Below are 57,671 nucleotides of genomic sequence, written 5' to 3'. Positions count from 1 at the left end.
CATGCTCCGACGCTACCGCCTCCCGCCCGCCGCAGACCGCCAGGAACCTCGGAGAAAGCGACGAGGTTCAGAGCGTCTCGCGCGATCCCGCCGAGGTTCGCGCCGTTCTCCGAGGTTCGTGGGCCGCGGAACGCCGAAGGCCCCGGCGCGCGGAGCGCCGGGGCCTTCGATGTGTCGCGAGAGGTTTCGATACGCCCGCGCCTGCGGCGCGGGCACTCGACCTAGAGTCGTGCCGCGTCAACGCTCGCTTCGCTCACATTGACGCCGCACGACTCTAGTTGTACGACGAGAAGTCGTCGGTCGTGAAGCTGTCGAAGTCGACGAAGCTGAGGTCGGCGTCGCTGTAGGCGCCGTCCGAGGCGAAGATGCGGTTGGGGTACCGCTCGCTCTTGGCCTCCTCCGTCGCCTCGACCACGACATTGCGGTACTTCGCAAGCCCGGTTCCAGCGGGGATCAGCTTTCCGATGATGACGTTCTCCTTGAGGCCGACGAGCGGGTCGCTCTTGCCCTCCATCGCCGCCTGCGTGAGCACGCGGGTCGTCTCCTGGAACGACGCGGCCGACAGCCACGACTCCGTCGCGAGCGACGCCTTCGTGATGCCCATCAACTCGGGACGGCCCGACGCGGGGCGCTTGCCCTCGGCCACGGCCTCCCGGTTGATCTGCTGGTAGCGCTTGAAGTCCACCAGCTCGCCGGGCAGCAGCGTCGTGTCGCCGTGGTCGACCACGGTGACCTTGCGCAGCATCTGGCGCACGATGACCTCGATGTGCTTGTCGTGGATCGGCACGCCCTGCGAGCGGTACACGCCCTGCACGCCGCCGACGAGGTACTTCTGCACCTCGCGGGCGCCCTGCACGCGCATGACCTCCTTGGGGTCGAGCGTTCCGACCTGCAGCGGCTGGCCCACCGTGACGCGCTGGCCGTCCTCGACCAGCAGCGTCGCGCGCTTGAGCACGGGGTAGACGTGCGGCTCGTCGCCGTTGTCGGGCGTCAGGATGACCTTCTTGGCCTTGTCGGTCTCGTCGATCTTGATGACGCCGTCGGCCTCCGCGATCGGCGACGCGCCCTTCGGCGTGCGCGCCTCGAACAGCTCCTGCACGCGGGGCAGACCCTGCGTGATGTCGTCGGCCGAGGCCGAGCCACCCGTGTGGAACGTGCGCATCGTCAGCTGCGTGCCGGGCTCACCGATCGACTGCGCCGCGATGATGCCCACCGCCTCGCCGATGTCGACGAGCTTGCCGGTCGCGAGCGAACGGCCGTAGCACTTCGCGCAGACGCCGACGGCCGAGTCGCAGGTGAGCACCGAGCGCACCTTGATGGTCTGGATGCCGCCCTCGACGAGCTTGTCGATGAGCACGTCGCCCACGTCGTCGCCCGCCTCCGCGAGCACCGTGCCGGCGGCGTCGACCACGTCGGCCGCGAGGGTGCGCGCGAACACCGAGTTCTCGACGTTGGCATCCTTCACGAGCTCACCATCGGCGCCGGGCGCCGCGATCGTGAACTCGAGGCCCTTGCCCGTGCCGCAGTCCTCCTCGCGGATGATGACGTCCTGCGAGACGTCCACGAGACGACGCGTCAGGTAGCCCGAGTCGGCCGTGCGCAGAGCCGTGTCGGCCAGGCCCTTGCGGGCGCCGTGGGTCGCGATGAAGTACTCCGCCACCGACAGGCCCTCGCGGTACGAGGAGATGATCGGGCGAGGGATGATCTCACCCTTCGGGTTGTTCACCAGGCCTCGCATGCCCGCGATGTTGCGGATCTGCAGCCAGTTGCCGCGCGCACCCGACGAGACCATGCGGTTGATCGTGTTGTCGGCCGGGAAGTTCTCGCGCATCGCGGCCTGCACGCGGTCGGTCGCCTCGGTCCAGATCTGGATGAGCTCCTGACGGCGCTCGGCGTCGGTCGTGAGACCACGGTCGAACTGCGACTGCGCCTTGGCGGCCTTCTGCTCGTACTCGGCGACGATCTCGGCCTTGTTCGGGGGCGTCAGGATGTCGCTCAGCGCGACCGTGACGCCCGAGCGCGTGGCCCAGTGGAAGCCGGCATCCTTGATGCGGTCCAGCGACGCGGCGACCTCGACCTTGGGGTACTCCTCGGCGAGCTTGTTGACGATCTGCGACAGCTTGCCCTTGTCGGCCTGGCCGCGCACGAACGGGTAGCCCTTGGGCAGCGTGTCGTTGAAGATCGCCTGGCCGAGCGACGCGTCGACGAGACCGTGACGCTCGTAGCCCTCGGGAGCCTCGCCCTCGAGGAAGGTGAGACCCGGGATGCGGATGCGCACCTTCGCCTGCAGGTCGAGGGTGCCCTCGTCCTTGGCCAGGATCGCCTCGGAGACCGAGCCGAACACGCGGCCCTCGCCCTTCGCGCCCTCCTTGAGCGTCGTCAGGTGGTGCAGGCCGATGATCATGTCCTGCGAGGGCAGGGTCACCGGGCGGCCGTCCGACGGCTTGAGGATGTTGTTCGACGCGAGCATGAGGATGCGGGCCTCGGCCTGCGCCTCGACCGACAGCGGCAGGTGCACGGCCATCTGGTCGCCGTCGAAGTCGGCGTTGAACGCGGCGCACACGAGCGGGTGCAGCTGGATCGCCTTGCCCTCCACGAGCTGCGGCTCGAACGCCTGGATGCCGAGACGGTGCAGCGTGGGCGCGCGGTTGAGCAGCACGGGACGCTCGCGGATGATCTCCTCGAGCACGTCCCACACCGCGGGGCGCGCGCGCTCGACCGAGCGCTTGGCGGCCTTGATGTTCTGCGAGTGACCGAGGTCGATCAGGCGCTTGATGACGAACGGCTTGAACAGCTCGAGCGCCATGTCCTTCGGCAGGCCGCACTGGTGCAGCTTGAGCTGCGGGCCCACGATGATGACCGAACGGCCCGAGTAGTCCACGCGCTTGCCGAGCAGGTTCTGGCGGAACCGGCCCTGCTTGCCCTTGAGCATGTCGCTGAGCGACTTGAGCGCGCGGTTGCCCGTGCCCGTGACGGGACGGCCACGACGACCGTTGTCGAACAGCGCATCGACGGCCTCCTGCAGCATCCGCTTCTCGTTGTTCACGATGATCTCGGGGGCACCGAGGTCGATGAGGCGGCGCAGGCGGTTGTTGCGGTTGATCACGCGGCGGTACAGGTCGTTGAGGTCGCTCGTGGCGAAGCGGCCGCCGTCGAGCTGCACCATGGGGCGCAGCTCCGGCGGGATGACCGGAACGACGTCGAGCACCATCGCGGCGGGGCTCATCTTCGTCTGCAGGAACGAGTTGACGACCTTCAGGCGCTTGATCGCGCGGATCTTGCGCTGGCCCTTGCCCTCCGAGATCTGCAGGTGCAGGCTCTCGGCCTCAGCGGCCAGGTCGAAGATCTCCAGGCGGCGCTTGATGCCCTCGGCGCCCATGTAGGCCTCGAAGTACTGGCCGAAGCGGTCCTGCAGCTCCTGGAAGACGTCGTCCTCCTGCTTGAGCTGGCCGGCCTCGAGCGTGCGGAACTCCTCCCACACGCGCTCCAGGCGCGCGATCTGCTCGTCGAAGCTCTTGCGGATGCCCGCCATGTCCTTCTCGGCGGCGGCCTCGGTCTTGCGCTTCTGGTCGGCCTTGGCGCCCTCGGCCTCGAGGGCCGCGAGCTCCTGCTCGTACTTCTCCATGCGCGCGGCGACGCGGGCGTCGCGGCGATCGGCGAGGTTCTTCATCTCGAGGCGGATGTTGCCCTCGTGCGTCGCGAGGTCGCGGTGACGCGCGTCGGCATCCACCGACACGACCATGTAGGCCGCGAAGTAGATGACCTTCTCGAGGTCCTTCGGCGCCATGTCGAGCAGGTAGCCGAGGCGCGACGGCACGCCCTTGAAGTACCAGATGTGCGTGACGGGCGCGGCGAGCTCGATGTGGCCCATGCGCTCGCGGCGCACCGACGACTTCGTGACCTCGACGCCGCAGCGCTCGCACACGATGCCCTTGAAGCGCACGCGCTTGTACTTGCCGCACGCGCACTCCCAGTCGCGCGACGGGCCGAAGATCTGCTCGCCGAAGAGACCGTCCTTCTCGGGCTTCAGCGTGCGGTAGTTGATGGTCTCGGGCTTCTTGACCTCGCCGAAGGACCAGCGACGGATGTCGTCGGCGGTGGCGAGACCGATGCGAAGCTCATCGAAAGTTGTTGCGTCGAGCACTGAGTTCTCTCCTGTGTGCTATGAAATTTCGCTGATTGAGTGGGCGGCGCAGCCGCCGTATCGAAATCCGGATGCCGCGGATCAGATCTCGTCGATAGACGACGACTCGAACCGGGTGGAGATGTTGATGCCGAGCTCCTCCGCCGCGCGGAAGGCCTCGTCATCGGTGTCGCGGAGGTTGATCGTCTGACCGTCGGCCGAGAGCACCTCGACGTTCAGGCAGAGCGACTGCATCTCCTTCATGAGCACCTTGAAGGACTCGGGAATGCCGGGCTCGGCGATGTTCTCGCCCTTGACGATGGCCTCGTAGACCTTGACGCGACCGACGATGTCGTCGGACTTGATCGTCAGCAGCTCCTGCAGGGCGTAGGCGGCGCCGTAGGCCTCGAGGGCCCACACCTCCATCTCGCCGAAGCGCTGGCCGCCGAACTGCGCCTTGCCGCCGAGCGGCTGCTGCGTGATCATCGAGTAGGGACCCGTCGAGCGCGCGTGGATCTTGTCGTCCACCAGGTGGTGCAGCTTCAGGATGTACATGTAGCCGACCGAGATGGGCGCCGGGAACGGCTCGCCGGAACGGCCGTCGAACAGCTGCGCCTTGCCCGACGAGTCGATGAGGCGGTCGCCGTCGCGGTTGGGCAGCGTCGAGTCGAGCAGGCCCGCGATCTCGCGCTCCTCCGCGCCGTCGAACACGGGCGTGGCGACCTTCGTGCCGGGCACGGCCTCGAAGGCCTGCTCGGGCAGGTGCGACGCCCACTCCGGGCTGCCGTCGACCTTCCAGCCCTGCTTGGAGATCCACCCGAGGTGGGTCTCCAGCACCTGGCCGAAGTTCATGCGGCCCGGGATGCCGAGCGGGTTGAGCACGACGTCGACGGGCGTGCCGTCGGCGAGGAAGGGCATGTCCTCGACGGGGAGGATCTTCGCGATGACGCCCTTGTTGCCGTGGCGGCCGGCGAGCTTGTCGCCCTCGGTGATCTTGCGCTTCTGGGCGATGTAGACCACGACGCGGCGGTTGACGCCCGAGCCGAGCTCGTCGTCGCCGTCCTCGGCGTTGAACTCCTTGACCGCGATGATCGTGCCCTGCTCGCCGTGCGGCACCTTGAGCGAGGTGTCGCGCACCTCGCGGCTCTTCTCGTTGAAGATCGCGCGGAGCAGGCGCTCCTCGGCCGACAGCTCGGTCTCGCCCTTGGGCGTGACCTTGCCGACGAGGATGTCGCCGGGGCGCACCTCGGCGCCGATGCGCACGATGCCGCGCTCGTCGAGGTCCTTCAGCAGGTCGGGGCTGACGTTGGGGAGATCGCGCGTGATCTCCTCCTTGCCGAGCTTCGTGTCCCGCGCATCCACCTCGTACTCCTCGATGTGGATCGACGAGAGGGTGTCGTTCTTGACGAGCTCCTGGCTGAGGATGATCGCGTCCTCGAAGTTGTGGCCCTCCCACGTCATGAAGGCGACGAGCAGGTTCTTGCCGAGCGCGAGCTCGCCGTTCTCGGTCGCGGGGCCGTCGGCGATGACCTCGCCGGCCTCGATGCGCTCGCCCGCCGACACGATCACGCGCTGGTTGTAGCTCGTGCCCTGGTTGGAACGGTCGAACTTGCGCAGGAAGTAGTCCTGCGTGCCGCCCTCGTCGAGCTGCACGGTGACGACGTCGGCCGAGACCTCGGAGACGACGCCCGACTTCTCGGCGGTGACGACGTCGCCGGCGTCGATCGCGGCGTAGCCCTCCATGCCGGTTCCGACGACGGGCGACTCGCTGCGCAGCAGCGGCACGGCCTGACGCTGCATGTTCGCGCCCATGAGGGCGCGGTTGGCGTCGTCGTGCTCGAGGAACGGGATGAGCGAGGTCGCGACCGACACCATCTGGCGCGGCGAGACGTCCATGTAGCCGATCTCGTCGACCGGGAACAGGTCGACCTCGCCGCCCTTGCCGCGACGGGCGAGCACGCGATCGCTCACGAAGCTGCCGTCGGCGGCCAGCTCGGCGCCGGCCTGCGCGACGATGTAGTCGTTCTCCTGGCTCGCGGCGAGGTAGTCGATGTGGTCGGTCACCTTGCCGTCGACGACGCGGCGGTACGGCGTCTCGATGAAGCCGAACGCGTTGATGCGCGCGAACGACGCGAGCGAGCCGATGAGACCGATGTTCGGGCCTTCCGGCGTCTCGATCGGGCACATGCGGCCGTAGTGCGAGGGGTGCACGTCGCGGACCTCGACGCCCGCGCGCTCACGGCTCAGGCCGCCGGGGCCCAGCGCCGAGAGGCGGCGCTTGTGGGTCAGGCCCGCGAGGGGGTTGTTCTGGTCCATGAACTGCGACAGCTGCGACGTGCCGAAGAACTCCTTGATCGCGGCCACGACGGGACGCACGTTGATCAGGGTCTGCGGGGTGATCGCCTCGATGTCCTGCGTCGTCATGCGCTCGCGCACGACGCGCTCCATGCGGCTGAGGCCCGTGCGCACCTGGTTCTGGATGAGCTCGCCCACGGCGCGGATGCGGCGGTTGCCGAAGTTGTCGATGTCGTCGACGTCGAGGCGGATCTCCACCGGCTGGCCGCCGCGCACGCCCGGGAGCGTGGCGTCGCCGCGGTGCAGCGCGACGAGGTACTTGATCGTGGCGACGATGTCGGCCACGGTGAGCACCGAGTCGGTCAGCGGCACGTCGAGGCCGAGCTTCTGGTTGATCTTGTAGCGACCCACCTTGGCGAGGTCGTAGCGCTTCGGGTTGAAGTAGAAGTTGTCGAGCAGCGCGCGGGCGGCCTCGGCGGCGACCTGCTCGCCCGGACGCAGCTTGCGGTAGATGTCGCGGAGCGCGTCCTCCTTGGTGAGGATCGTGTCCTTCGACAGCGTGTCCTCGATCGAGTCGTAGCCCGCGAACTCGGCCTGGATCTCCTCGGTGGTGAGGCCGAGGGCCTTGAGGAAGACGGTCACCGACTGCTTGCGCTTGCGGTCGATGCGCACGCCGACCTGGTCGCGCTTGTCGATCTCGAACTCCAGCCACGCACCGCGGCTGGGGATGACGCGCGCCGAGACGATGTCCTTGTCGCTCGTCTTGTCGGGGGTCTTGTCGAAGTAGACGCCCGGGCTGCGCACGAGCTGCGACACGACGACGCGCTCGGTGCCGTTGATGATGAACGTGCCCTTGTCGGTCTGCAGGGGGAAGTCGCCCATGAAGACCGTCTGCGTCTTGATCTCACCCGTGAGGTGGTTCATGAACTCGGCTTCGACGTACAGCGGCGCGGCGTAGGTCTTGCCCCGCTCCTTGCACTCCTCGATCGAGTACTTCTCGGGCTCGAGGTAGGGGTTCGTGAACGACAGCTGCATCGTCTCGCCGAGGTCCTCGATCGGCGAGATCTCCTCGAAGATCTCCTCGAGGCCGCTCTTCTCCGCGACGTCGTTGCGGCCGGCGGCCTGCGCCTCGGCGACGCGCGCCTTCCAGGCGTCGCTGCCGACGAGCCAGTGGAACGACTCGGTCTGCAGGGCGAGCAGATCGGGGACCGTCAGCGTGTCGGAGATCTTGGCGAACGAGAGGCGGCTGGCGCCGCGGCCGTTCTTCGGGGTGGTGGTGGGCGTGGATGCGTTGAGCGCAGCAGCCAAGGGGATTACCTCCGTGGGCCCGGGCGGGGCGGGTTTTCCTTGTCAACGGGTGAAGCACTCCCCGCCCTGGCGCGCGCTGTCGCGGAGCGACAGGGGCACAGGCACAAGCCGACCACCATATGAGGGCAAGGAGGTGAGGAGCGCAACTACCCACTATAGACTCTGCGACGCGCCGTGTCCAGCGGAATCGTTGACTGATCTGCGCGGCTGCGGTATAAGCCGCGCGGAGCCGGCGTTCACGCCGGCCCCTCCCCCGCGACGGTGCCGGCTTTCTCCGCGAGGGTGCCGGTTGTTCTCGCGAGGGCGCCAGTTGTTCTCGCGACGGTGCCAGTTGTTCCCGCGAGGGTGCCAGTTGTTCTCGTGACGGTGCCACTTGTTCCCGCGACGGTGCCGGACAGATCACCAGGGGGCGCGCACCGCGATCCCCTCGCCGTCGAGGGCGGCGCGCACGGCGCGCGCCATCGCCACGGCGCCCGGGGAGTCGCCGTGCAGGCACAGCGACGCGGCCTCGGCGACGACCACCGAGCCGTCGACCGCGACGACCTCGCGCGTGCGGGCGAGCCGCACGGCGCGGGCGGCGACCTCCCCGGCATCCGCCAGCAGCGCGCCCGGCGCGCCGCGCGGCACGAGCCCGCCGCTCGGAAGGTAGCCGCGATCGAGGAACGCCTCCAGATAGAAGGGCAGGCCGCGCGCCACGACCGCCGCCTGCCCGAACCCGCCGAGGCCGAGCACGGGCAGCGCCCGCCCCAGGGTCGCGGAGACGTCGGCGACGGCCGAGGCCACGGCATCCGCCGCCTCGCGGTCGCCGACGACGACGTGGTACAGCGCGCCGTGCGGCTTGACGTAGCGCAGGTCGGCGCCCGCGGCGACGAGCCCGGCGAGCTGCTCGCGCACCTGCAGGCGCAGCACGTCGGGCGCGACCGCGAGGGCCGTGCGGCCGAAGCCGGCGGGGTCGACGAACGAGGGGTGGGCCCCCACCGCGACGCCCGCGCGCGCGGCGCGCAGCACGGCCTCGCGCATCGAGGCGGCATCGCCCGCGTGGCCGCCGCACGCGACCGACGCGCTGGAGACGACGCCGAACATCGCCTCGTCGTCGGCGGTCGGCACACCGCCGACCGTCTCGCCGAGGTCGGCGTTGAGGTCGATCGTCGCCATGTCCCGAGGGTACCCGCCGAGCCCGCGCCCGCGCGGCCCTCGCGGTCACGCCGGCCGGGCGCGGGTACCGTGGAGGGATGGCACGCGCGCGCATCGAGTCCGCCGGGCCGTCGACGCGCCTCTCCGACGGCACGATCGCGCGCATCACCCGCAGCCGCGTCGACGAAGGCTACGAGCTGGAGGTCGACGGCACGCCGCAGTCGCACGTCGACCTGGGCGACCCGCGCACCCTGCGCTTCGAGTACGTCGCCCGCATGGGCGCCGTGATCGACCTCGTGCGCGAGCCGCGCGAGCCGATCACCGCGGTGCATCTCGGCGCGGGCGCCCTCACGCTCCCCCGCTACGTCGAGCACACGCGCCCGGGCTCCCGCCAGCAGGTGATCGAGCTGGAGCCGCAGCTCGTGTCGTTCGTGCGCGAGCACCTGCCGCTGCCGCGCGGCGCCCGGATCCGCGTGCGCATCGGCGACGCGCGCGCCGTCGCCGAGCGGCTGCCCGCGGGCCTGCAAGGCGCGTGCGACCTCGTCGTGTCCGATGTGTTCGCGGGCGCGCAGACCCCCGCGCACCTCACGACCACCGACTACTTCCGCACGCTCGCGGGCCTGCTGCGGCCCGACGGCATCGTGCTCGTCAACATCGGCGACGGGCCCGGCCTCGCGTTCGCCCGACGGCAGATCGCGACGCTCGCCGAGACGTTCCCCGCGATGCTGGGCCTCGCCGACGGGCAGCTGCTGAAGGGACGCCGGTTCGGCAATCTCGTGCTCGCCGCGAGCCCGTCCGTCTTTCCCGACGACTGGCCACGCCTGCTGCGCACCGCCGGCCCGTTCCCGGCGAGCGTCGCCTCGGCGGAGCAGCTGCGCGCGCTCGCGAGCGGCGTGAGCGCCGTGACCGAGGAGGATGCCACCGACTCGCCCAAGCCGTCGGCGTCCATCTTTCTGGCGCGCTGATCCCGGCGTGCCTCGTGCGCTTCGCGCGAGGCCGGGCGAGACTGGAGAGCACGCGTGAGAGGAGCCTGCGTGAGCCACATCAAGGGATACGACCCGGAGACGCTGCGCGAGATCGTCGATGCGCAGGAGTGCTCCGACCGGCTCGACGAGCTGGGCGCCCAGCGCAGCCTGCCCGCCCTGATGGAGCGCGTGTGGCTGCTGAAGGTGCTCGATCGCCTCGACGAGGCGCTGTCGATCGCCGAGCAGACGGTGCGCGTGGCGCGCATGGCGGGAACGCGCAAGGACCTGCTGCGCGCGCGGGTGCTGCACGCGACGGTGCTGCAGCGACGCGGCGCGCATGCCGCGGCCCTGGCCGAGCTGACGACGTGCGCCGAGGAGGCCGAGGGGCAGGCGTGGGCGGCGCTCGGGGCGTTCGCGCTGCAGCATCGCGGCAAGGTCTCGTACGACGCGGGCGACTACGCGTCGGCGCGGGCCGACTTCAAGCGCTCGCTGTTCCTGCGTCAGGAGGCGGGCGCCTCCGACGACGACCTGGAGGCGACGCTGCAGGCGATCGACGCGGCGGAGCGACGCCGCGGGGCCTCGGTCGCGAGCTGAATGTCGGAGCTTTGTTCTAACCTCGCAGCATGACAGACCCTCAGACCGTCCGTCGGATGGCGGAAGAGCTCATCACCGCGCACCTCGATGCGTCGTGGTCGTTCGACTTCGATCATGCGAAGCGTCGTGCGGGCGCGTGCCACTACGCGCACAAGCGCATCACGGTGTCGCGGTATCTCTCGGCGCGCTACGACGACGAGACCAATCGCCAGACCCTGCTGCACGAGGTCGCGCACGCGCTGGCCGGACCCGCCGCGCAGCACGGTCCGGCGTGGAAGCGCATCGCCCGCGGACTCGGCTACACGGGCGGCGTCACGCACCATGGCGAGACGGCGACCGACCTCGCCCCGTGGGTGGGGCGGTGCCCCGCCGGTCACGTCGCCTACCGGCATCGGCGCGTGACGCGGCAGGTCTCGTGCGCGCGCTGCGCCCCGACGTTCGACGCCCGCTACCTCTTCGAGTGGCATCGCCGCGAGATCACGCCCGGCACGCGTCATGCGGCCATGACACCGCGCTGATCGCGCGTCAGGCCCGGGAGGGCTCAGGCCCGGAGAACGCCGCCGCGCAGCACCGGCACGACGGGCGTCGCGTCGAGGGATGCCGCCGACTCGACCTCGGCGCGGAACCCGCCGTCCGCTCGCTCCCGGCCCGAGCCGCTCGCGGTGAGCAGGTGACGCACGGCGCCGCGCAGCCCCCGGAACGCCTCGCTCGCCGCTGCCGCCTCGGGCGAGGTATGGTCGATGCCGAGCGCCGTGAGGCCGTCGATGACCGCGCCCGCGCCGAGCAGGTCTTCGACCGCGAACCGCAGGGGCGCGTGCGCGAGTGCCGAACCGCTGGGTGCCATGCCTGTGACCGCCAGACCCGCGGAGCCCGGGTCGCCGGACGCCGGATCGGCGGATGCCGGATCGCCCGCCGCGATCACGGCGACGCTCGTGCGCGCACCGCGGCGGCTCTGCTCCGCGAGCACCGCCGCGGCGGTGGCCGAGGCATTGCGCAGGCATCCGAGCAGCACGGTCGCGCCGGTCCCGGCGGCGCGGGCGGCGATGCGCGCGGCGGCCGCGACGCCCGCGGCACCCACGGCATCCCCGGCGGCGTCGGCGAGCGCGAGGGCGCCGGGCGCGACCTCGTCCCCCGCGGCGACGCGGCCGACGGCATCCGTCGAGAGACCCAGCACGTCGACGACCACGACGACGTCGGCGGGCGCCAGCCGATCGAGGCCCGCGACGCCCCATTCGAAGCGCACCTGGTACGAGGCCTGGTCGAAGAACGCGTGCGGGGCGGTGGCTGACGGCATCCGCTCAGCCTATTCCGCGGAACCGCACGGACTCCGGCCGCTGATCGCGAGGGGCCGCGTGCGAGACTGTGCCCATGCGGATCCTGCTGAAGCTCGAGCTCGACTGCGACCCGCACGCCGCGTGGCGTGCGCTGCACTCGCTGCGCGCCGTGAGCGAGCTGTACGGGCCGCTCGTGTCGTTCGACGTGCTCGGCTCCCCCGCTCCGACGTCGCTGGAGCCGGGCGACGACGTGGCGGTACAGCTCGCGCTCGCAGGCACGGTCCCCCTCGGCCGGCAGCTGATCCACGTCTCGGAGCGGCACACCCACGACAGCCGCGGCCCCGTGCACGTCTTCCGCGACAGCGGCATCCCCCTCACCGGGCCGCTGTCGGCGCTCGACGTGTGGGACCACCAGATGGCCGCGTCGGCCGCCCCCGACGGCCGCACCCTGTGGCGCGACCGGCTCGTCATCGGCGGCGCCGCGGCCCCGCCGCTCTGGCCCGTCCTCTGGGCGACCTGGCAGTGGCGCGCCGCCCGCCTGCGCGCCCTCGCCCCCACCTGGGCCTTCGACCCCGAGGCCGAAGGCTGACCGCACGCCGGGACGCAGGGATACAATGCGGTCCAAGCAGCAGCTCGGACCACGCAGCAGCGGAGCGCCCATGTCCACACCATCTCGCGGTACGGCCGGCGACCTGCGTGCGCGCATCGCGGCGCTCGCCGACGACGCCCGGGATGTCCTCGACAGCGATCTGCACGATGCGGACGCGTGGGGCGCCGACGCGCTCGAGCACCTCTGGGAGCGCGTCTCCGCCGAGATGACACGCGTGTCGAACGACCTCGGCGATCGACGGCTGGAGTCGCTCGTCGGACTGCTGGGAGACATCCGCGAAGCCGAGGCCGAGCAGAACCGACGCCGGCTCGCCCGCCAGAGCCGCATGCTGGCCAAGGTCGGCTCGGCCCTCGCCGAGCTGTCCACGGCCCGCACCGTCGACGAGCTCTTCGGCAGCGTGCCCGAGGCGACGTGCCGGCTGGGCTTCGACCGGGCCCTCGTGTCGACGGTCGACACGGCGTGGCGACTGCACACCATGTGCGTCGTCCGCGACCCCCGCTGGGCCGAGGAGATCGTCGCCGTCGGACGCGAGGCCTCGCCCCTGCTCGACCACGAGCTCGTCGAGAACGACAGCGTCGAGTACGCACAGGCCGTGCTCGTGCACGAGGTGCAGGACAACCCGCGCGTCAACCGCCCGCTCGCCGAGATCACGAAGTCGTCGTCGTACGGCATCGCCCCGCTCTTCGTCGACGGCGAGGTCGTCGGGCTCCTGCACGGCGACTACTATCACCAGCGCCGCACCCTCACGCGCGACGATCAGTCACTGCTGACGGTGCTCGCCGGCGGAGTCAGCCAGGCGCTGAGCCGCGTGACGCTCCTCGACGGGCTGGCCGGACTGCGCACGCGCCTCGACGGCCTCGGCAGATGGCGGCCGCAGTCCGCGGTCGAGGCATCCGTGATCGTGGCACGCGACGACGACGAGGTGCTCACGAGACGTGAGGTGCAGATCATGCGGCTCATGGCCGACGGCGACTCGAACGCGAAGATCGCACGCCGCCTGGTGATCTCCGAGGGCACCGTCAAGACGCACGTCACGCGCATCCTGCGCAAGCTCCACGCGACGAACCGCGCCGAGGCCGTCGCGGCCTGGCTGCGCGCGTCGGGCACGACGCCGGCCGCACGCCGCTGACCGCGGCATCCGAGATGCCGGATCCGCCCGAAGGTCGTACGAACGTCTGACCCCGGTCAGACGCGCAGCGCACGCAACCGGCGGAGAGTGGTCGTCAACCACGACGCGGATCGACGACGAACGCACACGGCGAGGGAGTCGCACCGCGCACCGTTCACCCGGAGGTGCATGCAATGACGCTCGAAGACCACCCCGCCGACTGGATCGTCGGCATCGACGTCGGTGGCACGTTCACCGACATCATCGGGCTCCGTCGCCGCACGGGGGAGACCCGCGACGGCAAGGTGCTGTCGACACCCGAGCAGGAGATCGGCGTGCTCGCGGCCCTCGAAGCGATCGACGTCGCACCGCACGACGTCGCCGAGATCGTGCACGGCCACACCGTCGGCATCAACGCGCTGCTGAGCCGCGCGGGCAACCGCACCGCCCTCCTCGCGACGCACGGCCACCGCGACCTGCTCGACATCGGCCGCATGCACCGAGAGTTCGGCGACCGCTTCTACGACCCGACGTGGCTGCGCCCGCACCAGGAACGCCCCATCGTGACGCGCGACGCTCGCTTCGGCGTCGCCGAGCGCCTGCGCTACGACGGCACCGAGCTGCTGCCGCTCGACGAGGAGGCCGTGCGCTCGGCCGCCCGGCGCATGGCCGAGCAGGGCACGGAGTCGGTCGCGATCTGCTTCATGAACTCCTACGTCAACCCCGCGCACGAACAGCGGGCGGCACAGATCGTGGCCGAGGAACTGCCCGGGGCCTACGTGCAGACCTCGGCGCTGTACCCCGTGACGCGCGAGCACGAGCGCACCGCCACGGTCGCCCTCGACGCCTACGTCGGCCCGACGGTCGTCGGCTATCTGCGCCGTCTCGTCGATCGGCTCGACGAGCAGGGCTTCGCGGGCACCCTCTGGATCATGATGATGAACGGCGGCGTCGCGACGATCGCCGACGCGAGCCGCGCACCCGTGTTCCAGCTCGTCTCGGGTCCCGTCGGAGGCGTGAGCGGCAGCGTCAAGCTCGCGGGCGAGGCGCGCAGCCCGCATCTGTTGACGATGGACGTGGGCGGCACGAGCACCGACGTCGCCGCCATCCGCGGGGGCAAGACGCCGCTCACCGACACGTGGACGCTGGAGACCGGGCTCACGCTGACGATGCCGCTCGTCGACGTCGAGAGCATCGGCTCGGGCGCCGGCAGCATCATCCGCGCCAGCCATCTGGGCAACATCGCCGTGGGTCCCGCCTCGGCGGGCTCGGTCCCCGGCCCGGTCTGCTACGGACGCGGTGGCACGGAGCCGACGCTGACCGACGCATGCGCCGCGCTCGGCATCCTCCAGCCCGACCTCTTCGCGAACGGCGCGATCCCGCTCGACATCGACGCCGCGCGCCGCGCGCTCGCCGAGGCCGCCACGCAGTGGGGGATGACGGATGCCGAGCTGGCATCCGCCGCGTACGAGATCGCGTGCCAGGACATCGCCGCGAAGATCCGCAGCATCTCGGTGTACCGCGGCCTCGACGTGCAGGAGTTCGCACTGCAGCCTTCGGGCTCCGCGGGACCGATGCTCGCCGATCGGGTCGGCCAGATCCTCGGCGTCGGCCGCGTGATCGTGCCGCGGAGCCCGGGGCAGTTCTCGGCGCTCGGGCTGCTCCGCAGCGATCTCATGGTCACGCAGGCACAGTCGATCATGACCCCTCTCACCCCCGACAACGCCGCCGGCATCGAAGCCGCCTTCGTCGCCCTGCAGGACCGCATCCGTGTCGAGCTCGTCGCCCAGGGCGTCGACGTCTCCACGCTCCGGTTCGACCGGGCGTTCTTCGGCATGTACCGCGGTCAGACCTGGGACAACCGCCTGCCCATCGCGGACGACGTGATCACCACCGAGACGGTCGATCGCCTGGTGCCGGCGTTCCACGCCTTCTATCAGGAGTCGTACGGCTTCTCGGCCGCCGAGCTGCCGGTGGTCGTGTCGACCGTCGAGGTCACGGCGGTGATCCCGCGGCACCAGAGCACGCCGGACCTGTCGCCCGACGAGGGTGATGCGTTCCTGCGCACCGCCCTCGTGCTCGTACCCGGCACGGCCGTGCCCGCCGAGATCCCGATCCACGTCCGCGAGCGGATGCGACCGAACGAGAGCGTGGACGGACCGGCGCTCATCGCCGAGAAGTTCGCGACGACGCTCGTGCTCCCCGGCCGGCGCGCCTTCGTGGACGACGACCTGAACCTCATCATCGATCGGCGGGCCGAGGCCGTCGACGGCACTCAGCGATAGGACCCGACCGCCATGACCATCATCGCCCCGAACCTCCACGAGCACGACGGGCCGGCCGTCGACGTCGAGCTCGACATCCTCCGCTACGGTCTCACCGAGGTCGCCCGCGAGATGCTCGACTCGCTCATGCGCAGCGCGTTCTCGCCGGTGTGCCGCGACATCCTGGACTGCACCGCCGCCATCCACGTGCGCACCGACGACGGGTGGGAGACCGCCGCCCTCTGGGAGGGCTGCATGCAGCACGCCTTCACGGCGCCGCACATCGCGAACTTCGCGATAGACGACTGGGACGTCGACACGATGCAGCCCGGCGACGTCATCTTCGTCAACGACCCGTGGCGTGGCACGATCCACCAGTCCGACGTGAACCTGCTGCGGCCTGTCTTCGTGAACGGCCGGGTCGAGTTCCTGCTGCACTCGACGTCGCACCTCGTCGATCTCGGCGGGGCGATCCCGGGCGGCTTCTCGAACGGCACGCAGACGCATTTCGAGGAGCAGCTGAAGCTGCCGCCGACGCTCCTGTACGCGAACGACGTGCCGGTGCGATCGACGTTCAACTTCCTCCTCGAGAACAACCGTGTTCCGCACCTCGTGCTCGGCGATCTGCGCGCGCTGCACGGCTGCCTCGTCGTGGGCGAGCGTCAGCTGCAGGACCTGATCGCCCGCAGCGGGCTGGAGAGGGTCCGCGCCGCGGGCCAGTACGCGATCGAGGCGACCGAGGCGAGCATGCGCCGCGGCATCGCGTCGATCCCCGACGGCGACTACACCGCGGAGGACTTCCTCGACGAGGACGGCATCACCGACGAGCCGATCCCCGTCGCCGTGACGGTCAAGGTGCGCGGCGACTCCATGGAGATCGACTTCTCGGGGTCGGGCCGTCAGCCGCTCGGCAACTGCGGCACGGCGTGGGCGGAGGCCGTGCGCTGCATCGAGGCGGTGAAGCTCATGGTCGACCCGTCGACGCCGGTCAACAGCGGCACGATGCGGCCGATCGAGACGATCCTCCCCTCGGGCAGCATCGTGCAGGTCCTGCCGCCGTCGAGCTGCTCGAACCACGCCGACATCGGCGCGCGGGCGATCAACGTCGTGACGCAGGCGCTCAGCCAGGCGACCTCCGAGTCGTTCGCCCCCGACAGCGGCACGGTCGTGGTGATCAGTCTGGGCGGCATCGACTCCCGTCCGGGACACGAGGGCACGCCGTGGGGCGCCTTCGCCCTCACCGGCGGCGGCTGGGGCGGCACCTGGAAGAGCGACGGCATCTCGTTCTGCATCGGTCCGATCGGAAACTGCCGCACGTCGGTGCAGGAGCACATCGAGATCGAGAGCCCGCTCGTCGTCGTGCAGCACGAGATGGTCATCGACACCGCCGGTGCGGGCCGGTTCCGCGGCGGGCTCGGCGGCGTGTACTCGATCTACGCGGAGTCCGACACGGCCGTGACCGTGACCGCCGACCGCGTGCGCGTCGGCGCTCCCGGCTCGAACGGCGGCGGGGCCGGCAGCCCCGCGTTCGGCTGGTACATCGAGGACTACGAGTTCGGGAAGCACGACGACGCCCTCGACCTGCGCGGCGCCGAGCCGCTGTTCGGCATGTTCGACGCCGAGGGCCGCCCCGACCCGAACTCCGGTCGGTTCGGCCTGGGCGCCCGCTACCAGACCGGCAAGTTCTCCGGCCTCGTCCTGAAGGCGGGCGATGCCCTGCGGTTCGTGATCGGCGGCGGAGGCGGCTGGGGCGACCCCCTGCTCCGTCCGGCGGAGCGCGTGCTCGCCGACGTCGTGGCCGGGCTCGTGAGCCGTGAGTTCGCCGAGCTCGCATACGGCGTCGTGCTCGGCGGCGACGACATCGACGCCGAGGCGACCGCGATCCTCCGCCGTCGGCACGCCGCCGAGCGCGACGCCGGCCGCTGGCATGTGCCCACCGCATCCCCCCTCACCTGGAAGATCTGAGAGAAAGGCACTCCCATGACCGTCGATCGGCTCCTGTTCCCCCGCCCCGAGACGCCGCGCGTCTACGTCGAGCGGCACCACGTGCCGGGCCTCTGCGCCCGTTGCGGCGCCGAGGCCCTCGCCCGCTACCCTGTCGCGAACCACCTCGGCCCGCGGATGGTGGTCAAGTGCCAGGAGTGCTTCCATCACGCATCCGTCACCCGCCCCGAAGCGGCGGACAACTGGCCGGCCTGGCGCGCACCGGCGCGGGACTGGCCCGCCTCGCGCGTCGGCTGACCGTCGCAGAGGGCCTCTCCGACGGTGTGCGCGCCCGCGAACGGATGCCGTCGTCCGCCGGGCGCGCACACCGAGGCACAACCGGAACAACGGTGCTGCACAAAGTTTGGCACTAGTGCCATTATGTTGTGACCGCGCATCGCCCCCACGCGGAGAACCACCGGCCTCACGCGTCGCCCGACCGACCCGGCCGCGCGCACATCGAACACGCGCGCACATCGAACAGAAGACGAAGAGAGCACGAGGAGCACAACCCATGTCCACGCCATCACTCGACGGCAAGATCATCCTCATCACCGGCGCCGCCGGCGGCATCGGCCGCGCCGCTGCGCTGCTCGCGACGTCGGAGGGGGCGCGCGTCGCGCTGACCGACCTCTCGGCGGAGGGCGTCGTCGCCACGGCCGACCAGGTCACCGCGGCGGGCGGCGAGGCCATCGCGCTGCCGGCCGACCTCACCAGGCTCTCCGAGGTGGATGCCGTCGTCGCCGGCACCGTGGAGCACTACGGCCGCCTGGACGGCGCGTTCAACAACGCGGGGCTCAGCGGCGGCCAGATCGGTCAGGGCGACCGCCGTCTCGCAGAGTGGGACGAGAGCGCCTTCGACCTGGCCATCGGGGTGAACCTCAAGGCCACCTGGCTGTGCCTGCGCGCCGAGCTGATCCAGATGGAGAAGCAGGACGGCGCCGGCTCGATCGTGAACACGTCCTCGCTCGCGGGAATCCGAGGCTTCCGCCACGCCGCGGGCTACGGTGCCGGCAAGCACGGCGTCATCGGGCTGACGAAGATCGCCGCCCTGGAGTATGCGACGACGGCCCGCGTGAACGCGATCTGCCCCGGCTACACCGACACGCCGCTGATGGCGGAGGCCAAGCGGATCCTCGGCGACGCGCTCTACGCGCGCATTCCCGTCGGCCGCCTCGCGCAGCCCGAGGACATCGCGCAGACCGCCGTCTGGCTCCTGTCGGACCGTTCCTCCTACGCGACCGGCGGCGAGTTCGTCATCGACGGCGGGTACACCGCGAGCTGACGTCGGCAGTGGTGTGCCCGCCCGCGCATCCGTCGCGGTCAGGCACACCGCTGACGTCGCGGCTCACGCGGCGAGCGCGGCGACCGGCGCGACGCGGGTGGCGAGGCGCGTGGGGACGACGGCGGCCACGAGGGTGAGCGCGGCCGTCGCGAGGGAGACCGCCGCGAGCACGCCCCACGGCAGCGCCGGGGCGACGAACGTCGGCGCGCTCCACGCGGGCGGCATCGCGACCGAGCCCAGCAGCGACTGCGCCGCCGCCCACCCGTACACCGCGCCGAGCACGAGGCCGAACACGAGCGCGGTGACCGTGACGTGCACCGCCTCGAGCAGCACGACGCGACGCACCTGGCGCGAGGTGAGCCCGAGCGCGCGCAGCAACCCCAGCTCGCGCCGGCGCTGCACGATGCCGATCGTCAGAAGGTTGACGAGCCCGACGCCCGCGATCACCGCCGACACGGCGACGAGCCCCATCATGACCGCCGCGAACGTGTCGAGCATCTGCGACACCTCGGTCATGGGCACCCCGCCCGCCGAGGCGACCATGACCGCCTTCACGGTCTCGTTCGCGACCGCGAACATCGTCACGAGCGTGACGCCCATCACGACGCCGATCGCCATGCGGCTGGAGCGCTCGGGATAGCGCAGCGCGTTCTCGGCGGCGAGCCGAGCGGTCGCCGAGCCGCCGAACGCGCGGCCGGTCAGCCGCAGCAGCGGGGGCATGACGAGCACCGCGCCGAGCGAGAGCCCGGTGAACGAGAACAGGCCGCCGACGAACGCGACGATCACGCCGAGCGGCGTCACGAGCCCCACCGCGATGCCCAGCCCGAGCAGCGCGGCGCCGACGGCGAACAGCGCGATCGCGGTCGCGTGCCGCCCGCGGTGACCGGCGACCTCCTCGTGCGTGCGCGGCGTCGACCCCGAGAGCGCCTGCAGCGGCGTCACCGTGAGCACGCGCCGCGACCCCGCCCACGCAGCCGCCCACGTCGTGAGCGCGACCACGGCGGCGGGGGCGAGCAGCACGGGCTGCAGGATGCCGTAGTCCGCGCTCACCGCGAGCGCGCGCTCGGCCCAGGCCATCAGTCCCCCCGCGGCCGCGACCCCCGCGACGAGGCCGGCCACCGCGCCGATCACCCCGACGATCGCGCCCTGCCGTGCGATCTCCGCGCGCTGCGCCCGCGCCGACGCGCCGATCAGCCGCAGCAACGCGATGTGCTGTGTGCGCCCCGCGACGATCGTCGCGAACGTGTTCGCGGTGACGATGGATGCCACGTACACGGCGACGCCGGTCAGCAGCACGCTCAGCATCCCGACGATGACGGCGAGCACCGCGGAGCCGCCGATGTAGGGGTCGGCCTGCAGCCACGCGCCGATCCATCCGGTCGCGGTGATGAGCAGCACGCCGAAGGCGGTGGAGATCGCGGAGACGAGCACGGTGGCGCCCATGCCGCGCTCGCGCAGCCATGCCGTGCGGCCGGCGGCCCGCGGCATCCGCTCGGCGGCGACGGCCGCGTTCATGCCGCGACCTCCGCGGCGAGCATGTGCGCCGAGATCTGCTCGGCGCTCTGCCGCGGCTTGTCGGCCACGATGCGTCCGTCGCCCAGGAAGATCACCCGGTCGGCGTACGACGCGGCGACCGGGTCGTGCGTGACCATCGCGATCGACTGGCCGTGCTCGCGGCACGCCGCCGCGAGCAGCGCGAGCACCTCGCGGCCCGCGCGCGAGTCGAGGTTGCCCGTCGGCTCGTCGGCGAACACGAGGTCGGGGCTCGTCGCGAGGGCGCGCGCGATCGCGACGCGCTGCTGCTGACCGCCCGACAGCTCGTGCGGGCGATGCCGGAGCCGCGGCGTGAGCCCCAGCGTCTCGACGAGCCCGTCGATGCGCTCGCGCTCCTGCGCCGTCGGCCGGCGTCCGTCGAGGTCGAAGGGCAGCAGGATGTTGCCGATGGCGTCCAGCGTCGGCACGAGGTTGAACGCCTGGAACACGAAGCCGATGCGACGGCGGCGCAGCACGGTGAGCTCGGTGTCGCCGAGGCCGGTGATCTCGGTGTCGCCGATCCAGGCGTGGCCGCTCGTGGGGGCGTCGAGGCCCGCCATGATGTGCATGAGCGTCGACTTGCCCGAGCCGGACGGTCCCATGATGGCGGTGAACTCGGCACGGCGGATGCCGACGGTCACGCCGTCGAGCGCGCGCACGCCGCTCTCGCCCGTGCCGTAGGTCTTGGTGAGGTTCTGCACCCGGGCCGTGAGCCCGAGGTCGGTCGTCGTGATCTGCATGCCTTCGACGCTACGGACGCCCCCGGAGGCGCCGCATCGCCCGCCGGTCGCGCCTCCCTACATCCGCAGGATGATCCCGCGCTACCCGTCCCCGCCGCCGCTGACCCCGCGAGGGTGCCACGTGTTCTCGCGAGGGTGCCACTTGTTCTCGCGAGGGTGCTTTGGTCGCGGGAACGCTTGATCGCGAGGGTGCTCGTTGTTTTCGCGAGGGTGCTTTCTAGAGCACCCTCGCGAAAACAACGAGCACCCTCGCCGGGATAAGTAGCACCCTCGCGGGGCGGGGCGGGGCGGGTGGGGCGGGCGGGAGTCAGGCGAGGCCGTGCTCGAAGGCGAAGACGACGAGCTGCACGCGGTCGCGCAGCGACAGCTTGGCGAGGATGCGGCTGATGTGGGTCTTCACGGTCGCCTCCGACAGGTACTCGCGCGCCGCGATCTCGGCGTTCGACAGCCCGCGCGCGGCGAGGGCGAAGATCTCGCGCTCGCGCTCGGTGAGCTCGTCGTACGCCGCGGGAACGGGCTCCGACGGCTCCTCGGGGAACTGTGCGAACAGCTCGCGCGTCGCCGACGCGGCGATGACGGCCGACCCCGCGTGCACCGTGCGGATCGCGGCGAGCAGGAACTCGGGGTCGGCGTCCTTCAGCAGGAAGCCGCTCGCGCCCTGCCGGATGGCGCGCGCGGCCGCCTCGTCGAGGTCGAACGTGGTCAGCATGACGATGCGCGGCGGCGCGGGGTCGGCGAGCAGCTCGGCGGTCGCGGCGAGGCCGTCCATCACCGGCATCCGGATGTCCATGAGCACGACGTCGGGCCGCGCGGCGCGCACGACGCGCAGCGCCTCGGCGCCGTCGGCGGCCTCGCCCACGACCTCGAGGTCGGGCTGCGAGTCGACGACCATGCGGATGCCGGCGCGGAACAGCGCCTGGTCGTCGACGAGCACGACGCGGATGGGGGTCTCGCTCACCGGGTCTCCTCCCGCTCTGCCGCCTCCGCCGGTGTGCGGGGCACGGCCTGGTCGTACGGGATCGTGCCCGAGACGACGAACTGTCCGTTCCAGGATGCCGTGGTGAGCCGCCCGCCGACCAGGCTCGCCCGCTCGCTCATGCCGATGAGGCCGTGTCCGCCCTCGTTCGGCTCCGCGCCGGCGCGGATGCCGTTGCGCACCTCGATCCGCACCTCCGCGCGCCCGTCCTCGGCGCGCGCGGCGTCGATCCATGAGAGCCGCACGTCGACGGGGCCGCCGTCGCCGTGCCGCAGCGCGTTCGTGAGCGCCTCCTGCAGGATGCGGAACACCGCGAGCTGCACCGCCCCCGGGGCCTCCCCTCTCGGCGCGGGATCGACGTCGACGCGCAGGTCGACGCCCGCGGCGCGCACGTGCGCGTAGAGCCCTTCCAGGTCGGCGAGCGTCGGCTGCGGGCCGTCGGCCTGGCTGTGCCGCAGCTGGGTGAGCAGCAGCCGCACGTCGGACAGCGCGGCCCGCGCCGTCGACGAGATGGTCTCCAGCGCGCGCGTCGCCGCCGCGGGGTCGGCGGCCGCGGCATACCGTGCGCCGTCGGCCTGGGCGATGACCACCGCGAGCGAGTGCGCCACGACGTCGTGCATGTCGCGCGCGATGCGGCCCCGTTCGTGCTCGGCGGCCGCGTCGGCCTCGGCGCGCTGCTGCGCGAGCCGGTTCTCGCGGGCGCGGATGCCGGTGCGCACGAGCGCGCCGACCGTCCACGACAGCAGCAGGGCGAGCACGGCCGAGACGAAGATCGCCACCGCGGCGCCGAGATAGTTCGAGACGACGCCCGGCGGGTTCTCGCCGAGGCCCAGCAGCGGCGGTACGAGCAGGTAGACGGCGATGACGACGGCACCGACGAACGCCGACGCGAAACCGAGCCAGAACACGAGCCGCGTGCCGTAGGCGGCGGTCGCGTAGAGCACGCCGAAGATCGCGATGTTGCCCGGCAGCGGCGGCAGTCCCGCCGCCATCTGCGCGATGGCGCTCACCCACGCCACACCCAACGCCAGGCCCGGAGCCTTGCGCCGCAGCGCGAACGCGGCGCACACGACGGCCGTCACGGCGATCGCGACGATGTCGTGCACGACGTCGGGCTGCCACAGGTCGCCCGACATGCCCACCGTGATCGCGACCGACAGCAGGAAGCCCGCGACGGCGAGCAGCACGTCGAACGTCAGCTGCGTGGTCGTGAGGGGACGGAACACGCTTCGACGCTACGCGAGGCCGCGGGCACCCGGCATCCGCCCCGCGATGTATTCGCACGTGGGGGCAGCCGGAGCGCGCCGGCAGATCACGACCGTGGGCAGAACATGACCGCGGGCAGATCACGACGCCGACAGAACACGACCGCCGCCGGAGACCGCCGCCAGGACACGACCGCCGCCTACGACTGGTCGGCGACCCCGCCGATCACCTCCTTGGCCGACGCCGGCGGCACCGGCACCGGCGGTGTCACCGAACCCGACGGTGCGTCGGCGGATGCGTCGCCCGACGCGGGATCCGACGCGGGCTGCGCCTCGTACATGCGCGAGAGCGTGCGGTACGACCGGGTCGCGAACGCGAGCGCCGCGGCGATCACCATCACGAGCCCCGCGAACACGAACACGAGGGCGATGCCGCGCGCCTGGCCGTCGCCAAGCAGCCAGCCCCACGTGGCCTGCCCTGCATCGGTCTCCATGAACGGGATGATCCAGAACTCGGCGAGCGGCGCGATGAGGAACGCGGTGACGGGCGCCGCCGAGACCTCCAGCGCGGTCGCGGCGCCGAAGACGCGGCCCTGCTTCTCGAACGGCACGACCTTCTGGATGACGGTCTGCTCGGCCGCCTCGACGACGGGCACGAGCACCATGTAGAGCCAGATGCCCGCTGCGTAGAGCCACCACCAGTCGCGCAGGGTGAACAGCGCGCCGAGCACGCCCATGCCCGCGACGACGAAGAGCATCGTGCGGATCGGGTTGCGTCCGAGCCCCTTGGCCGCCACGATCGCGCCGCCGACGATGAATCCCGTCGATGCGACGCCGAAGACGACGCCCCACACCTTCACGTCGAACAGCGTGAGCCCGTAGGGGTCCATGAGCGCCATGTAGACGCCGCCGATGAGGTTGTTGAACGTCGAGAACAGGATGAGCGCGAACAGGCCGGGCACGGCGCGGATCGCCAGCACCGCGCCGCGCACGTCGACGGGCGCGGCCGACGCGTCGCGCTCGGGCTTGTCCTCGGGCACGCGCAGCATCGCCAGATGCAGGAGGGGCAGGGCCGTGAGCGCGATCGCGATGACGAGCGTGCCGCCCATGCCGACGAAGCCGATAGCGAGGCCCGAGAGCACGCTCGTGACGATGAAGGCGAGGCCCTGCACCGTGCCGACGAGGCCGTTCGCGTTGGCGTGCCGCTCGGTCGGAACGAGCAGCGTGACGGTCGTCGACAGCGCGATGTTGCGCAGGTTCTCGACGACGGCGCCGGCGAGGATGATGCCCGAGAACAGCCAGAACCACGGGGCGCCCAGGTCGAGCAGCGAGGCCTCGGGGAACGCGAGGTAGAGCGCGCCGGCCGCGAGGAACGCGACGAGCGTGATGAGGGCCGACACGAGCATGACGCGCTGCTTGCGGTGGCGGTCGACGACGGTGCCGAAGACCATCCCGAACACCGCGAGCAGCAGCATGTACGCGCCACCGATGATGCCCGTGGCCAGGACCGACCGGGTCTCCAGGTACACCCAGAAGGTCAGGGCGAACCACAGGAAGCTCGTGGTGATGTTCGCGACGGCCGTGTTGACCAGCACGTGCAGGAACGTGCGCTCGCCGCGCGGGGGCACGACCCGCGGCGGCACGCCGGGCTGCGGCGCAGCGGACTGCGGCGCGTCGGACTGCGGTCCGGCGGGCGGGGACGAAAGCGGTTCCTCGGTCACGACGCCGACACTACCCGCGGCCTCCGACATCGCAACAGGGCCCCGCGCACGGCACCCGGCGGCGCCCGCCCGGACCCCGGCATCCGGCACCCGGCACCCGGCACCCGGCATCCGCCGCCCCCGGCCCCCTGAAGCACCGGGCACTCCTGGCCGCCTCGCGCGCCGGCATCCGGCCACGACCGCCCACGAGTCCGGCGCGTCGGAAAGCAGTGGGCGCTCGTGGCCGGATCGTGCACGGGGAGGCGGCCACGACCGCCCACCATCGCAGCCGGCCACGAACGCCACCATCGCAGCCGGCCGCGACCGCCCACCTGCGCCGGCGGCACCCGCCCGCGCCGCCCCGCGCCGGTCAGAGCGGGCCCAGCGCGTCGGCGGGGTCCGCATCGAGATCGAGCGTCGCGAGGATGCCGAGGAGCTCGCGCTCCTCGTAGCGGAAATGCGACTCCATGATCGCCGCCAGGCCCTCCAGATGCCGCGACAGCACGTCGCGTCCGGCATCCGCCGCGATCGCGCGCTCGAACTGCCCGAGCAGCGTCCCGATCATCTCGTGGTCCTGGGTGAGCTTCGCGATCGTCGCGCGCAGCTCGGGATGACGCGCCGACAGCTCCGGGAACAGCGCGACGTCCTCGCCCACGTGGTGGCCGCCGAGGGCCACGCAGAACCCGTGGCAGTACAGCAGCAGGTCGGTGCGCACCGACGCGTGCTCCCCGGCATCCGACGCCCCGTCCACGGCGTCGCGCGCCACGCGCAGGGCGCGACGCAGCCGGTCGTGCGCCGCGGACAGCTCGCGGTTCCAGGCGACGAGCCTGGTCTTCTCGCCCTCACTCACGGGTGAGGAACAAGGAAAGGGTCATGTTCGACCGCCTTCCGGGTTCGACGCCTCCATGTCTGACGCAGTCCGCCATCGACACGCGACGCTGGGAGCCAGTCTACGGGCTGCCGATCCAGCACGCGGCACGCGGCACGCGCCCCTGCACGGCCCCCTCACGCGCGAGACCCCGGGCCCTCCGCTCCGGCGACGATGACCTCCAGCACACGGCCCCCTCACACGCGAGACCCCCGGACCGCGGGGTCCGGGGGTCTCGCGGCGGGATGCCGTCGGTCAGTGCTGCTCGTCGACCTCGGCGTCGATGACCTCGTACTCCGCCTCGGGCTGCGGCGCCTCGGCGGGTGCGGCGACCGGCGCGGCGTCGCCGCCGTCGGTGACGCCCTCGGGGCGCATGAGCTCGCGCACCTCGGCCATGAAGCTCGTCAGCTGGTGCTGCTGCCAGCGCAGCTGACGCGTGCGGTCCTCGGCGTCGCGCAGCACGGCCTCGGCGTGCCCCGTGACGGTGTCGATGATCTTGCGCGACTTGACCTGGGCGCGGTCGAGCACCTCGCGGGCGCGCAGCTTGGCGTCGGCCTCGATCTGCTGGGCCTGGGCGCGCATGAGGCGGTCGAAGTCGTCAGCCTTCGCGGTGATGCGCTGCGAGTGCTCCAGCGACGCGGCGACCTGGTCGTTGGCGTCCTTCGTGATGCGCTCGGCGTGCGCGACCGCCTGGTTGTGCAGCATGAGGAACTCCTGCTGCGCGTCGTCCTGGCGGCGCGTGAGCGACTCCTCGAACTCGAGCACGCGCACGCGCATCTCGCGCACGGCGGTCTCGGCGTCGGCGCGGGCCTGCTCGGTCTCGCGGGAGACGAGCGAGCGCAGCGCGGCGGCGCCCTTCTCGGCCTCGGTGCGGATCGCGACGGCCTCCTGCTCTGCCTGCGTGACCTTCTCGGCGGCGTGCGCGGCCTCGCGCTCGAGCTGCGCCGTGTGCGCCTGCAGCTCGGTCTCGATGCGCAGGCGCGCCTGCTGCGCCTCCTGCTCGGCGCGCGACGCGATCGCCTGGGCGTCGGCCTGCGCGTCCTTGCGACGGCTCTCGATCTCCTCGTGCGCGGCGGCGAGCAGGCGCTCGGCCTGGGCGCTCGCGTTGCGGATGATGGCGCTGGCCTGCTCCTCGGCGACGTGCAGCACCTCTTCGAAGCGCCCGCGCTCGGCCGACTCGCCCGTGGCGCCCATGAGCTCCTCGGTGAGGGTCTGCACCTGCTGCTCGGCGGTCGTCGCCTTCGCGCTCATCACCGACAGCTGCGACTCGAGCTCGGCGACGCGACGCGCGGCATCCGCGCCGGCGCTGTCGAGGTTGCTGCGCAACTGCTGCAGCTGGCGCGCGAACTCCTGCTCGCGCGCCTGGGACTTGCTCGCGAGCTCGCTCAGCGCGGCATCGACCTCGGCCTTCTCGTAGCCGCGGAACGCGGTGGTGAAGGCCGTCGGGACGGACTGCTCGGCTCCGGGCCCCTCGAACAGCGAGTCGAACGGCGAATGCTCGTCTCGTGTGCTGGACTGCTGGTCGGTCATGATGCTGTGCCTCCGCTGTCGGGTCGCACGCCGAACATCTCGCGGCGCGTCGTGAGAGGGCGATGTCTTCGAGGATCGGCCGGCTCCCCCTCGCGCAGCCGATATCTCGAACTTTACCGGCTCTTCCGGCTTTGGGTGAGGGCCGGATGACACGCGGCATCACGGATCGCACGACGAGCGCCCGGACAGGATGCCGCGGTGCCCCGCCTCGACGCGCCGACGAGTGCCGAGGACGTCAGCGCCGCGTGCCCCGAGGACTCAGCGCCACTCGCCCCGTAGCCCTGCGCGGCGCGCCCGGGCGTTCAGCGCAGCGCGCCCACGCTCGCGAGCGCGAGCCGCACGAGCGTCGAGCGCCCGCCCTCCATCTCGCTCGCGAGAGCGTCGGATGCCGCCTCCTCCGGCGTCATCCAGGTGACCTCCAGCGCGTCCTGACGCGGCTCGCACGTTCCCGTCACGGGGACGACGAACGCGAGCGACACGGCGTGCTGCCGGTCGTCGTGGAAGGCACTCACCCCGGGCAGCGGGAAGTACTCGGCCACGGTGAACGGCACCGGCTGCGGCGGCAGCAGCGGGAACGCCATGGGTCCGAGGTCGTTCTCCAGGTGGCGGAAGAGGGCGTCACGGATGGTCTCGCCGTAGCGCACGCGCCCCGAGACGATCGAGCGGGTGATCTCGCCCAGCGGCGTCGCCCGCAGCAGGATGCCGACCTGGGTGACCGCGCCGAGCCCGTCGGTGCGCACGGGCACCGCCTCGACGTAGAGCATGGGCAGCCGGCGCCGCGCCTCGGCGAGCTCGACGTCGGTCAGCCACGCGGGGTTGCTCGCGTTGCCGGGTGCCGGCGAGCCGAACGAGCCGTCGCCCAGCGGATGCCCCGGCCGACCGAACGACGCCCCCACGCCGCGCAGCGGATCGTCGGGCGTGCCGTCGTCGTCGCGCTCGTTCGGGTCGGGGTCGGGGGTTCGCACGGCCATGATCCATGTATACCCTCACGCGCGCCGGGGCCCGGCATCGCGGCATCCGGCCGTGTCGGAGCCCCCTGCCAGAATGGGCGCATGGCCTCCGCACCCGACAGCCCCGCACCCGACAGCGCCACGACCGGCGGCACCCCCGGCGGCGGCACGCCCGGCGTGGACATCCCCGCCCTCGACGACGGCGCCGTGCTCTGGTCGGTCCCGCCCGAGGAGCGCGACGGCCGTCCCCTGCTCGTGCTGCTGCACGGCTACGGCTCGCACGAGGGCGACCTGTTCGGCCTCGTGCCGTATCTGCCGCCCGAATACGTCGTCGCCGCGGTGCGCGCGCCGCTCACCCCGCCGTTCCCCGCACCGGGGTGGTCGTGGTACCCGATCGAGGGGCTCGACGGCCGATCGCCCGCGTCGATCACACGGGCGGCGGAGCGGTTCATCGCGTGGGTGGATGCCGCGACCACGGCCGATCGCGTCGGCCTGCTGGGCTTCTCGCAGGGCGGCGCGATCTCGTTGCAGGCCCTGCGGCTGCAGCCCGAGCGGTTCGCTTTCGCCGTCAACCTCTCGGGATACGCGGATGCCGCACCGCTGGCATCCGACGCCCGCCTCGCCGAGCTGAGACCGCCCGTCTTCTGGGGGCGCGGCGACCGCGACGAGGTCATCCCCGCCGACCGGATCGCGCACACGGTGCAGTGGCTGCCGGCGCACGTCGATCTCAGCGGACGCGTGTACGCCGGGCTCGGCCACAGCGTCTCGCAGCAGGAGCTCGACGACGTCGTGGCGTTCCTGCGGGCGCGGCTCCAGCCGGCGCCGCGTTCGACGGGCTCTCCGGCCGACGGGCTCTGCGGCTGACAGACTGGGGACATGCGCGCCGTCACCGGAACCGAGGAGCTGTCCGTCTCCGACCTGCCCGACCCCGTCGCGGGGCCCGGCGAGGTCGTGATCGATGTCGTCGCCGCGGGCGTCAACCGCGCCGACATCCTGCAGCGCAGCGGCCACTATCCGCCGCCGCCCGGGGCGTCCGACGTCTACGGCCTGGAGGTCTCGGGAACGATCGCCGAGGTCGGCGAGGGCGTGCAGGGCTGGAGCGTCGGCGACGAGGTGTGCGCGCTGCTCGCCGGCGGCGGCTACGCCGAGAAGGTCGCCGTGCCCGCCGTGCAGGTGCTGCCCGTGCCCGCGGGCATCGATCTCGTGACCGCCGCCGCTCTCCCCGAGGTCGCCTGCACGGTCGTGTCGAACCTGCTGCTGACGGCGCATCTGCGGCCCGGCGAGCTGCTGCTCGTGCACGGCGGCTCCAGCGGCATCGGCACGCACGCGATCCAGGTCGCGCACGCGCTCGGGGCCCGCGTCGCGACGACGGCGCGCACGCCGGAGAAGCGTGCCCGCGCCGAGTCCCTCGGCGCCGACGTCACGATCGACTACACGACCGAGGACTTCGCCGATGTCGTGAAGCGGCACGGCGGCGCCGACGTCATCCTCGACATCATGGGCGCCAAGTACCTCGCGCAGAACGTGTCGGCGCTGCGCAGCGGCGGACGGCTCGTCGTCATCGGCCTGCAGGGCGGCACGAAGGCCGAGATCAACCTCGGCGCGCTGCTCGCCAAGCGCGCGAGCGTGCACGGCACGACGCTGCGCTCGCGCCCCGTCGACGGGCCGGGCTCGAAGGCCGAGGTCGTCGCCGCGACCCTCGAGCACACCTGGCCGCTCATCGCCGCGGGCACGGTCGTACCTGTCGTCGACGCCGTCTTCCCGCTCGCCGACGCCACGGCCGCGCACGACCGCGTCACGGGCGGCGACGCGATCGGCAAGGTGCTGCTCCAGGTCCGCTGACCCCCGCATCCCCGCACCCCAGCACCTCCACGCCTCGAGCACGCACCTCCCGCCCGAAAGCACGCCTCCCGGCGAAAGTGCATCGGCTGGCCGAAAGCACACCTCCCGGACGAGAGTGCAACTCCCGGACGAGAGTGCAACTCCTGGCCGAGAGCACACCTCCCGGCCGAGAGTGCATCTCTCGGCCGAGAACGTGGATGCCCGGCGCACGCTCGGCCGCCCGATGCACTCTCGCGGGACGGCTCGCGGGACGGGATGCGCCGAACCGCGCGGCACGGGGCCGAGCGGGACGCCCGCGGGGCCCGGGGCGTCAGGCGCCGGTGTGGGGCGTCAGCCGCCGGTGTGGGGCGTGACGTCGAGCAGGGCGTCGTGCGCGTGGCCGCCGTCGAGGTGGATGCCGCCGATGGGACGTCCCACGTAGTCGCGCAGCGCCCATCCGGCATCCGGGTCGCCCTCGAGCACCGCCATCCCCGTGTTCGGCATCGACGTGCCGCGCACGAGCGACGTGCCCGTGCGCAGCGTGACCCACGCCCGGATCGCAGCGCCGTGGCTCACCACGACCGCCGTCTCGTCGTCGTTCAGCGGCGACACGGTCGCGTGCACGGCCGCGTCGAACCGCGCCAGGAAGTCGGCCCCGTCGGGCGCGCCGGGGAGGGCGTGCGCCAGATCGCCGTCGGCCCACGCGAGGAGCGCGGCCCGGTACGCGGCGACCGCCGCCCACTCGCGCGACATCTCCCAGTCGCCGGCCAGGATCTCCTCGAACCCGTGCTGCACGCGGGCGTCGACCCCGAGCCGCTCGGCCAGCGGCGCGGCCGTGAGCCCCGTGCGCACGAGCGGCGACACCGCGATCGCCGCGATGCCGCCCGGAGCCAGGGCGTCGGGGATCGCACCCGGAGCCAGCGCGTCGGGGATCGCGGCGGCCTGACGCAGGCCCAGCTCGGTCAGCCCGGCGCCGGGATAGGCCGTGTCGAGAGCACCCGTGACGTTGTTCGGAGTCTGAGCGTGACGGATGAGGAGCAGGCGCATGCCACCAACCTACGGTCGGAACCTGAACACTCGGCCTGTGCGGTTCACAGCCGGGCGCGCGCGACGTGGGGTATCGTGGCGTGCGTTCCTGTCCCGAGTGTGAGGAAGACCGTTGAAGGGTATCGACGCCGCCGCGCTGTAAGCCGCGCCTGAGCCGTCGCCTTTCACGACGGGTTCCGCGCGGTGATCCACACCCGTCGCGTCGACCCGTCCGCTCCCTCGGTCCTTCCGCCGTTCCTCGTCGGCGTCCCCGGCATCCGGAGCATCCGCGCGTGTCGTCGCGACCCGAATCTCGGGAGACACATGTCCGCACACGATTCCTCGGTCGTCCTCGACCGGCTCACCTTCACCTGGCCCGACGGCACCGTCGCGCTCGACGGCGTCTCCGGCGCCTTCGGTACGCGCCGCACGGGGCTCATCGGCCGCAACGGGAGCGGCAAGTCGACGCTGCTGCGCCTCATCGCGGGCGAGCTCGCCCCGGCATCCGGCTCGGTCGCCACGCGCGGGCGCGTCGACCGGCTGCCGCAGCAGCTCACCCTCGACGTCGACCGGCCCGTCGCCGAGCTGCTCGGCATCGCACGCAGCCTGCACGCCGTGCGCGCGATCGAGAGCGGCGACGTCGACCTCGCCCACTTCGACGCCGTCGGCGACGACTGGGACGTCGAGGCCCGCGCGACGGCCGCGCTCGCCCAGGCGGGGCTGCCCGACGGCGCGCTCGACCGGCGCGTCGGCGAGCTGTCCGGTGGCGAGGCGGTGCTGGCCGCGCTCGTCGGCGTGCAGCTGCGCGGCGCCGGCATCGCGCTGCTCGACGAGCCCACGAACAACCTCGACCGCGACGCGCGCGCCCGCGTGCGCGACCTCGTGCGGGGATGGCGCGGCACACTCATCGTCGTCAGCCACGACACGGCACTGCTGGAGCTCATGGACGACACCGCCGAGCTGTATCGCAACGAGCTGTCGGTGTTCGGCGGCCCGTACTCCGAATGGCGGGAGTGGCGGGACACCGAGCAGGAGGCGGCCCGCGCGGCCGAGACCGCGGCGCGCCAGGCGCTGCGGCGCGAGAAGCGCGACCGCATCCACCAGGAGCAGGTGCTCCAGACGCGCGCCGCGATGGGCCGCAAGGCGCAGCTCGAGAAACGCGTGCCCGGCATCGTCGCGGGCGGCCGCAAGCGCGCGGCGCAGGAGTCGGCGGGCCGGCTGCGCGGCGAGGCGTCGGAGAAGGAGCAGGCCGCGCGCGAGGCGCTGGATGCCGCCGGGCGCCGCGTGCGCGACGACGACACCGTGCGCATCGACCTGCCCGACCCGGCCGTCGCCGCGGGGCGCCGCATCGCGACGATCGGCGGCTGGGTGATCCAGGGGCCCGAGCGCGTCGCCCTCGTCGGCCCCAACGGCGCCGGCAAGACAACCCTGCTGCGACGGCTCGTGGGCGACGGCCCGAACGGCGCTGCCGTGCCGGACGGCGGCGCCGGGCCCGACGGCGTTCACAACTCAGGAAAACCCACGGCCCGACCGGGCCAAGAGCCCGATGCGGGATCGGATCTCCTGAATTGCGAACGGGACGGAGCAGGTTCGGAGCGGGGAAGGAGCCCGGGCGGCAGCACCGGGCCGGACGACCGACCCGAGACGGACGGTGTGCACAACTCAGGAAAACCCACGGCTCAGTCGGGCCAAGAGCCCGATCCGGGACCGGATCTCCTGAATTGTGAACGGGACGGAGCAGGTTCGGGCCGGGAAGGTGACCGGGGCGGCGCGCGGGAGGAGATCGCGATCGTCGCGCACACCGAACGGATCGGATACCTGTCGCAGCGCATCGACGGGCTCGACGACGCCGCGACGGTGCTCGACAACGTGCGCACCGCGGCGCCGGGTGCGGGCGACGTCGAGCTGCGCAACCGCCTCGCGCGATTCCTCGTGCGCGGCGACGCCGTGCTGCGACCGGTGTCGGCGCTGTCGGGCGGCGAGCGGTTCCGTGTCGCCCTCGCGACGCTGCTGCTCGCGGATCCGCCGCCGCAGCTGCTCGTGCTCGACGAGCCGACGAACAACCTCGACCTCGACACGCTCGATCAGCTCGTCACGGCGCTCTCGTCCTATCGCGGCGCCGTGCTGGTCGTGAGCCACGACGAGGGCTTCCTCGGCCGGCTCGGGCTCGACCGCACGCTCGAGCTGCGCGACGGCGTGCTGAGCGAGCTGTCCTGACCGGATGCCGGGTCCGGATGCCGGGTCCGGCTGCCGGACCACCGCGCCCGAACTCCTCCGATTCGAGGACCAGCGCCCGCCCACGCGCGCTTTCCCACCCCACGGGGCGCGAATCGGAGGAGTTCGGACCGCGGCAGCGCCGGCATCCGGTCGTCAGCCGACGCGCACGACCGCCGTGGTGCCGCTGCGGAACACGACCTCGCCGAGGGCCTCGATGCGCGCGGGGTCCATGTCGGGGTACCGCGAGCGCTCGAGCTCGCCGACGATGACGTAGGTCACGTCGTAGCGCTGCAGGAAGTCGGCGGCGTAGACGTCGGGCTGCGTGTAGAACTCCTTGATCTCGCGCGTGCGCGGGGCGACGACGGCGCCGTAGGCGTCGGGCTGGCTCGCCGACGTGCGCCACAGCCACTCGTGCGTGTCCCAGCCGAGCACGGTCGGCAGCCCCGTGAACGACGAGATGCGGGAGAGGTGCGTGTACGACACGCCCGCGGCCTCCACGATGTGCGGCTGACCGTCGACCTCCGCGTTGAGCCACGCGATCGCCGCGGCGTCGTCGGCGAGGGCCTCGTTGTGCTGCTGACCGCCGATGAGCGTGGTGCCCGGGGCGGAACGCGCCATCCACGCGGCCCCGTCGTATCCCCGGTAGTCGGCGGGACGCAGCGTCGGGATCACCTGCGGCAGGGCCGCGAGCGGGTACCAGGCCGGCGCGACCGCCGCCGCGAGACCGAGCACGAGCACGGTCGTGCGCACGACGGCGCGACCACCCGCCGCACGACCCCCGTCCACCGCCGCGCCGCCCCCGTCCGCCGCCGCACCACCTCCGTCGCCCGCCGCGCCGTCCGCGTCCGCCGCCGCACCGCTCGCCGCCGCGGCGCGGCGTTCGCGCCAGGCGTCCCACGCGCGCAGCGCGGCACCCGCCAGCACGTACGGCATGACGATGCCGAGCAGGATGCTCGCCTGATAGGTCAGCTTGAACATGGTGTTCGCGCGCGCGAACCCGTTCTCATAGATGTCGACGACGTAGACGACCTCGGGCACGGCGATGAGCCCGACCGCGCACAGGCCGAGGGCGACGACGATCCAGTCGCTCGCCGGGCGGTCGCGCACGAACGGCCGCGCCGCGACGAACGCGATCGCGCCGCCGAGCAGGATGAGCAGCTGCGGGCCCCAGACGACGAGCAGCTGCGACACGGGCGTGTGCGCCTGCGCGAACGCGATGCTGCGTGAGATGGGGTCGAACCCGAGGCCGAACGGCAGCGCGACGAGGTGCGCGAGGGCGAACGCGAACGCGACCCCCGCACCGTCGCGCGTGAGCCGTTCGTCGCGCACACGCAGGCAGAACGCCGCGAGCCCACTGCCGGCGAGCATCACGACGGTCGCGAGCACGACGTCGCCGATCACGGCGAACGGCACGAGCACGCATAGCTGCTGCACGGCGAACAGGCCGAGGGCGGATGCCGTGGGCCGCGGGCGCGCGCCGATCGCCGCCACGAGCACGACGCCCGCGAGCACGACGTAGTAGATCACGAGGTCCCAGTAGTTGCCCATCAGGAACACCGCGAGCGCGAGCGCGCCGAACAGCGGGAGGGGCGTGCGCACGAGGGCCTGGGCCGCGCCCCGCAGGCGCGCCGCGACGGGGGCGCCGGGGTCCACGGCATCCGTCGTCGCCTGCGTCGACCGCGTGGCGACGTGCTGGATCACGAGACCGATGAACAGCAGCACGAACAGCGTGTTGACGAGGTGCGCGTGCAGGTCGCCGACCAGGAACGAGTACGACGGGAACTCGTGGATCGTCTTGTCGGTCGTCTCGGGGTTGTAGCCGATGTAGCGCGTGGATCGCGGGTAGAACCAGTCCGCGGTGCTGCCCAGCGGAAGGCCGGCGGCACTGCCCGCCTCGATGAGCCCGCGACCGGGACCGTTCGTCGCGTAGAAGAAGGAGTGCGCGTTGCCGGCGACGCCGACGAAGAACGCCGTGGCGAGGGCCGTGAGCGCGTGCCGACGGGCACGTCCGGGCCGACGCCAGGCGCTCAGCTGCCATCCGATCGCGGCCGCGAGCGTGAGCGCGTAGGCGACCGTCGAGGCGACGGCGAGGTTGTAGCCGACCGCGGGCGGCACGAGGCTCAGCTTGACGAACAGCGTGTAGAAGAACTGCCCGAAGTAGTAGTAGTTGATGTCGTGGCCGGCGAGCCAGGGGTCGGCGGCGGGCAGCGCGTCGCTGCGGACGAGGCTCATCATGAACCCGAAGTCCATGAACTTCTCGAGTCCGTCGATCGCCGGGTTCATGCCGCGCACATAGCTCCATGCGCCGAGCGCCACGACGAACAGCGCCGCGAACAGGGTCGCGCCGACGAGCGCGTGGCGGTCGCCGCGCAGGTCGCGCACGCCGGCGCGCAGGCCCGGCGGCCCCCAGCAGGCCGCCGCGAGCGCGGCGAGGACGAGCCAGATCGCCCACGACTGGAACGGCAGGATGCGCAGGGATGCCAGGGTCCACACCGCGAGCCCGACGAGCAGTCCGCCGAGCGCGAGCGCGAAGGGCAGCACGACCGCGGGCGTGCGATGGAACAGCCGCACGGCGAGCGGCCACACGGCGGCGCCGGGCAGCGCGAGCGTGAACAGCCAGACGCCCCACAGCCAGCCGTCGCCCTGCAGCAGGAGCAGCGAGGCCACGGCGAGCGCGGCGACGAGCACGACGGCGACGAGCACCGGCGATACGCCCCCGCGAGGCACGACGCGGGACGTCGCCGCGGAATCGGTCGACGGGCTCGTGGCCGTGCCCTCCGCCGGGCTCGTCTCCGCGCGCGGCTCGCGGCTCGGGGCAGGGCTCGTCACGGGGCTCCTCGGGATGGGTGCGGGTGTGGACTACGGGTCAGGTGGCGGTCCGTGCACGGGCACGGTGCCGCCGGTTCTCGACGCTACCGCAGAGCCCCGACACGCGGGCGCGATCGGGGTCGCGCCCGCCGATCTCCCGCACTCGTGGCGTCGATGTCGGAGGGTCGGACGATGATGGGGTGATGGATGACGCACTCGCCCGCTTCGGCCCCGCGACGCAGGACTGGTTCCGCGGCGCGTTCGCGCGGCCGACGACGGCTCAGGCGGGTGCGTGGGCCGCGATCTCGGAGGGCAGGCACGCCCTCGTGGTCGCGCCGACCGGCTCGGGCAAGACGCTGTCGGCGTTCCTCTGGGCGATCGACCGCATCTTCCACGACAAGCGCGAGTCCTCGTCCGCCGAGGAAGGCGGCACGCAGGCCTCGAGCATGCCGCGCACGCGCGTGCTGTACGTCTCCCCGCTCAAGGCCCTGGGCGTCGACGTCGAGCGCAACCTGCGGTCTCCGCTCGTGGGCATCGACCAGTCGGCCCGGCGGCTGGGCCTTCGCGTGCCGCCCGTGACGGTCGGCGTGCGCTCGGGCGACACGCCCGCGGCCGACCGTCGGCGGCTCGTCGTCGACCCGCCCGACATCCTCATCACGACGCCCGAGTCCCTCTATCTCATGCTGACGTCGCAGGCGGCGCAGACGTTGCGCGGCGTGCACACCGTGATCGTCGACGAGGTGCACGCCGTCGCCGCGACCAAGCGCGGCGCGCACCTCGCGGTGAGCCTCGAGCGCCTCGACGCGCTGCTCGACGCTCCGGCGCAGCGCATCGGCCTCTCGGCGACGGTGCGCCCGATCGACGAGGTCGCGCGCTTCCTGGGCGGCGCCGCGCCCGTCGAGATCGTCGCGCCGCGCGCCACGAAGGCCTTCGATCTGCGCGTCGTCGTGCCGATGCCCGACATGGCCAATCCCCCGCCGCCTCCGGGCACGCCGGCGGATGCCGGGAACACCGACGAGGATGCCGACTGGTACACGACCTCGGCGCCCGCGACGGGCTCGGTGTGGCCGCACGTCGAGGAGGCGATCGTCGAGCGCATCCTCGCGCACCGGTCCACGATCGTGTTCGCCAACTCCCGCCGGCTCGCCGAGCGGCTCACGGGCCGGCTCAATGAGATCTACGAAGAGCTCGCGGGTGTCGATACGCCGGGTCTCGATACGCCGGGTCTCGATACGCCGTCGCTGCGCGACGGCACTCGACCAGCGGGGGCGGGCTCGACGCCAGGCGGCGTTCCGGCGGGGGCGGCGCGCGCCGGCGCGCGCCCGGCGGGCGGGATGCCGGCCGAGACGATGGCGCAGTCCGGCGTCTCCAGCGGCGCGCCGCCCGTGCTCGCGAAGGCGCACCACGGATCGGTGTCGAAGGAGCAGCGCGCGCAGGTCGAGGACGAGCTGAAGTCGGGCACGCTGCGCTGCGTCGTCGCGACGAGCAGCCTCGAGCTCGGCATCGACATGGGAGCCGTCGACCTCGTCATCCAGGTCGAGGCGCCGCCGTCGGCGGCATCCGGTCTGCAGCGCGTCGGGCGCGCGGGGCATCAGGTGGGCGAGGTGAGCCGCGCGGCGCTGTTCCCCAAGCACCGCGGCGACATCCTGCACACGGCCGTCGTGACCGAGCGCATGCTCGCGGGAAAGATCGAGGCGATCGCGATTCCGCAGAACCCGCTCGACATCCTCGCGCAGCAGACGGTCGCCGCGTGCGCCGTCGGGCCGGTCGACGTCGAGGGCTGGTATGAGACGGTGTGCCGCTCGGCACCGTTCCGCTCGCTGCCGCGCTCGGCCTACGAGGCGACGCTCGATCTGCTCGCGGGACGCTACCCGTCCGACGAGTTCGCCGAGCTGCGACCGCGGGTCGTGTGGGATCGCGATCACGGCACGCTCACCGGGCGGCCGGGCGCGCAGCGCATCGCGGTCACGAGCGGCGGCACGATTCCCGATCGCGGCCTGTTCGGCGTGTTCGTCGCGGGCGAGACGACGGGCGCGCGCGTGGGCGAGCTCGACGAGGAGATGGTCTACGAGTCGCGCGTGAACGACGTGTTCACTCTCGGCACAACGAGCTGGCGCATCGTCGAGATCACGCACGACCGCGTCAACGTCGTGCCGGCGTTCGGGCAGCCCGGCAAGCTGCCGTTCTGGCACGGCGACGGCCTCGGGCGACCGTCCGAGCTCGGCGAGGCGCTCGGCCGGTTCTCACGCGAGATCGCCGCGGAGCCTCCCGAGAAGGCGACGGCACGCCTGCGCGAGTCGGGCCTCAACGACAACGCGATCGCCAACCTGCTCGCCTACCTGAGCGAGCAGCGCGAGGCGACCGGCAGCCTGCCGACCGACCGCACCCTCACGGTCGAGCGGTCGCGCGACGAGGTCGGCGACTGGCGGGTGATCCTGCATTCCCCTTACGGCATGCACGTGCACGCGCCGTGGGCGCTCGCGGTGAACGCACGCATCCGCGAACGCCTCGGCGTCGAAGGGTCGGCGGTCGCGAGCGACGACGGCATCATCGCCCGCGTGCCCGACGCCGACGCCGAGCCGCCCGGCGCCGAGCTGTTCGTGTTCGAACCCGACGAGCTGGAGCAGCTCGTGACCGACGAGGTGGGCGGATCGGCCCTGTTCGCCTCACGCTTCCGCGAGTGCGCGGCCCGGGCGCTGCTACTGCCGCGCCTGAACCCGCAGAAGCGCGCGCCGCTGTGGCAGCAACGGCAGCGCTCGGCGCAGCTGCTGGAGGTCGCGCGCAAGCATCCGACGTTCCCGATCATCCTCGAGACGCTGCGCGAGGTGCTGCAAGACGTCTACGACCTGCCCGCGCTGCTGCGCGTCGCCCGCGCGATCGGCGACCGGCGCATCCGGCTCGTCGAGACCACGACGAGCCAGCCGTCGCCGTTCGCACGCGACCTGCTGTTCGGATATGTCGGTGCGTTCATGTACGAGGGCGACTCGCCCCTCGCCGAGCGACGCGCGGCGGCCCTGTCGATCGACCCCGCCCTGCTGTCGGAGCTGCTCGGCAAGGTCGAGCTGCGTGAGCTGCTCGACCCCGCCGTCATCGTGCAGTTCGAGGCCGAGGCGCAGCGGCTCGCCCCCGACCGGCGCGTGCGCGGCGTCGAGGGCGTCGCCGACCTGCTGCGCCTGCTCGGACCCCTGGATGCCGCGGAGGTCGCGGAGCGGCTGGACGCGGCGTCGGCGGGTCTCGATGCGCGGGATCGCGATACGTCTGATCTCGATACGCGGGATCTCGATACACCGTCGCTGCGCGACGGCACTCGATCAGCGGTGGTGCTGCGCGACGGCACTCGATCAGCGGGCGTGGATAGTTCGGGCGCGGGGGCCAGGCCCGACGACGGGACGCGATCAGCGGGGGCCGGAGCGGCAGGCGCTGCTTCGCTGGCATCCGCGCTGCTCGGCGAGCTGGTGGCGGCGCGCCGGGCGATCCCCGTGACGATCGCGGGCAGCGAGCGGGTCGCCGCGATCGAGGATGCCGGGCGCCTGCGCGACGCCCTCGGCATCGGACTGCCGGTCGGCATCCCCACGGCGTTCCTCGAGCCCGTCGCCGATCCACTGGCCGACCTCGTCGCCCGCCATGCCCGCACGCACGGGCCCTTCCGCACCGGCGATGTCGCCGCCCGGTTCGGGCTCGGCGCAGCGGTCGCGCGCCAGGCGCTGCAGCGTCTCGAGTCGCAGGGCCGCCTGTCGAGCGGATACTTCCTCGCCGATGCCCCGCCGGGATCCGACGACCGCGAATGGTGCGACACCGAGGTGCTGCGCCGGCTGCGACTGCGTTCCCTCGCGGCGATCCGCGGCGCCGTCGAGCCCGTGCCTCCCGACGCGTTCGCACGGTTCCTGCCCGCATGGCAGCACCTCGATCGGCCGCTCGAGGGCGTCGACGGCGTGCTCGCCACGATCGAGCAGCTGGCGGGCGTGCCGCTCCCGGCGAGCGCGTGGGAGTCGCTCATCCTGCCGTCACGCGTGCGCGACTACGCGCCGTCCCTGCTCGACGAGCTGCTCGCCACGGGCGAGGTCGTCTGGTCCGGCCACGGCTCGCTGCCCGGACGCGACGGCTGGATCGCCCTGCATCCGGCCGATCTGGCATCCGTCACGCTCGTTCCGCCCGACGAGCCGGCCGAGACGAGCGCACTCGAGCAGCGGGTGCTCGACGTGCTCGTCGGCGGCGGCGCGTTCTTCGCGGCCCAGCTCCAGACGCTGACCGGCGCCGAGAGCGAGACCGCCGTCGTCGACGCGCTGTGGAACCTCGCCTGGACCGGGCGTGTCACGGGTGACACCTTCGCCCCCATCCGCACGCTGCTGTCGGGTGGCTCGCAGGCGCATCGCACGGCGCGGCGCACACCGCGCACCCGCATGTTCCGCGGCACGCCGCTGGCCGCCGCGCGCACCACGCCACCGCGCGCACCCCTCGCCGGGGGCCGCTGGTCGCTGCTGCCGGCGCCCGAGCCCGACGCCGCCGTCCGAGCCGCGGCGACCGCGAGCCTGCTGCTGGAGCGGTACGGCGTCGTCACGCGCGGCTCGGTGCAGGCCGAAGGCGTGCCGGGCGGGTTCGCGCAGGTCTATCGCGTGCTCTCCGGATTCGAGGATGCCGGGCACTGCCGCCGCGGCTATGTCATCGAACGCCTCGGCGCCGCACAGTTCGCGACGTCGGCGACGATCGACCGCGTGCGCGAGTTCGCCACGCTGCCTGATCCGGCACCGCTCGCCGCGCGCACACTGGCCGCGACGGACCCCGCCAACCCCTACGGCGCGGCGCTCGCGTGGCCCGCGCTCGAGGGGGTCGGCCATCGCCCCGGCCGCAAGGCGGGTGCGCTCGTGACGCTCGTCGATGGCATCCTGGTGCTCTACCTCGAGCGCGGCGGACGCTCGGCCCTCGCCTTCACCGACGACGAGACCGTGCTCGCCGCCGCGGCGCGCAGCCTCGTCGAGACAGCGCGCGCCCACCGTCTCGACACCCTCACGATCGAGCAGGTCAGCGGTCAGTTCGTCTACGGCACCGCCGTCGGCCGCGCCCTGCACGCCGCGGGCTTCGTCGAGTCGTCCCGCGGCCTCACGCTCCGCCGCACCTCCCGCCCCTAGCCTCGGCGGCCCGACGCCCGCGAAGCCCGACGGCCCACCGGGCCGCCCCCACGCCGCCCCCGTGTTCACAACTCAGGAGAATCGCACCGGTGAGCCTGAGAACCGGGGCTTTCCGCGCGGTTCTCCTGAGTTAAGCGACGGGCGCGCCGGCGGGCGCCCCGGCATCCACCCCGGTGGCCTCGCACCCGGCGCAGCACGTGCGGGTCAGCGGCACGACCTGCGGGGTCCCGGTGACGGGGTCGGGGGTGACGATGCAGCGCAGACCGAAGACGCGCTCGACGAGGTCGCTCGTGAGCACCTCGGCGGGCGGCCCCTGGGCGACGATCTGTCCGTCGCGCATCGCGATGAGGTGCGTCGCGAACCGGGCGGCCTGGTTCAGGTCGTGCAGCACCGCGACGAGCGTGCGCCCCGCACGATGCAGATGCGTGAACAGCTCCATCAGGTCGATCTGGTGCGCGATGTCCAGATAGGTCGTCGGCTCGTCGAGCAGCATGATCGGCGCCTCCTGGGCGAGCGCCATCGCGATCCAGACGCGCTGCCGCTGCCCGCCCGACAGCTCGGCCACGGGACGCGAGGAGAGCTCGGTGAGCCCGGTCGCGCGCAGCGCCTCGGCGACGGCGGCCTCGTCGGCCGGCGTCCACTGCCGGATGAGGTTCTGGTGCGGAAAGCGTCCGCGGGCGACGAGGTCGGCGACGCCGATGCCGTCGGGGGCAATCGAGCTCTGCGGCAGCAGCGCGATCTGCCGCGCCAGATCCTTCGCGCGATACGACGCGAGCGGCCGCCCGTCGAGGGTCACCGTGCCGCCCGCGGGCTTGATGAGGCGCGCGAGGCCGCGCAGCAGCGTCGACTTCCCGCAGCCGTTGGGCCCGACGATCACGGTGAACGAGCCGTCGGGGATGTCGACGGTCAGGCCCGTGCTGATCGTGCGGGCGTCGTAGCCGAGCGTCGCGTCGTCGGTGCGCAGTCGCGCGGTGCGACCTGTCATCGCGGTCTCTCCTGTCATCCGAAACTCAGCACCCATCCGAACCTCAGCCACCCATCCGAAACCCAGCGTCCATCCGAGACTCCGCCGCCCATCCGAGCCTCAGCCCCGCCCTCGCGCCTCGCGCACGAGCAGCCACACCAGATACCCGCCGCCGATCACGACCGTGACCACGCCGACGGGCAGGCCCGGGGTCAGCAGGTGCTGCGCGACGATGTCGGCGGATGCCAGCATGAGGGCGCCCATGATCGCGGCGGGCACGAGCGCGACGCCGGGCGATCGCACGAGCCGCCGGGCGATCTGCGGCGCGGCGAGCGCCACGAACGCGATCGGCCCGGCCGAGGCCGTGACCGTCGCGGTGAAGGCGACGCCGATGACGATGAGCGAGAGGCGCAGGGGCTCGACGCGCACGCCGCCCGCCTTCGCCGCGTCGTCGCCGAGCTCGAGCTGCCGCAGGCCGGGCGCGCACACCGCGGCCGCGACGAACAGCAGCGCGATGACCGCGCACGCCCCGGCGACCTGCGCGCCGATCATGCCGTTCAGCGAGCCGATGCCCCACGCCGTCGCGCTGAGCGCCACCTCCTGCGTGCTGACCATGAGCAGCCACACGTTGACCGACATCAGCATCGCGCTGAACGCGATGCCGGCGATGATGAGCCGGAATCCCTGCACGCCCCGCTGCCAGGCGACGAGGTAGACGAGCAGCGCGGTCGCGAGCCCGCCGACGAGCGCGCCGGCCGCGACCTGCAGGTAGCCGCCGCCGAGCAGGATGATCACGATGAGGGCGCCCGTGTACGACCCGGTGCTGAAGCCGATGATGTCGGGGCTCGCGAGCGGGTTGCGGGTGAGCGACTGGAAGATCGCTCCGGCGATGCCGAGCGCAGCGCCGAAGACGATCGCCGCGACGGCGCGCGGCAGCCGCCATTCGAGCACGACGGTGCTCGCGAACCCGGCCTCCGGGTCGCCGGTGAGCGCGGCCCACACCTGCGCGACCGACAGCGGGTACTGCCCGATCATGAGCGAGAGGATGCCGACGGCGAGGGTGAGCGCGGCGAGCACGGCGCCCGTCACGAGGGAGCGGCGCCGCCAGCGCAGCGCGACGCCGCCGGCCCGGGTCACGACCTGTGCGCTGCCGAAGTCGATGGATGCGACACCGGCATCCCGCGCGGCGACGCTCACAGTCCGCTCGCCTTCCGGCGGCGCACAAGCACGACGAGCACGGGCGCGCCGACGAACGCGGTGACGACGCCGACGGGCAGCTCGCCGGGGCTCATGACCACCCGGCCGAGCACGTCGGAGGCGAGCACGAGCGAGGGCGCGAGCACGAGCGTGTAGGCGAGGATCCAGCGCTGGTCGGGACCGGTGATCCACCGGGCGATGTGCGGGATCATGAGGCCGACGAAGCCGATCGGCCCCGCGATCGCGGTCGCGCCGCCGGCGAGCAGGGTGACGGCGACGACCGTGAGCACGCGGATCCGGCCGATGCGGATGCCGAGCGAGCGGGCGAGGTCGTCACCGAGCGCGATCGCGTTGAGCGACGCGGCGACACCGGCGGCGATGAGCACGCCGACGCCCAGGAACGGCAGCACGGGCAGCAGCACGTCGAAGCCACGGCCGACGAGCGTGCCCGCGTTCCACGTGCGCATGGTGTTGAACGCCTCGGTGTTGAGCAGCATGAGTCCCGTGACGACGCCCTGCAGCGCCGCGCCGACCGCCATCCCGGCGAGCGTGAGCCGCAGCGGATCGACGCCGCTGCGGCCGGCCGCGCCGATCGCGAAGACCGCGACGGTCACGAGGAGCGCCCCGGCGAGCGCGAACCAGATGTAGCCCTGGATGCTGGAGACGCCGAGCACCGCGACCCCGAGGGCGACGAAGAGCATGGCGCCCGCGTTGACGCCCAGGATGCCGGGGTCGGCGAGCGGGTTGCGGGTGAGCGCCTGGATGAGGGCGCCGGCGAGGCCGAGCGCCGCACCGACGACGATGCCCGTGACGGTGCGCGGCACGCGCAGGTCCCAGATCACGAAGTCGTCGCCCTCGCCCGTGTAGGCGAAGAGGCCGTGCAGCACGCCGTCGAGCGGGATGTTCTTGGAGCCCACGGCGACGCTCAGCAGCATGAGCGCGACGAGCGCCGCGAGGGCGATCGCGAGGCCGACGGCGCGGCGCGTGCGCGGGGCGCGCGGCGCGGCGCCGGGCTGCTCGTGCACCCCGGTCTCGAAGGGCGTGGTGCCGGGAGGGGCGGCGGGCCCCTCCCGGCCGATGACGGTCACGTCGGGATCAGCCCTTCGCGAGCGCGGTGCCCGAGAGCTGCTCGGTCACCCAGTCGATCGCCCAGGCGAGGCTGAGCGGGCCGGCGCCGTTCGTCGCGTTGGCGAGCGCCAGGTCGGGCACGAGCACGGCTTCGTTCTTCACAGCGGGCAGCTGCTGGTAGCGCGGGTCGGCGCCGAGCACCGCAGGGTCCGACTGCCAGAACCAGATGCTCAGCACGTCGGCGCTCAGCTGGTCGATGTTCTCCAGCGAGATGTCGTTGGTGCCGTTGCCCGACTGCGTGTTGTCCTGGTTCTCGGCGGGCACGAGGCCGAAACCGTCGAGCCAGCTGCCGTTGCCGAACCAGAACTTGGTGCCGTCATAGCCGACCGACTGGTAGGTCTTGCCCTCCAGGCCGGGCATCCCGGCGCTCGCCGCGGCGTACGCCTCCTCGACCTTCGCGGCGGCGGCGTCGGCGGCATCCGGCTCGCCGATCAGCTCGCCGATCGCGTCGAGGGTCACGTTCCAGTCGTTGTTGCCGAGGGTGACGCCGACGAACGTCGGGGCGATCGAGGAGATCTGCGTGTAGAGGTCCTCGTCGACCTGCCACGTGTTGGCGAGGATCAGGTCGGGGTCGTACTTCGCGATCGCCTCGAGCACGGGCTGGTACTCCGCGTTGACGAGCGCGGGGTCCATCGGGCCCGTCGCGACGCCCTCGAGCCACGGGAACGACGCGGCGAACGCGGCCTCGTCGGCGACGCCCGCGCTGAACGCGACCGTCTCGACGCCCATCGCGGCGAGGGCGTCGACATAGCTGGCGCTGAGCGCGACGATCTTCTGCGGCTTCTCGTCGACGGTGATCTCGCCGTAGGCGGTGTCGAGCGTGACGGGGAAGCCCTCGGTCGCGGCGGCGCTGCTCGTGCCGTCGGCGGCGGCCTCGTCGCCGGACGCGGGCGTGCTCGAGCCGCAGGCGGTGAGGGCGAGCGCGGCGCCGAGCGCGAGCCCGGCGAACGCGGTGGCGCGACGGGCGGTGTGCGTGCGTGTCATGCGGTGTTCCTTCTGTGTGCTGTGTGTGTGCGGGGTGGGGGTCGGGCCGTGCGGTCAGGCGGGCCGTGCGGTCAGACGGGGCCGGCTTCAGACGGGGACGACGCGGAACATGCGGAATCCCCAGCCGACGGGCTCCTCGGAGTGCACCCGAAGGCCGGCGTCGGCGAAGAGCGCGAGCAGCTCCTCCTCGGTGCGGATGCCGGTGCCGTACAGCGTGAACATCTGCAGGTCGGCCTCGACCTCGTGCTCGTCGAGCTCGTCGGTCTTGAGGATGTCCTCGACGACGAGCAGCGCGCCCCCGTCGGTGAGCCCGGCGGCGGCGCGGCGCAGCACGTGGACGGCGTCGTCGTGGCGGTGCCGGCCGAGCTCCTTGACGATGAGCACGGCATCCGTCGCGGGCGCCGTCTCGAACAGCGACCGCTCCACGAAGTCGATGCGCGACAGGTGCTCCTCGTCGGCGACGCTCGTGGCGAGGTCGCCGCGGAACCACGCGACGCGCGAGGGCAGGTCGGCGATCGTGACGCGGGCCTCGGGCACCGCGGCGACGATCGCGGATGCCATGACGCCGGCGCCCTCCGACCGCACCGTGACGGTCGGGAATCCCTGCACGGTCGGCGACTGCGCGAGCGGCTCGGCGAGATAGCGGCCGAAGTCGGAGATCTGCTCCAGCGCGCGGTCCTCGTACCAGGGCTCGGCGCTCAGGTCGGCGTAGCTCTGGCCGGTGACGGAGGTGTAGCTCTCGCCTCCGGTGCGCACGGAGTGCTCGATGCCGTGGAAGGCGAGCGAGCGCCGGGCGAAGTAGCCGTCGCGCTGCAGCACGTCGAGCACGAAGTCGTCGACGAGGTAGTCCCCGGCGTCCGTCAGCGCGTAGTGGCCCGGCACGGTCTCCTCGAGCAGCTCGAGCGCGTGCAGGTAGCGCAGCAGCTTCTGCACGCCGACGGGGTCGCACGAGGACTGCTTCGCGAGCTCGCCGACGCCCGTGACGCCGCGCGAGATGAGCTCGGGCAGCCCCAGGTCGACGGCCGCGCGGATCGCGAGCGGCGGTGCGAGCTCGGCGAGCTCGTGCAGCTTCTCGAACGCCTCCTCGTTGCGCTCGGGGTCGGGCACCGCGGGGTCGTCCTCGAGCGTGATGACCTCGCCGAGCCGCCAGTAGCCGGTGAAGTCGATGACGTCCTTCGCGAGCCCGCGGTCCTCGACCAGGTGACGGCGGACCAGCTTGACCTGCGTCGACTCGCCCGCGATCCAGGCGAACGGGTCGCCCTCCCACCAGTCGGCGGCGCGCACGGCATCCGTCAGCAGCGTCGTCGTCCCGGCGGGCAGGCCGTCGCGCACGAGCCACGTCACCTCGACGCCGGGCAGCTCGCGCAGCGGGATGCGGTGCTCGGCGAGCGAGATCTCGATGAACACCTGCGCGCGGGCGTCGTCCGGCAGCTCGTCGAGCAGGCGGGCGATCGCGGGCAGCGCCGTGTCGTCGCCGACGACCAGCAGCCAGTCGGCGACGGGCAGCGCGGCGCTCGCGGGCGGGCTCACGAGGTGCACGCGGTCGCCCGTCGACGCGCGGTACGCCCAGGTGGTCGCGACTCCCGTGCCGTGCTTGACGAAGTCGACCGTCAGCTCGCCGCTCCGCTGGTCCCACTCGCGCACGGTGTAGACCTTCGAGAGCGCGCGGGGGCTCTTCGGCCAGTCGACGTGACCGGGCTCCTGCGTCGGCAGCACGGGATCGGTGCGACCCGGGTAGGGAAAGACGAGACGGATGGCGTCGTCGAAGCCGTCGCTGCGGAAGGCCGGCTGCGGCAGCCCGTTCGACGACGTGAAGGCGCCCAGCTCGTCGCCGCCGAGCACGACGCGGCGCAGCCCCGGGGTGATGTCCTCGATGCGCGTGACCTCGACCTCGCGCAGGCTCATGGGGTGGACGGTGAGGCGTCGTGTGGTCTTGGGCACGCGCGAAAACCTTTCGTCAGACTGAAGGTTTCAGTCGGGTCGACACTCCGAGCCCACACGGACGCGTCCGTCCGGGGCTCACGAGCAGGCCGGCGAATCGGGGGCTCGCGGGCGCAATTAGTGAGGTTAGCCTAGCCTGCCCCTCGCGCACAACTCCCCGGAGCCGACCGCAGTCGAACGGAGTAGTGTCGGCCGGAAGGCCGAACCGGCCCGCGAACACGGGAGCACGACCATGCCCGAGGGCGACACCGTCTGGCGCGCGGCGCAGCGGCTGCACGCCGCGCTCGCGGGACAGACCGTCACGCGCTTCGACATCCGCGTACCCGGCAGCGCCGCCGCCGACCTCACGGGCGAGACCGTGCACGAGGTCGTCGCGCGCGGAAAGCACCTGCTCGTGCGCATCGGCGACCAGACCCTGCACTCGCACCTGCGCATGGAGGGCGTCTGGCACGTCTATCGTCCCGGCGAGCGCTGGCGACGCCCCGGCCACACCGCGCGCGCGATCGTCTCGACGGGAAGGGCGGATGCCGTGGGCTTCGACCTCGCGATGGTCGAGGTGCTGCCGACGGCCGACGAGGATCGCGTCGTCGGCCACCTCGGCCCCGATCCGCTCGGCCCCGACTGGGACGCCGCCGAGGCCGCGCGCCGCCTCGGCGCCGACCCGCGGCCGATCCACGTCGCGCTGCTCGATCAGCGCAACGTCGCCGGCTTCGGCAACGAGTACGCCAACGAGCTGCTGTTCGTGCGCGGCATCCTCCCCACGACGCCCGCGACGGAGGTCGACGCGCCCGGCCTGCTCGAGACGGGCGCGCGGATGATCCGCGCGGGCCGCGACCAGGTGCAGCGCACCTTCACGGGCGACACCCGCCCCGGCCGGCGCAACTGGGTCTATCGCCGGGAGCGCCGGCCCTGCCTGCGCTGCGGCACGCCCATCCGCCGCACCGACCTCGGCGCGACCCCCACCGAGGAGCGCATCGTCTTCTGGTGCCCGCAGTGCCAGCGCTGACCCGGGCGCGGCCGGCGCCGGGCGGTGCGGGCCGGTCCGGCATCGGCCGGTGGAGGCCGGGTCAGACGGTGGTGGCGCCCGTCGCGACGGCGATGGTCTCGTCGCCGGAGTCGTCGTCGGCGGGGGCGGCGATGAGGTCGTGCTCGGCGTGGTCCGCGGCGGCGTGCACGGCCGCGATCGGGTCGCCCGCGATGATCGCCTCGAGGATGGCCGCGTGGTCGGCGCGGCGCGTCTCGACGCCCGCGCCGTAGACCACCTCGCCCTTGTTGATCGCGGTGCGCAGGCCCGCCATGACGCCCGCGTACAGCCCCACCATCAGGGAGTTCCCGGTCGCCTCGATGAGCAGCTGGTGGAACTGGCCGGGCGTGCGGCCGCGCTCCCAGCGCATCGGCGTGCCGGCATCCCCCGCCAGGTCGCGCTCGTGCGCGGCCCGCAGCGCCTCGATGTGCGCCTCGGTGCGGTTGCGCGCGGCCAGCTGGCAGGCCTCGATCTCGAGCGCGCGGCGGAATCCGAGGATCTCGTGCACCGGGAACTCCGAGACGAAGTCGGCGAGCATGTCGCTCGTGGGGAGCCGCGAGCGCACGAACGTGCCGCGGCTGACAGCGGGCTCGAGCAGCCCGAGCGTCGCGAGCGACCGCACCGCCTCGCGCACGGTCGTGCGGCCGACGCCCAGCATCTCCATGAGCTCCGGCTCGGTCGGGATCTTCGATCCGACCGGCCATTCGCCCGACACGATCTTGCGCCTCAGATACGCGATGGTCGTCTTGACCCTGCCCCGTCCGGTCGCGTCCATACCCCGTCGTGTTCCTCTTCTTCGGCGAAAGCCCGAGTCTAACAACCGGTTCCCATGACGCTCCTGAACGCGGAGCCGGGCCAGTCCTCCGGTCGGGCTCAGCCGCGCGGCGCGGAGCCCTGCGCGATGCGGGCGAGCTCGGCGTCGAGCCGGTCGACGACGGGCCGGTCGAACGGCGGCCGCAGGATCGAGGTGTGACCGCCGGCGACGGGCACGACCTCGTGCGGGCCGGCGAGCAGCTCGCCCCACCACGTGAGGTCGTTGGGGTTGTCGGGGGCCGTGAAGACGACGGTCGGCGCCTCCCACCGGTGCGGGCGGTGCCGGTTGAACAGCCGCAGGCTCTGCTCCCAGAACACGGCGTTCTGCAGCCGCTGCGGATGCCGCGTCCACCCGGCCGTGACCTGACGCGCGTGCGTGCGCATGCGCTCGCCCCACGGCGGAGCGATGCCGCGCGGCGACCCGGGCAGGTCGGCGGGGCGATGACCGGGCCCGACGGCGCGGTCGAGGAACCGGTCGGAGACGATCGAGTCGAGCACCGCGACGAGACGCACGTCGTAGCCGCGCTCGCGCAGGATCGCGGCGCACTCCAGGGCGAGGATGCCGCCGTACGAGTGCCCCGCGAGCACGAGCGGCGTCTCGGGTCCGGTGCGCGTGATGACCCCGAGGTGCCGGCGCAGCACGGCGTTCAGCGTCCGGTCGACCGGACCGCGGCGCTCGTAGCCGGCGGCCTGGTAGCCGATCGTCTCGACGTCGGCGCGCAGCGCGGTCACGAGCGGCAGCAGCGCGAGGGCGGGCGCGCCCCCGCCCGCGAAGACGTGCAGGCGCGCGGGGTGGTCGCCCCTGCGGAGCCGCACGGCGGTGCCGGGCAGCCGCGCCGCGGAGCCGGGCAGGTCGCGTTCGCCCCCCGCCCGCGACCCCTCGCCCTTCGCCCGCGGCCCCCGGCCCGCGACCCGCGAGCCTCGGCCCGTCGCCCGCGATCCGCCCCGTCCCGCGTCGATCACCTGCGCGAGCTCCGCGATGGTCGGCGCCGCGACGAGCGCGGCGGAGTCGAGGCTGCGGCCCGTCGCGGTCTCGACCTGCGCGAGCATCTCGGCGACGGCCAGCGAGTCGGCGCCGAGCGCCCAGAAGTCGGCGTCGACCGAGACGGCGTCGAGGCCCAGCACCGACTGCCAGATCGTCGCGAGCAGCCGCTCCGCCGGCGTGCGCGGCTCGAGCACCGGCAGCGCGGGCGGCGTCGGCAGGTCGCCACGGCTCACCTTGCCGCGCTCGTTGCGCGGGAGCGCCGGCATCATGACGATGCGGCTGGGCACCATCCACGCGGGGAGCAGCTCGCGCAGACGACGGCGCAGCGCGGCCTCGATGAGCGGACGGTCGGTCTGCGCGGGCACGACGTGGGCGACGAGGCGCTGCCGGCCACCGGCATCCACCGTCGTGACGACTGCCTCGACGACGGGCGCCGCCGCGAGGATCGCCGCCTCGACCTCCAGGGGCGCGACGAGATAGCCGCCCACCTTCATCGCCTGGTCGGCGCGACCCATGAGGCGCAGGACGCCGGGCGCCTCCCAGCGCGCGAGATCGGCGGCGTGGTAGGTCCAGACGCCGTCGGGCGAGACCTCGAACGCCTCGTCGGTGCGCGCCGGGTCGTCGAAGTAGCCGCTGGAGAGGTACCGCGCCGTGACCCGCAGCCGTCCGCTCTCCCCGTCGGGGACCGGGCGGCCCTCGTCGTCGACGATCTCGACCGACTTGTTCGGCACGATGCCGCCGACGGGCAGGAAGCCCTCGCGGTCGGCGTCCTCGTCGGGCTCGACGCGCAGGAAGGCGAGCGAGCCGATCTCCGACGCGCCCGAGAGCACGCAGAACGACACGGGCCCCTCGGCCGCGTCGCGCACGCGCCGCACGAGCGACCACGGCACGGGCTCCCCGCCCGCCGTCGTCAGGCGCACGGGTGCCGGCAGCGCGGGCGGCGGTGCGTCGTCGATGATCGCGGTGAGCAGCGACGGCGTCGCGTGCAGGTGCGTGACGCCCTCGTCGGCCAGCCACTGCGGCATGCCCGCGAGGCCCGTGAGCCGCACGTCGCGCACGTGCAGGCTCGCGCCGTTGAGCAGGGCGCAGAAGACGATGTCGAGGCCGCCGCCGAAGCTCAGCGGCAGCACCATCGCGTTGCGCACGCCGGGCGCCTGATCGTGCGTCATCCGCCCGATGTAGGCCTGGTGCAGCCACGCCCCGTGGTCGTGCACGCACCCCTTGGGCGCGCCCGTCGAGCCCGAGGTGAAGATGACGGCGGCCGGCGTGTCCTCATTGACGCCACCGTCCGCCGGGCTCGTCGCCGACGCCCCCGGCACCGGCGTCTCCGGCAGGGGCTCCCCCGGCACCGGCACTCCCGACCCCGCCTGCTCCGGCACGGATGCCGCATCCGCCGGCAGCGCCGACACGTCGAGCAGCCGCGCCCCCGCGCGGTCGAGCAGGGCGTGCACGCGCTCGTCGGGGAACGTCGGGTCGATCGGCATCGCCATGCGCCCCGCCGCCAGGACGGCGAGGAAGGCGCACACCGCGGCGACCGTGCCGTCCATCACGACGGCGATCGGCGCCCCCTCGTGCGCGCGATGCCGTTCCTGGCGCGCGATCGCGGCCCCCCAGCCGTCGACGCGCGCCAGCAGCCGCCCGTACGTCAGCCGCCCGTCGGGCCCCGTGAGCGCGAGCGCCTCGGGCAGCGCCGCGGCGACGTGCCGCAGCCGGTGCGTCACCGACGTCCACTCCCCGGGGACCCGCAGCGGCACGAACGCGGGCCGCTGCGACTCGTCATCGCCCTGCACCGGCTCGCTCCGGGCCTGATCACCGTGACGCGCCGCGACGGACGCCGGCGTCATCGTTCGATGCAGTATTCGGAGATCGGCAGGCCGACGTGACGCGACTCGGCCGGCACGTAGCCCAGCAGGCGGTCGCCGGGCGTCAGCTCCGTGACGTTGTTCACGGTCGCGCCGGGGCCGAGCAGGCGCACGTGCCAGTCGTCCTGCGCGATGATGTTCACGCGCTTGCCGTCCTGCGTCGCGGCCGTGATCGAGATGAGCGGGCGGCGCTCGATCTTGACGCGGCCGATGCGCACCTCGCGCACCGAGCCGTCGGTGCGCACCGCGAGGATCGGGTGGCCCGCGCGCAGCTCCGAGACGTAGCGGGTGCGGTTGTCGGGGCCGAGCACGTAGGAGTGCACCGCGCCGGCGTTCCAGCGGAACGGACGCGTGGGCATGTAGGGCAGCGGGTGGGTCTCGGAGCACGAGAGGAAGAATCCCGACGCGAACGAGCCGATGAGGCATCCTTCGTCCTGCTCGAGAAGCGAGCACGTGTCGATGCAGGCGCGCTCGCCCATACCGATGTGCTCGACCTCCTCGACGACGAACTCCTCCAGCAGCAGGTGCTGCTGCTGCGGGGTGATGACCTGCTGCAGCAGCGCGATCTCCTCGAGCGACCGCGGCGCGAGCAGCAGGCCGTCGGAGCCGTGCTCGAGCACGATCGCGACGATCTCGGCGTCGGTGATGTCGCTCACGACGGTCACCGTGCGGCCGCCGGAGTTCTCCGCCGCCGCGATCACGATCTCCAGCGGGATCTTGGTCGGGTCGGTGAAGGTGAGCAGCGTCCACGGCACGCGCCGCACGGCCTGGCACGCGACCTCGAGCGTCTCGGCGTCGGAGACCACGACGTGCACGGCGCGATCGGCGTCGGCGGGCACGGTCACCTCGTCGAGGATGCCGGAGGGCGTGAGCACCAGGTCGATGCCCGACTCCGGGATCTCGTCGGCGGGCGACGAGACCGCGAGGATGCGGCGCACCGTGGGCGGCAGGGTCGCGAGCAGCTCGGCGTCGTCGGAGACGATGCCCTCGACGCGATGGTGGATCGCGGCGTCGACGTAGGCGACGCGCTGGTCGGCGCGCACGCCGCGCAGGTCGAGCCAGGCGAAGTGCTCGAAGCGGGCATCGGCCGCCGCGGCGGGCGCGAGCGGGATGACCTTGTCGGTGACGATGATGTCGTCCATCAGGCGGGGATTCTCCTGTCGATCGGGTTCGCCGACGTCGCCCCGGGTCGGGTGAGCTCGGTCAGCGAGGAGGGAAGTGACGGGCCGAGCGGGTAGCTCTCGGCGCACGAGACGAGGGTGCTCGCGACGCGCAGCGGGTCGTCGGACTCGAACACGCTGCGGCCGAAGCACACGCCCGCGGCGCCCGCGGCGAAGACCTCGTGCGCGCGCTCGCGGTTGGCCTCGACCGAGGGCTCGACACTGCCGCCGGCGATGAGGACGGGGATGGGCGTGGCGCCGACGACGACGCTGAGCGCCTCGGAGCTGCCCGGGTACGAGAGCTTCACCAGGTCGGCGCCGAGGTCGACCGCGATCGCGGAGAGGTGCGCGAGCGTCTCGGCGCTCTGGTCCTCGGGCAGGTCGGCGCGGCGCGCGTACATCATCGCGAGCAGGGGCATGCCGAGCGCGTCGCAGCGCTGCGCGACGGCGGCGAGGTCGCGCAGCTGCGCGGGCTCGTTCGCCGAGCCGACGTTGACGTGCACGCTCACGGCGTCGGCGCCGTAGCGCACGGCGTCGTCGACGTCGCCGACGAGCACCTTCGAGTCGTTGTCGGCGTGGTGCCGCGTGCCGGCCGAGACGTGCACGATGAGGGCGAGCCGGGTGAACAGCGCGGGGTCGATCGTGCGCACGCGCCCCTTGTGCACGATCACGGCGTTGACGCCCGCGGTCGCGAAGGTGCTCACGAGCGCCGAGGTGGACACCCCGCCGGCGATGGGGCCCAGCGTGACCGAGTGGTCGAGCGGCACGAAGACGCTGCGCCCGCGCCCGGAGAGGAGGCGCGACAGACGGATCGCCTTGCCGGGCGAGCCCCCGCTCACGATGGCGGTTCGGCCCGAGTATGCAGCGGTCATCCACGTACCCTTCGAACGATGTCTTGCGAAGCCTCGGTCCTGCGGCGTTCCGGCAAGACCCTGACCGGGCCGGGACGGTGCCGCGAGAGATCGGGAAGCGGCGTGTCCACGCTCGGATACATGCATCTTAGCACAGGGTAGCCTTACCTATGTCAGTCGAAAGGATGTCAGCGTGAGCCGAGAACTCGTCGCCCGCTACCTGTCGCGCCTGCGCGTCGCCGACCGGCCGCCGCGGCTCGACGTCGCGACGGTCACCCGCTGGGCGCACGCGCACGCGGCGCGCGTGCCGTTCGAGAACCTGCGACTGCACGCCGACGACGCGCCGGGAGAGGTGATCCTGGATGCCGGCACGATGCTCGCGGGCGTGGTCGACCGCCGCGAGGGCGGCATCTGCTACGAGCTCAACGCGAGCTTCGGCTGGCTGCTGGAGCAGTGCGGGGCGCAGGTCGACCTGCTGGGCGCGCGCGTCGAGCAGCACGCCGGCGGCGCCATGACGCTCGGCATCCCCCTCGGCCACCTCGCCCTGCGCGTCACGCTCGACGACGCCGTGCTGCACGTCGACGTCGGGTTCGGCGGCCCCGCGATCGTCACGGCGCCGGTCGGCGCCGGCGAGCGCGTCGGCACCTCGCCCGAACGCGGATACGTCGTCGACCCGAGGTCGCGCGCGCTCTCCGACTTCGCGGATGCCGCACGCTGGCACAGCACCGACCCGGGCTCGCGGTTCCAGCGGTCGATCGTGTGCTCGCTCGCGATCGGCGAGCGCACGACGACGCTCTCCGGCGTGCCCGCCGACCCCGGTCTCGCCCGACGGCTCGCCCCCGCACACGCCGGTCTCGCCTGGCGGCTCACCCCTGCACACGCCGGTCTCGCCTGGCGGCTCACCGATGGCACCGTGCGGCGCGACCTGTCGCCCGCCGAGGCCGCGCGCGTGCTGCGCGAGCGCTTCGGCATCGCCCGGGCGCTGCCGACGCGCCTGGCCGCTCACGGCGTGCTCCCGGGCGTGTAACGCCACGACGCGGGGAACGGCGTGCCGAGGTACACGGCGCCGAGCGCGCGCTGCGCGTCGACGTCGCCCACGAGCCGGCGCAGCCGCGCCGACCGCAGCCGCCACGAGAACGGATCGTCGTCGAGCGTGTGCAGCAGCTCGGTCATCTCCCACGAGAACGACTCCGACTCCCACACGCGGGCGAGCGCCGTCGCGCTGTACGCGTCGAGCAGCGACGTGTCGCCGTGCCCCAGGGCCGCCTGCACCGCGGCGGAGAGCACCCCGGCATCCGACACGGCGAGGTTGAGCCCCTTCGCGCCGGTGGGCGGCATGAGATGGGCGGCGTCGCCGACGAGGAAGAGCCGTCCGCGCCGCATCGGCTCCAGCACCGTGGCGCTCAGGGGGATGACGGAGCGGTCGAAGATCTCGCCGGTCGCGAGCGGCGGGTGGTCGAGGCTCGCGCTGCGCAGCCGCAGCTCGGCCCAGATGCGTTCGTCGGGCCAGTCGTCGAGCCGCGTGCCGGCGGGCACCTGCAGGTACTGCCGCGTGATCCGCGGCCCGCGCATGCTGTGCAGGCTCATGCCGCGCGGGTGCATGGCGTACATGCCCTCGTCGGGATCGGGGGCGGTGCGCGCGAGGATGCCGAGCCACGCGTGCGGCAGGGCGCGGTGGTACGCGCGGACGTCGGTGTCGCCCGCGAGCGCGGCGGCGCGGCCCGCGCCGTGCCGGCCGTCGCACGCGGCGGCGTAGGCGGCCTCGACGCGCACGGGGCCGTCCGCCGTCTGCGCCGTCACGACGATCGACTCCGCGCCGTCGGCGATGTCCGTGACCTCGGTCTCGAAGCGCAGGTCGACGCCGTCGCGCTCGAGCGCCTCGACGAGGTCGCGCACGACCTCGTGCTGCGGATAGAGCCACGCGTGCCGGCCGAGCAGCGACGCGAAGTCGAAGCGGTGTGTGACGCCCTCGTGCCGCACGTAGAAGCCGCTGTGCGCCTCGCCCTCGCGCGCGATGCGGTCGCCCACGCCGAGCTCGTCCATCACGACGCGGGTGGGATGCTCGAGGATCGCCGCGCGCACGCGTGTGAGGCATCGCTCGCGCGCGGCGCGCTCGAGCACCACGACGCGGCGGCCCTGCAGCGAGAGCATGCGCGCGAGGAACAGGCCCGCGGGGCCCGCGCCGAGGATCGCGACGTCGGCGGAGGTCATGCGACGGCCCGCTCGGCGCGGCCCGTGCCGCTCGCGGCCGGGGCGTCCAGGCCGTCGAGCAGCGCCTCCCACTCGTCGACGACGGCGTCGCGCTCCCACGCGCGCACGTGCGCGGCGGCGCGGCGTGCGATGCCGCCCCGCAGCTCGGCGTCGCCGACCAGGCGGTGCAGCGCGGCCGCGAAGGCGGGCACGTCGCCCACGGGCACGAGCAGCCCCGTCTCCCCCGGGCGCACGAGCTCGCGCACGCCGGGTCCGCTGTCGGTCGTGACGGTGGGGGTTCCCGCGCACATCGCCTCGGCGATCACGAGCCCCATCCCCTCGTGCGCGGAGCTGAGCACGTGCACGGATGCCGCGGCGAGCACGCCCGCGAAGTCGCCCGTCGCGCCCATGAGGCGGGCGGGCGCGCCCGTGCGGTCGATGAGCCGCTGCAGCTCGCCGCGCAGGGAGCCGTCGCCGTAGACGCGCAGCTCCCACCCCGGATGCGCGGGGGCGACCTCGGCCCACGCGCGGATCGCCACGTCGACCGCCTTCTGCCGCTCGAGCCGCACGCCCATCGCGACGACGCGCTCGCGGGACGCGCCCGCACCGCGTGCGTCGCGGTCGAGGTCCAGCCGGTCGAGCGCGGAGACGTCGACGGGATTGCGCAGGTGCCCGACCCGCTCGACGCCGTCGGCGCGGAAGGCCGCGGCATCCTCCTCGGTCAGCACGAGCACGCGCGCGACCCGGCGCGACACGCGACGCAGCCGGTCGACGTCGCGCTCGGTCACGGCGGCGTGGTGCGCGTCGTGGTACTGCGCGACGATCCGCTCGGCCGGGAATCCGCCGCGGATCAGGTATTCCGCGCTGCGCAGCTGCGTCGCGACGACCAGGGAGCCGGGGCGCTCGCGCAGCCACGACACGAGGCGCCGCGAGCCCTCGTCGAAGGCGCGGACGCCGGCGCGCTGGCCGCGCACGGTGAGCTTCGCGCGCCGCCACGGCGTCGTCGGCGAGTACATCGGGCCGGGGTCCGCGGGGTGCACGACGAGGTCGGGGCGCACGGCCCACGGCACGGGCGCCGGCGCGGGATAGAGGCCGAGATGCGTGACGTCGTGGCCGCGCTGCGCGAGCC

41 protein-coding genes (2 of these 41 cut by a window edge) are annotated in these 57,671 nt (G+C 72.8%); 15 read left to right on the top strand and 26 right to left on the bottom strand.

Annotation, left to right across the window (positions count from 1 at the left end; genetic code table 11):
- The 4 genes from AOA12_RS03260 to pxpA all read right to left on the bottom strand — a co-directional run.
- Window positions 1–3, bottom strand: partial view of a hypothetical protein gene (locus AOA12_RS03260; RefSeq protein ID WP_054680089.1) — the start only. 591 nt of this gene lie to the left of the window's left edge; 3 of the gene's 594 nt are visible here — the first part of the coding sequence; it begins with the start codon at window positions 1–3; its stop codon lies beyond the left edge, outside the window.
- A 271-nt stretch (window positions 4–274) separates the two neighbouring features.
- Window positions 275–4,144: a DNA-directed RNA polymerase subunit beta' gene (gene rpoC / locus AOA12_RS03255; protein WP_054680085.1), complete on the bottom strand. Its 3,870-nt coding sequence runs from the start codon at window positions 4,142–4,144 to the stop codon at window positions 275–277.
- Between the two features lie 81 nt (window positions 4,145–4,225).
- A complete protein-coding gene (gene rpoB, locus AOA12_RS03250) occupies window positions 4,226–7,726 on the bottom strand; it encodes a DNA-directed RNA polymerase subunit beta (RefSeq protein ID WP_054680083.1) in 3,501 nt (1,166 codons plus the stop codon).
- Between the two features lie 399 nt (window positions 7,727–8,125).
- Complete coding sequence (gene pxpA, locus AOA12_RS03245; RefSeq protein ID WP_054680080.1) at window positions 8,126–8,881, bottom strand: 5-oxoprolinase subunit PxpA; 756 nt, start codon at window positions 8,879–8,881, stop codon at window positions 8,126–8,128.
- Between the two features lie 77 nt (window positions 8,882–8,958).
- Here pxpA and AOA12_RS03240 point away from each other — a divergent pair, with 77 nt between their 5' ends.
- The 3 genes from AOA12_RS03240 (at window position 8,959) to AOA12_RS03230 (ending at window position 10,937) form a co-directional block, all read left to right on the top strand.
- A complete protein-coding gene (locus tag AOA12_RS03240; RefSeq protein ID WP_054680076.1) occupies window positions 8,959–9,825 on the top strand; it encodes a spermidine synthase in 867 nt (288 codons plus the stop codon).
- Between the two features lie 69 nt (window positions 9,826–9,894).
- Entirely contained in the window at window positions 9,895–10,419 is a 525-nt protein-coding gene (locus AOA12_RS03235; protein WP_054680072.1) for a hypothetical protein, read from the top strand.
- Between the two features lie 29 nt (window positions 10,420–10,448).
- Window positions 10,449–10,937: a SprT-like domain-containing protein gene (locus tag AOA12_RS03230; protein ID WP_054680069.1), complete on the top strand. Its 489-nt coding sequence runs from the start codon at window positions 10,449–10,451 to the stop codon at window positions 10,935–10,937.
- Window positions 10,938–10,960: 23 nt separating this feature from the next.
- Here the strand turns inward: AOA12_RS03230 and AOA12_RS03225 are convergent, their stop codons facing one another.
- Window positions 10,961–11,713: a 2-phosphosulfolactate phosphatase gene (locus tag AOA12_RS03225; protein ID WP_054680066.1), complete on the bottom strand. Its 753-nt coding sequence runs from the start codon at window positions 11,711–11,713 to the stop codon at window positions 10,961–10,963.
- Window positions 11,714–11,787: 74 nt separating this feature from the next.
- Here AOA12_RS03225 and AOA12_RS03220 point away from each other — a divergent pair, with 74 nt between their 5' ends.
- The 6 genes from AOA12_RS03220 (at window position 11,788) to AOA12_RS03195 (ending at window position 18,943) form a co-directional block, all read left to right on the top strand.
- On the top strand, window positions 11,788–12,282 hold the full coding sequence (locus AOA12_RS03220; protein ID WP_054680063.1) for a hypothetical protein: 495 nt from the start codon (window positions 11,788–11,790) through the stop codon (window positions 12,280–12,282).
- 70 nt (window positions 12,283–12,352) lie between these two features.
- Window positions 12,353–13,432, top strand: coding sequence for a helix-turn-helix transcriptional regulator (locus AOA12_RS03215; protein ID WP_054680061.1), 1,080 nt, complete (start codon window positions 12,353–12,355; stop codon window positions 13,430–13,432).
- A gap of 173 nt (window positions 13,433–13,605) precedes the next feature.
- Window positions 13,606–15,696, top strand: a complete 2,091-nt coding sequence (locus tag AOA12_RS03210) for a hydantoinase/oxoprolinase family protein (RefSeq protein WP_054680058.1) — start codon at window positions 13,606–13,608, stop codon at window positions 15,694–15,696.
- 12 nt (window positions 15,697–15,708) lie between these two features.
- A complete protein-coding gene (locus AOA12_RS03205) occupies window positions 15,709–17,640 on the top strand; it encodes a hydantoinase B/oxoprolinase family protein (protein WP_054680054.1) in 1,932 nt (643 codons plus the stop codon).
- A gap of 15 nt (window positions 17,641–17,655) precedes the next feature.
- Entirely contained in the window at window positions 17,656–17,916 is a 261-nt protein-coding gene (locus tag AOA12_RS03200; protein WP_054680051.1) for a hypothetical protein, read from the top strand.
- Window positions 17,917–18,172: 256 nt separating this feature from the next.
- Complete coding sequence (locus AOA12_RS03195) at window positions 18,173–18,943, top strand: SDR family NAD(P)-dependent oxidoreductase (protein WP_054680048.1); 771 nt, start codon at window positions 18,173–18,175, stop codon at window positions 18,941–18,943.
- Between the two features lie 63 nt (window positions 18,944–19,006).
- Here the strand turns inward: AOA12_RS03195 and AOA12_RS03190 are convergent, their stop codons facing one another.
- From AOA12_RS03190 to AOA12_RS03155, 8 genes are all read right to left on the bottom strand, one after another.
- Window positions 19,007–20,458, bottom strand: a complete 1,452-nt coding sequence (locus AOA12_RS03190) for an ABC transporter permease (protein ID WP_054680043.1) — start codon at window positions 20,456–20,458, stop codon at window positions 19,007–19,009.
- The gene (locus AOA12_RS03185; RefSeq protein ID WP_054680040.1) at window positions 20,455–21,216 is read right to left on the bottom strand and encodes an ABC transporter ATP-binding protein; all 762 of its coding nucleotides are present in this window, start codon (window positions 21,214–21,216) and stop codon (window positions 20,455–20,457) included. Before AOA12_RS03185 ends, AOA12_RS03190 begins: the two co-directional genes overlap by 4 nt.
- A gap of 307 nt (window positions 21,217–21,523) precedes the next feature.
- Window positions 21,524–22,174, bottom strand: a complete 651-nt coding sequence (locus AOA12_RS03180; protein ID WP_082405890.1) for a response regulator — start codon at window positions 22,172–22,174, stop codon at window positions 21,524–21,526.
- Window positions 22,171–23,418: a sensor histidine kinase gene (locus AOA12_RS03175; RefSeq protein WP_054680037.1), complete on the bottom strand. Its 1,248-nt coding sequence runs from the start codon at window positions 23,416–23,418 to the stop codon at window positions 22,171–22,173. Before AOA12_RS03175 ends, AOA12_RS03180 begins: the two co-directional genes overlap by 4 nt.
- 179 nt (window positions 23,419–23,597) lie before the next feature.
- Window positions 23,598–25,040 carry an MFS transporter gene (locus tag AOA12_RS03170; protein ID WP_054686768.1) on the bottom strand — a complete coding sequence of 481 codons (1,443 nt, stop codon included), beginning with the start codon at window positions 25,038–25,040 and terminating at the stop codon, window positions 23,598–23,600.
- A 427-nt stretch (window positions 25,041–25,467) separates the two neighbouring features.
- A complete protein-coding gene (locus AOA12_RS03165; protein WP_054680033.1) occupies window positions 25,468–25,947 on the bottom strand; it encodes a hemerythrin domain-containing protein in 480 nt (159 codons plus the stop codon).
- A 273-nt stretch (window positions 25,948–26,220) separates the two neighbouring features.
- Complete coding sequence (locus AOA12_RS03160; RefSeq protein WP_156366368.1) at window positions 26,221–27,495, bottom strand: DivIVA domain-containing protein; 1,275 nt, start codon at window positions 27,493–27,495, stop codon at window positions 26,221–26,223.
- 302 nt (window positions 27,496–27,797) lie between these two features.
- Window positions 27,798–28,466: an NUDIX hydrolase family protein gene (locus tag AOA12_RS03155; RefSeq protein ID WP_054680031.1), complete on the bottom strand. Its 669-nt coding sequence runs from the start codon at window positions 28,464–28,466 to the stop codon at window positions 27,798–27,800.
- Window positions 28,467–28,547: 81 nt separating this feature from the next.
- On the opposite strand from AOA12_RS03155, the gene AOA12_RS03150 reads away from it, so the two are divergent.
- Both AOA12_RS03150 and AOA12_RS03145 read left to right on the top strand, forming a co-directional pair.
- Window positions 28,548–29,309: an alpha/beta hydrolase gene (locus tag AOA12_RS03150; RefSeq protein WP_082405888.1), complete on the top strand. Its 762-nt coding sequence runs from the start codon at window positions 28,548–28,550 to the stop codon at window positions 29,307–29,309.
- Between the two features lie 12 nt (window positions 29,310–29,321).
- The gene (locus AOA12_RS03145; RefSeq protein ID WP_054680028.1) at window positions 29,322–30,287 is read left to right on the top strand and encodes an NAD(P)H-quinone oxidoreductase; all 966 of its coding nucleotides are present in this window, start codon (window positions 29,322–29,324) and stop codon (window positions 30,285–30,287) included.
- Window positions 30,288–30,617: 330 nt separating this feature from the next.
- On the opposite strand, the gene AOA12_RS03140 is transcribed toward AOA12_RS03145, so the two are convergent.
- Window positions 30,618–31,313 (bottom strand): histidine phosphatase family protein, encoded by a 696-nt coding sequence (locus tag AOA12_RS03140; protein WP_054680025.1) that lies wholly within the window; start codon window positions 31,311–31,313, stop codon window positions 30,618–30,620.
- A 303-nt stretch (window positions 31,314–31,616) separates the two neighbouring features.
- Here AOA12_RS03140 and AOA12_RS23800 point away from each other — a divergent pair, with 303 nt between their 5' ends.
- A complete protein-coding gene (locus tag AOA12_RS23800) occupies window positions 31,617–33,509 on the top strand; it encodes an ATP-binding cassette domain-containing protein (RefSeq protein WP_054680022.1) in 1,893 nt (630 codons plus the stop codon).
- Between the two features lie 153 nt (window positions 33,510–33,662).
- Here the strand turns inward: AOA12_RS23800 and AOA12_RS03130 are convergent, their stop codons facing one another.
- Window positions 33,663–36,338 carry a DUF2298 domain-containing protein gene (locus tag AOA12_RS03130; protein WP_054680019.1) on the bottom strand — a complete coding sequence of 892 codons (2,676 nt, stop codon included), beginning with the start codon at window positions 36,336–36,338 and terminating at the stop codon, window positions 33,663–33,665.
- A 182-nt stretch (window positions 36,339–36,520) separates the two neighbouring features.
- Between AOA12_RS03130 and AOA12_RS03125 the strand changes: the two genes are divergently transcribed.
- Entirely contained in the window at window positions 36,521–41,443 is a 4,923-nt protein-coding gene (locus tag AOA12_RS03125) for an Lhr family ATP-dependent helicase (protein WP_054680016.1), read from the top strand.
- 130 nt (window positions 41,444–41,573) lie between these two features.
- Here AOA12_RS03125 and AOA12_RS03120 read toward each other — a convergent pair whose 3' ends face one another.
- From AOA12_RS03120 to AOA12_RS03100, 5 genes are all read right to left on the bottom strand, one after another.
- Window positions 41,574–42,428, bottom strand: a complete 855-nt coding sequence (locus AOA12_RS03120) for an ABC transporter ATP-binding protein (protein ID WP_156366367.1) — start codon at window positions 42,426–42,428, stop codon at window positions 41,574–41,576.
- A 99-nt stretch (window positions 42,429–42,527) separates the two neighbouring features.
- The gene (locus tag AOA12_RS03115) at window positions 42,528–43,604 is read right to left on the bottom strand and encodes a FecCD family ABC transporter permease (RefSeq protein ID WP_054680014.1); all 1,077 of its coding nucleotides are present in this window, start codon (window positions 43,602–43,604) and stop codon (window positions 42,528–42,530) included.
- Window positions 43,601–44,683, bottom strand: a complete 1,083-nt coding sequence (locus tag AOA12_RS03110) for a FecCD family ABC transporter permease (RefSeq protein ID WP_442922282.1) — start codon at window positions 44,681–44,683, stop codon at window positions 43,601–43,603. Before AOA12_RS03110 ends, AOA12_RS03115 begins: the two co-directional genes overlap by 4 nt.
- 16 nt (window positions 44,684–44,699) lie before the next feature.
- Window positions 44,700–45,716, bottom strand: coding sequence for an ABC transporter substrate-binding protein (locus AOA12_RS03105; RefSeq protein WP_054680011.1), 1,017 nt, complete (start codon window positions 45,714–45,716; stop codon window positions 44,700–44,702).
- An 87-nt stretch (window positions 45,717–45,803) separates the two neighbouring features.
- Window positions 45,804–47,657 carry a siderophore-interacting protein gene (locus tag AOA12_RS03100; protein ID WP_054680008.1) on the bottom strand — a complete coding sequence of 618 codons (1,854 nt, stop codon included), beginning with the start codon at window positions 47,655–47,657 and terminating at the stop codon, window positions 45,804–45,806.
- Window positions 47,658–47,889: 232 nt separating this feature from the next.
- Between AOA12_RS03100 and AOA12_RS03095 the strand changes: the two genes are divergently transcribed.
- Window positions 47,890–48,663 (top strand): DNA-formamidopyrimidine glycosylase family protein, encoded by a 774-nt coding sequence (locus AOA12_RS03095; RefSeq protein WP_054680005.1) that lies wholly within the window; start codon window positions 47,890–47,892, stop codon window positions 48,661–48,663.
- A 61-nt stretch (window positions 48,664–48,724) separates the two neighbouring features.
- Here AOA12_RS03095 and AOA12_RS03090 read toward each other — a convergent pair whose 3' ends face one another.
- From AOA12_RS03090 to AOA12_RS03075, 4 genes are all read right to left on the bottom strand, one after another.
- Window positions 48,725–49,456 carry a FadR/GntR family transcriptional regulator gene (locus tag AOA12_RS03090; RefSeq protein WP_054680000.1) on the bottom strand — a complete coding sequence of 244 codons (732 nt, stop codon included), beginning with the start codon at window positions 49,454–49,456 and terminating at the stop codon, window positions 48,725–48,727.
- 98 nt (window positions 49,457–49,554) lie between these two features.
- Window positions 49,555–52,323, bottom strand: a complete 2,769-nt coding sequence (locus AOA12_RS03085) for an alpha/beta fold hydrolase (RefSeq protein ID WP_054679997.1) — start codon at window positions 52,321–52,323, stop codon at window positions 49,555–49,557.
- Window positions 52,320–53,483: a 3-dehydroquinate synthase II family protein gene (locus AOA12_RS03080; protein WP_054679994.1), complete on the bottom strand. Its 1,164-nt coding sequence runs from the start codon at window positions 53,481–53,483 to the stop codon at window positions 52,320–52,322. Before AOA12_RS03080 ends, AOA12_RS03085 begins: the two co-directional genes overlap by 4 nt.
- Complete coding sequence (locus tag AOA12_RS03075) at window positions 53,483–54,373, bottom strand: 2-amino-3,7-dideoxy-D-threo-hept-6-ulosonate synthase (protein ID WP_082405885.1); 891 nt, start codon at window positions 54,371–54,373, stop codon at window positions 53,483–53,485. Before AOA12_RS03075 ends, AOA12_RS03080 begins: the two co-directional genes overlap by 1 nt.
- Before the next feature lie 172 nt (window positions 54,374–54,545).
- On the opposite strand from AOA12_RS03075, the gene AOA12_RS03070 reads away from it, so the two are divergent.
- Complete coding sequence (locus AOA12_RS03070) at window positions 54,546–55,379, top strand: arylamine N-acetyltransferase family protein (RefSeq protein WP_054679991.1); 834 nt, start codon at window positions 54,546–54,548, stop codon at window positions 55,377–55,379.
- Here the strand turns inward: AOA12_RS03070 and AOA12_RS03065 are convergent.
- Together AOA12_RS03065 and AOA12_RS22945 are read right to left on the bottom strand one after the other, a co-directional pair.
- Window positions 55,355–56,563, bottom strand: coding sequence for a 4-hydroxybenzoate 3-monooxygenase (locus AOA12_RS03065; protein ID WP_054679988.1), 1,209 nt, complete (start codon window positions 56,561–56,563; stop codon window positions 55,355–55,357). The genes AOA12_RS03070 and AOA12_RS03065 overlap by 25 nt on opposite strands.
- Window positions 56,560–57,671: the 3' portion of a glycosyltransferase gene (locus AOA12_RS22945; protein ID WP_054679984.1), read on the bottom strand. It continues 100 nt past the right edge of the window; the window shows 1,112 of its 1,212 coding nt (coding positions 101–1,212); the start codon falls outside the window, past its right edge; the stop codon is at window positions 56,560–56,562. The genes AOA12_RS03065 and AOA12_RS22945 overlap by 4 nt, the downstream gene beginning before the upstream one ends.

Origin of the sequence: Microbacterium sp. No. 7 (genome assembly GCF_001314225.1) — a bacterium.
GTDB lineage: Bacteria > Actinomycetota > Actinomycetes > Actinomycetales > Microbacteriaceae > Microbacterium.
The sequence above is the reverse complement of the archived record's forward strand: the minus strand, read 5'-3'. Positions and strand labels throughout refer to the sequence as shown.

What these genes read in the sequence shown, in the direction of transcription:
- AOA12_RS03210 (WP_054680058.1), top strand. Translation starts at nt 13,606, where the DNA reads ATGACGCTCGAAGACCACCCCGCCGACTGGATCGTCGGCATCGACGTC.
- AOA12_RS03190 (WP_054680043.1), bottom strand. Translation starts at nt 20,458, where the DNA reads ATGAACGCGGCCGTCGCCGCCGAGCGGATGCCGCGGGCCGCCGGCCGC.
- AOA12_RS03105 (WP_054680011.1), bottom strand. Translation starts at nt 45,716, where the DNA reads ATGACACGCACGCACACCGCCCGTCGCGCCACCGCGTTCGCCGGGCTC.
- AOA12_RS03200 (WP_054680051.1), top strand. Translation starts at nt 17,656, where the DNA reads ATGACCGTCGATCGGCTCCTGTTCCCCCGCCCCGAGACGCCGCGCGTC.
- AOA12_RS03085 (WP_054679997.1), bottom strand. Translation starts at nt 52,323, where the DNA reads ATGACGCCGGCGTCCGTCGCGGCGCGTCACGGTGATCAGGCCCGGAGC.
- AOA12_RS03230 (WP_054680069.1), top strand. Translation starts at nt 10,449, where the DNA reads ATGACAGACCCTCAGACCGTCCGTCGGATGGCGGAAGAGCTCATCACC.
- AOA12_RS03195 (WP_054680048.1), top strand. Translation starts at nt 18,173, where the DNA reads ATGTCCACGCCATCACTCGACGGCAAGATCATCCTCATCACCGGCGCC.
- AOA12_RS03080 (WP_054679994.1), bottom strand. Translation starts at nt 53,483, where the DNA reads ATGGACGACATCATCGTCACCGACAAGGTCATCCCGCTCGCGCCCGCC.
- AOA12_RS23800 (WP_054680022.1), top strand. Translation starts at nt 31,617, where the DNA reads ATGTCCGCACACGATTCCTCGGTCGTCCTCGACCGGCTCACCTTCACC.
- AOA12_RS03155 (WP_054680031.1), bottom strand. Translation starts at nt 28,466, where the DNA reads ATGGCCGTGCGAACCCCCGACCCCGACCCGAACGAGCGCGACGACGAC.
- AOA12_RS03215 (WP_054680061.1), top strand. Translation starts at nt 12,353, where the DNA reads ATGTCCACACCATCTCGCGGTACGGCCGGCGACCTGCGTGCGCGCATC.
- AOA12_RS03145 (WP_054680028.1), top strand. Translation starts at nt 29,322, where the DNA reads ATGCGCGCCGTCACCGGAACCGAGGAGCTGTCCGTCTCCGACCTGCCC.
- AOA12_RS03225 (WP_054680066.1), bottom strand. Translation starts at nt 11,713, where the DNA reads ATGCCGTCAGCCACCGCCCCGCACGCGTTCTTCGACCAGGCCTCGTAC.
- AOA12_RS03185 (WP_054680040.1), bottom strand. Translation starts at nt 21,216, where the DNA reads ATGCAGATCACGACGACCGACCTCGGGCTCACGGCCCGGGTGCAGAAC.
- AOA12_RS03125 (WP_054680016.1), top strand. Translation starts at nt 36,521, where the DNA reads ATGGATGACGCACTCGCCCGCTTCGGCCCCGCGACGCAGGACTGGTTC.
- AOA12_RS03150 (WP_082405888.1), top strand. Translation starts at nt 28,548, where the DNA reads ATGGCCTCCGCACCCGACAGCCCCGCACCCGACAGCGCCACGACCGGC.
- pxpA (WP_054680080.1), bottom strand. Translation starts at nt 8,881, where the DNA reads ATGGCGACGATCGACCTCAACGCCGACCTCGGCGAGACGGTCGGCGGT.
- AOA12_RS03095 (WP_054680005.1), top strand. Translation starts at nt 47,890, where the DNA reads ATGCCCGAGGGCGACACCGTCTGGCGCGCGGCGCAGCGGCTGCACGCC.
- AOA12_RS03240 (WP_054680076.1), top strand. Translation starts at nt 8,959, where the DNA reads ATGGCACGCGCGCGCATCGAGTCCGCCGGGCCGTCGACGCGCCTCTCC.
- AOA12_RS03160 (WP_156366368.1), bottom strand. Translation starts at nt 27,495, where the DNA reads ATGACCGACCAGCAGTCCAGCACACGAGACGAGCATTCGCCGTTCGAC.
- AOA12_RS03090 (WP_054680000.1), bottom strand. Translation starts at nt 49,456, where the DNA reads ATGGACGCGACCGGACGGGGCAGGGTCAAGACGACCATCGCGTATCTG.
- AOA12_RS03220 (WP_054680063.1), top strand. Translation starts at nt 11,788, where the DNA reads ATGCGGATCCTGCTGAAGCTCGAGCTCGACTGCGACCCGCACGCCGCG.
- AOA12_RS03205 (WP_054680054.1), top strand. Translation starts at nt 15,709, where the DNA reads ATGACCATCATCGCCCCGAACCTCCACGAGCACGACGGGCCGGCCGTC.
- AOA12_RS03075 (WP_082405885.1), bottom strand. Translation starts at nt 54,373, where the DNA reads ATGACCGCTGCATACTCGGGCCGAACCGCCATCGTGAGCGGGGGCTCG.
- AOA12_RS03065 (WP_054679988.1), bottom strand. Translation starts at nt 56,563, where the DNA reads ATGACCTCCGCCGACGTCGCGATCCTCGGCGCGGGCCCCGCGGGCCTG.
- AOA12_RS03120 (WP_156366367.1), bottom strand. Translation starts at nt 42,428, where the DNA reads ATGACAGGTCGCACCGCGCGACTGCGCACCGACGACGCGACGCTCGGC.
- AOA12_RS03140 (WP_054680025.1), bottom strand. Translation starts at nt 31,313, where the DNA reads ATGCGCCTGCTCCTCATCCGTCACGCTCAGACTCCGAACAACGTCACG.